54 protein-coding genes and 1 pseudogene (2 of these 55 running past the window's edge) are annotated in these 55,681 nt (G+C 75.9%); 31 read left to right on the top strand and 24 right to left on the bottom strand.

The annotated features are described in order from the left end of the window. The 4 genes in view from EDD39_RS36715 to EDD39_RS36700 are tightly spaced (at most 33 nt apart) and all read right to left on the bottom strand, a layout consistent with a single transcriptional unit that may run on beyond the window. Nucleotides 1–859, bottom strand: the 5' portion of a protein-coding gene (locus tag EDD39_RS36715) for an ATP-binding cassette domain-containing protein (RefSeq protein WP_123563895.1). It extends 104 nt beyond the left edge of the window; the window shows 859 of its 963 coding nt (coding positions 1–859); it begins with the start codon at nt 857–859; the stop codon falls past the left edge of the window. Between the two features lie 33 nt (nt 860–892). After that, on the bottom strand, nt 893–1,657 hold the full coding sequence (locus tag EDD39_RS36710; RefSeq protein ID WP_123563894.1) for an ABC transporter permease: 765 nt from the start codon (nt 1,655–1,657) through the stop codon (nt 893–895). Next, a complete protein-coding gene (locus EDD39_RS42445) occupies nt 1,654–3,603 on the bottom strand; it encodes a nucleotide disphospho-sugar-binding domain-containing protein (protein WP_279638472.1) in 1,950 nt (649 codons plus the stop codon). The genes EDD39_RS36710 and EDD39_RS42445 overlap by 4 nt, the downstream gene beginning before the upstream one ends. 20 nt (nt 3,604–3,623) lie before the next feature. Further along, nucleotides 3,624–4,538: a methyltransferase domain-containing protein gene (locus tag EDD39_RS36700; RefSeq protein WP_208765761.1), complete on the bottom strand. Its 915-nt coding sequence runs from the start codon at nt 4,536–4,538 to the stop codon at nt 3,624–3,626. 518 nt (nt 4,539–5,056) lie between these two features. On the opposite strand from EDD39_RS36700, the gene EDD39_RS36695 reads away from it, so the two are divergent. The 17 genes from EDD39_RS36695 (at nt 5,057) to EDD39_RS42440 (ending at nt 21,697) form a co-directional block, all read left to right on the top strand. Beyond that, nucleotides 5,057–6,511, top strand: a complete 1,455-nt coding sequence (locus tag EDD39_RS36695) for a class I adenylate-forming enzyme family protein (RefSeq protein WP_208765760.1) — start codon at nt 5,057–5,059, stop codon at nt 6,509–6,511. An 85-nt stretch (nt 6,512–6,596) separates the two neighbouring features. Then, the gene (locus tag EDD39_RS36690; protein WP_123563892.1) at nt 6,597–6,917 is read left to right on the top strand and encodes an acyl carrier protein; all 321 of its coding nucleotides are present in this window, start codon (nt 6,597–6,599) and stop codon (nt 6,915–6,917) included. Beyond that, nucleotides 6,914–7,144, top strand: a complete 231-nt coding sequence (locus EDD39_RS36685; protein WP_030463901.1) for a hypothetical protein — start codon at nt 6,914–6,916, stop codon at nt 7,142–7,144. The genes EDD39_RS36690 and EDD39_RS36685 overlap by 4 nt, the downstream gene beginning before the upstream one ends. A 108-nt stretch (nt 7,145–7,252) precedes the next feature. Then, the gene (locus EDD39_RS36680; RefSeq protein WP_123563891.1) at nt 7,253–8,458 is read left to right on the top strand and encodes a beta-ketoacyl synthase N-terminal-like domain-containing protein; all 1,206 of its coding nucleotides are present in this window, start codon (nt 7,253–7,255) and stop codon (nt 8,456–8,458) included. Beyond that, entirely contained in the window at nt 8,455–9,210 is a 756-nt protein-coding gene (locus tag EDD39_RS40475; RefSeq protein WP_208765759.1) for a beta-ketoacyl synthase chain length factor, read from the top strand. The genes EDD39_RS36680 and EDD39_RS40475 overlap by 4 nt, the downstream gene beginning before the upstream one ends. After that, complete coding sequence (locus EDD39_RS36670; RefSeq protein WP_244257494.1) at nt 9,207–10,466, top strand: beta-ketoacyl-[acyl-carrier-protein] synthase family protein; 1,260 nt, start codon at nt 9,207–9,209, stop codon at nt 10,464–10,466. Before EDD39_RS40475 ends, EDD39_RS36670 begins: the two co-directional genes overlap by 4 nt. A 63-nt stretch (nt 10,467–10,529) precedes the next feature. Beyond that, nucleotides 10,530–11,591 carry a 4-hydroxyphenylpyruvate dioxygenase gene (gene hppD, locus EDD39_RS36665; protein ID WP_123563890.1) on the top strand — a complete coding sequence of 354 codons (1,062 nt, stop codon included), beginning with the start codon at nt 10,530–10,532 and terminating at the stop codon, nt 11,589–11,591. A 65-nt stretch (nt 11,592–11,656) separates the two neighbouring features. Continuing rightward, the gene (locus EDD39_RS36660; RefSeq protein ID WP_208765758.1) at nt 11,657–12,595 is read left to right on the top strand and encodes a phytanoyl-CoA dioxygenase family protein; all 939 of its coding nucleotides are present in this window, start codon (nt 11,657–11,659) and stop codon (nt 12,593–12,595) included. Beyond that, nucleotides 12,585–13,532 (top strand): thiamine pyrophosphate-dependent dehydrogenase E1 component subunit alpha, encoded by a 948-nt coding sequence (locus EDD39_RS36655; RefSeq protein WP_123563889.1) that lies wholly within the window; start codon nt 12,585–12,587, stop codon nt 13,530–13,532. Before EDD39_RS36660 ends, EDD39_RS36655 begins: the two co-directional genes overlap by 11 nt. 1 nt (nt 13,533) lies before the next feature. Continuing rightward, a complete protein-coding gene (locus tag EDD39_RS36650; protein ID WP_123563888.1) occupies nt 13,534–14,547 on the top strand; it encodes an alpha-ketoacid dehydrogenase subunit beta in 1,014 nt (337 codons plus the stop codon). 72 nt (nt 14,548–14,619) lie between these two features. Beyond that, entirely contained in the window at nt 14,620–16,272 is a 1,653-nt protein-coding gene (locus tag EDD39_RS36645) for a class I adenylate-forming enzyme family protein (RefSeq protein WP_123563887.1), read from the top strand. Continuing rightward, a complete protein-coding gene (locus EDD39_RS36640; RefSeq protein WP_123563886.1) occupies nt 16,269–17,846 on the top strand; it encodes a condensation domain-containing protein in 1,578 nt (525 codons plus the stop codon). Before EDD39_RS36645 ends, EDD39_RS36640 begins: the two co-directional genes overlap by 4 nt. Further along, nucleotides 17,843–18,775 carry a 3-oxoacyl-[acyl-carrier-protein] synthase III C-terminal domain-containing protein gene (locus tag EDD39_RS36635; protein ID WP_123563885.1) on the top strand — a complete coding sequence of 311 codons (933 nt, stop codon included), beginning with the start codon at nt 17,843–17,845 and terminating at the stop codon, nt 18,773–18,775. Before EDD39_RS36640 ends, EDD39_RS36635 begins: the two co-directional genes overlap by 4 nt. Nucleotides 18,776–18,802: 27 nt before the next feature. Further along, nucleotides 18,803–19,072, top strand: a complete 270-nt coding sequence (locus EDD39_RS36630) for a phosphopantetheine-binding protein (RefSeq protein WP_123563884.1) — start codon at nt 18,803–18,805, stop codon at nt 19,070–19,072. Then, nucleotides 19,069–19,854, top strand: a complete 786-nt coding sequence (locus tag EDD39_RS36625; RefSeq protein WP_123563883.1) for a hypothetical protein — start codon at nt 19,069–19,071, stop codon at nt 19,852–19,854. The genes EDD39_RS36630 and EDD39_RS36625 overlap by 4 nt, the downstream gene beginning before the upstream one ends. Before the next feature lie 62 nt (nt 19,855–19,916). Continuing rightward, nucleotides 19,917–21,032, top strand: a complete 1,116-nt coding sequence (locus EDD39_RS36620; RefSeq protein WP_123563882.1) for an alpha-hydroxy acid oxidase — start codon at nt 19,917–19,919, stop codon at nt 21,030–21,032. Further along, on the top strand, nt 21,029–21,697 hold the full coding sequence (locus EDD39_RS42440) for a 4'-phosphopantetheinyl transferase family protein (RefSeq protein ID WP_123563881.1): 669 nt from the start codon (nt 21,029–21,031) through the stop codon (nt 21,695–21,697). The genes EDD39_RS36620 and EDD39_RS42440 overlap by 4 nt, the downstream gene beginning before the upstream one ends. A gap of 85 nt (nt 21,698–21,782) precedes the next feature. Here the strand turns inward: EDD39_RS42440 and EDD39_RS36610 are convergent, their stop codons facing one another. Then, nucleotides 21,783–23,258: an aldehyde dehydrogenase (NADP(+)) gene (locus tag EDD39_RS36610; protein WP_123563880.1), complete on the bottom strand. Its 1,476-nt coding sequence runs from the start codon at nt 23,256–23,258 to the stop codon at nt 21,783–21,785. 174 nt (nt 23,259–23,432) lie between these two features. Between EDD39_RS36610 and EDD39_RS36605 the strand changes: the two genes are divergently transcribed. The 3 genes from EDD39_RS36605 to EDD39_RS36595 all read left to right on the top strand — a co-directional run bounded on the left by EDD39_RS36605 (nt 23,433) and on the right by EDD39_RS36595 (nt 27,124). Next, the gene (locus tag EDD39_RS36605; RefSeq protein WP_051817343.1) at nt 23,433–24,230 is read left to right on the top strand and encodes an IclR family transcriptional regulator; all 798 of its coding nucleotides are present in this window, start codon (nt 23,433–23,435) and stop codon (nt 24,228–24,230) included. 267 nt (nt 24,231–24,497) lie between these two features. Continuing rightward, the gene (locus EDD39_RS36600; protein WP_123563879.1) at nt 24,498–25,817 is read left to right on the top strand and encodes a pectate lyase family protein; all 1,320 of its coding nucleotides are present in this window, start codon (nt 24,498–24,500) and stop codon (nt 25,815–25,817) included. 134 nt (nt 25,818–25,951) lie between these two features. Then, the gene (locus tag EDD39_RS36595) at nt 25,952–27,124 is read left to right on the top strand and encodes a pectinesterase family protein (protein ID WP_123563878.1); all 1,173 of its coding nucleotides are present in this window, start codon (nt 25,952–25,954) and stop codon (nt 27,122–27,124) included. A gap of 7 nt (nt 27,125–27,131) precedes the next feature. Here EDD39_RS36595 and EDD39_RS36590 read toward each other — a convergent pair whose 3' ends face one another. Next, nucleotides 27,132–28,268: a hypothetical protein gene (locus EDD39_RS36590; protein ID WP_123563877.1), complete on the bottom strand. Its 1,137-nt coding sequence runs from the start codon at nt 28,266–28,268 to the stop codon at nt 27,132–27,134. A gap of 161 nt (nt 28,269–28,429) precedes the next feature. Continuing rightward, entirely contained in the window at nt 28,430–29,359 is a 930-nt protein-coding gene (locus EDD39_RS36585) for a 5-dehydro-4-deoxyglucarate dehydratase (RefSeq protein WP_123563876.1), read from the bottom strand. A 230-nt stretch (nt 29,360–29,589) separates the two neighbouring features. Between EDD39_RS36585 and EDD39_RS36580 the strand changes: the two genes are divergently transcribed. Genes EDD39_RS36580 through EDD39_RS36560 form a run of 5 tightly spaced genes read left to right on the top strand, consistent with a single transcriptional unit; the run spans nt 29,590 to nt 34,671 of the window. After that, nucleotides 29,590–30,504: a carbohydrate ABC transporter permease gene (locus EDD39_RS36580; protein WP_244257493.1), complete on the top strand. Its 915-nt coding sequence runs from the start codon at nt 29,590–29,592 to the stop codon at nt 30,502–30,504. Continuing rightward, entirely contained in the window at nt 30,501–31,385 is an 885-nt protein-coding gene (locus EDD39_RS36575) for a carbohydrate ABC transporter permease (protein WP_123563874.1), read from the top strand. Before EDD39_RS36580 ends, EDD39_RS36575 begins: the two co-directional genes overlap by 4 nt. Nucleotides 31,386–31,439: 54 nt before the next feature. Further along, the gene (locus EDD39_RS36570; RefSeq protein ID WP_123563873.1) at nt 31,440–32,735 is read left to right on the top strand and encodes an ABC transporter substrate-binding protein; all 1,296 of its coding nucleotides are present in this window, start codon (nt 31,440–31,442) and stop codon (nt 32,733–32,735) included. A 5-nt stretch (nt 32,736–32,740) separates the two neighbouring features. Next, nucleotides 32,741–33,898 (top strand): enolase C-terminal domain-like protein, encoded by a 1,158-nt coding sequence (locus EDD39_RS36565; protein WP_123563872.1) that lies wholly within the window; start codon nt 32,741–32,743, stop codon nt 33,896–33,898. Then, a complete protein-coding gene (locus EDD39_RS36560) occupies nt 33,895–34,671 on the top strand; it encodes an NAD-dependent epimerase/dehydratase family protein (RefSeq protein ID WP_279634014.1) in 777 nt (258 codons plus the stop codon). Before EDD39_RS36565 ends, EDD39_RS36560 begins: the two co-directional genes overlap by 4 nt. 54 nt (nt 34,672–34,725) lie before the next feature. On the opposite strand, the gene EDD39_RS36555 is transcribed toward EDD39_RS36560, so the two are convergent. Together EDD39_RS36555 and EDD39_RS36550 are read right to left on the bottom strand one after the other, a co-directional pair. Next, complete coding sequence (locus tag EDD39_RS36555) at nt 34,726–35,232, bottom strand: hypothetical protein (protein ID WP_123563871.1); 507 nt, start codon at nt 35,230–35,232, stop codon at nt 34,726–34,728. A gap of 92 nt (nt 35,233–35,324) precedes the next feature. Then, nucleotides 35,325–35,628, bottom strand: a pseudogene (locus EDD39_RS36550) (VOC family protein); the annotation flags it as partial. 88 nt (nt 35,629–35,716) lie between these two features. On the opposite strand from EDD39_RS36550, the gene EDD39_RS36545 reads away from it, so the two are divergent. Beyond that, the gene (locus tag EDD39_RS36545; protein WP_208765778.1) at nt 35,717–36,739 is read left to right on the top strand and encodes an aldo/keto reductase; all 1,023 of its coding nucleotides are present in this window, start codon (nt 35,717–35,719) and stop codon (nt 36,737–36,739) included. 87 nt (nt 36,740–36,826) lie between these two features. On the opposite strand, the gene EDD39_RS36540 is transcribed toward EDD39_RS36545, so the two are convergent. After that, nucleotides 36,827–37,648 (bottom strand): DUF4097 domain-containing protein, encoded by an 822-nt coding sequence (locus EDD39_RS36540; RefSeq protein ID WP_148089597.1) that lies wholly within the window; start codon nt 37,646–37,648, stop codon nt 36,827–36,829. Between the two features lie 259 nt (nt 37,649–37,907). Beyond that, nucleotides 37,908–39,167: an MFS transporter gene (locus EDD39_RS36535; RefSeq protein WP_123563869.1), complete on the bottom strand. Its 1,260-nt coding sequence runs from the start codon at nt 39,165–39,167 to the stop codon at nt 37,908–37,910. A gap of 99 nt (nt 39,168–39,266) precedes the next feature. Here EDD39_RS36535 and EDD39_RS36530 point away from each other — a divergent pair, with 99 nt between their 5' ends. After that, on the top strand, nt 39,267–40,352 hold the full coding sequence (locus EDD39_RS36530) for a DUF5937 family protein (protein WP_123563868.1): 1,086 nt from the start codon (nt 39,267–39,269) through the stop codon (nt 40,350–40,352). A 169-nt stretch (nt 40,353–40,521) separates the two neighbouring features. Here EDD39_RS36530 and EDD39_RS36525 read toward each other — a convergent pair whose 3' ends face one another. The 3 genes from EDD39_RS36525 to EDD39_RS41790 are packed head-to-tail and all read right to left on the bottom strand — an operon-like array spanning nt 40,522 to nt 43,993. Continuing rightward, the gene (locus tag EDD39_RS36525; RefSeq protein ID WP_123563867.1) at nt 40,522–41,862 is read right to left on the bottom strand and encodes an MFS transporter; all 1,341 of its coding nucleotides are present in this window, start codon (nt 41,860–41,862) and stop codon (nt 40,522–40,524) included. Beyond that, on the bottom strand, nt 41,859–42,698 hold the full coding sequence (locus tag EDD39_RS41795; protein ID WP_123563866.1) for an SDR family NAD(P)-dependent oxidoreductase: 840 nt from the start codon (nt 42,696–42,698) through the stop codon (nt 41,859–41,861). Before EDD39_RS41795 ends, EDD39_RS36525 begins: the two co-directional genes overlap by 4 nt. Then, nucleotides 42,695–43,993: a flavin-containing monooxygenase gene (locus tag EDD39_RS41790; protein ID WP_123563865.1), complete on the bottom strand. Its 1,299-nt coding sequence runs from the start codon at nt 43,991–43,993 to the stop codon at nt 42,695–42,697. The genes EDD39_RS41795 and EDD39_RS41790 overlap by 4 nt, the downstream gene beginning before the upstream one ends. A gap of 134 nt (nt 43,994–44,127) precedes the next feature. Between EDD39_RS41790 and EDD39_RS36510 the strand changes: the two genes are divergently transcribed. After that, nucleotides 44,128–44,763, top strand: a complete 636-nt coding sequence (locus EDD39_RS36510; RefSeq protein WP_123563864.1) for a TetR/AcrR family transcriptional regulator — start codon at nt 44,128–44,130, stop codon at nt 44,761–44,763. Between the two features lie 65 nt (nt 44,764–44,828). After that, nucleotides 44,829–45,410: a GNAT family N-acetyltransferase gene (locus EDD39_RS36505; protein WP_123564093.1), complete on the top strand. Its 582-nt coding sequence runs from the start codon at nt 44,829–44,831 to the stop codon at nt 45,408–45,410. A gap of 80 nt (nt 45,411–45,490) precedes the next feature. On the opposite strand, the gene EDD39_RS36500 is transcribed toward EDD39_RS36505, so the two are convergent. Both EDD39_RS36500 and EDD39_RS36495 read right to left on the bottom strand, forming a co-directional pair. After that, a complete protein-coding gene (locus EDD39_RS36500) occupies nt 45,491–45,904 on the bottom strand; it encodes an SRPBCC family protein (protein WP_123563863.1) in 414 nt (137 codons plus the stop codon). A gap of 59 nt (nt 45,905–45,963) precedes the next feature. After that, entirely contained in the window at nt 45,964–46,743 is a 780-nt protein-coding gene (locus EDD39_RS36495; protein ID WP_123563862.1) for an NAD(P)H-dependent oxidoreductase, read from the bottom strand. 150 nt (nt 46,744–46,893) lie between these two features. On the opposite strand from EDD39_RS36495, the gene EDD39_RS36490 reads away from it, so the two are divergent. Then, on the top strand, nt 46,894–47,742 hold the full coding sequence (locus tag EDD39_RS36490; RefSeq protein WP_123563861.1) for a helix-turn-helix transcriptional regulator: 849 nt from the start codon (nt 46,894–46,896) through the stop codon (nt 47,740–47,742). 16 nt (nt 47,743–47,758) lie between these two features. Here EDD39_RS36490 and EDD39_RS36485 read toward each other — a convergent pair whose 3' ends face one another. The 8 genes from EDD39_RS36485 to EDD39_RS39155 all read right to left on the bottom strand — a co-directional run bounded on the left by EDD39_RS36485 (nt 47,759) and on the right by EDD39_RS39155 (nt 53,193). Continuing rightward, nucleotides 47,759–48,367, bottom strand: coding sequence for a TIGR03086 family metal-binding protein (locus EDD39_RS36485; RefSeq protein ID WP_123563860.1), 609 nt, complete (start codon nt 48,365–48,367; stop codon nt 47,759–47,761). A 132-nt stretch (nt 48,368–48,499) separates the two neighbouring features. Further along, on the bottom strand, nt 48,500–48,721 hold the full coding sequence (locus EDD39_RS36480; protein ID WP_123563859.1) for a hypothetical protein: 222 nt from the start codon (nt 48,719–48,721) through the stop codon (nt 48,500–48,502). Nucleotides 48,722–48,827: 106 nt separating this feature from the next. Beyond that, nucleotides 48,828–49,088, bottom strand: a complete 261-nt coding sequence (locus EDD39_RS36475; RefSeq protein ID WP_030462271.1) for a hypothetical protein — start codon at nt 49,086–49,088, stop codon at nt 48,828–48,830. Next, entirely contained in the window at nt 49,085–49,348 is a 264-nt protein-coding gene (locus tag EDD39_RS36470; protein WP_123821258.1) for a hypothetical protein, read from the bottom strand. Before EDD39_RS36470 ends, EDD39_RS36475 begins: the two co-directional genes overlap by 4 nt. Before the next feature lie 143 nt (nt 49,349–49,491). Further along, nucleotides 49,492–49,920 (bottom strand): VOC family protein, encoded by a 429-nt coding sequence (locus EDD39_RS36465; protein ID WP_123563858.1) that lies wholly within the window; start codon nt 49,918–49,920, stop codon nt 49,492–49,494. Between the two features lie 126 nt (nt 49,921–50,046). Further along, a complete protein-coding gene (locus tag EDD39_RS36460; protein ID WP_123563857.1) occupies nt 50,047–50,445 on the bottom strand; it encodes a hypothetical protein in 399 nt (132 codons plus the stop codon). Nucleotides 50,446–50,637: 192 nt separating this feature from the next. Next, complete coding sequence (locus EDD39_RS36455) at nt 50,638–51,645, bottom strand: aminoglycoside phosphotransferase family protein (protein ID WP_123563856.1); 1,008 nt, start codon at nt 51,643–51,645, stop codon at nt 50,638–50,640. A 135-nt stretch (nt 51,646–51,780) separates the two neighbouring features. Then, nucleotides 51,781–53,193, bottom strand: coding sequence for a helix-turn-helix domain-containing protein (locus tag EDD39_RS39155; RefSeq protein ID WP_123821255.1), 1,413 nt, complete (start codon nt 53,191–53,193; stop codon nt 51,781–51,783). Between the two features lie 291 nt (nt 53,194–53,484). Between EDD39_RS39155 and EDD39_RS36445 the strand changes: the two genes are divergently transcribed. Continuing rightward, on the top strand, nt 53,485–55,681 hold the 5' portion of the coding sequence (locus EDD39_RS36445; RefSeq protein ID WP_123563855.1) for a M28 family peptidase. The gene runs 995 nt beyond the window's last position; only the first 2,197 of its 3,192 coding nucleotides appear in the window; the start codon lies at nt 53,485–53,487; the stop codon falls past the right edge of the window.

Below are 55,681 nucleotides of genomic sequence, written 5' to 3'. Positions count from 1 at the left end.
CCCGCATGACCTGCGGCATCGCGCTCTCGCCGGTGTCGACGGACAGTCGCAGCGCGCCGTCGGCGCGGGTCTCGGCGCCGCGGACGCACTCCTGGGCGGCGAGCACCTCGGCGGCCTTGGCGGCCAGGTGGGGTTCGGCGACGCCGACGGTGACCACCTCGCCGTGGACGGAGCGCTTGAGCGTGGCGGGGGTGCCCTCGGCGACCAGGGAGCCGCCGTCGACGATGGCGATCCGGTCGCAGAGCGCGTCGGCCTCGTCCAGGTAGTGGGTGGTGAGGAAGACCGTCATGCCGGCGTCGCGCAGGCGGCGGACCTCGGCCCACAGCCGGGCCCGGGCGGCCGGGTCGAGGCCGGAGGTGGGCTCGTCCAGGAACAGCACGGTGGGGCGGTGGACCACGCCGAGCGCGATGTCCAGGCGGCGGCGCTGGCCGCCCGAGTAGCCGCGGCAGGGGCGGTCGGCGTACTCGGCGAGGTCGAAGGAGTCGACGGCGGCGGCGGCCCTGGCCTGTGCCTCGGCCTTGCCCAGGCCGTGCATCCGGGCCTGCAGGACGAGTTCCTCACGGGCCGTCACCTCGTCCCAGGTGCCGCCGCCCTGGGCGACGTAGCCGATGGCGCGCCGGACCTCGGCCGGGCGGGTCAGCAGGTCGGCGCCGGCCACCGTGGCCCTGCCGCCGTCGGGGGGCAGCAGGGTGGCGAGCATCCGCAGGGTGGTGGTCTTGCCCGCGCCGTTGGGGCCGAGCAGTCCGAAGATCTCGCCTTCGGCCACGTGCAGGTCCAGTCCGGCCACCGCGTCCACGGTGGCGGCGTGGCGGCGGCGGCCGGTCCGGTAGGACTTCCGCAGTCCGCTGGTCTCGATCATCTGGGTCCTTCGGGGGGTGACGGGGGGACGGGGTCAGCGGACGGTGCGGGCGAAGCGGCGGGCCGACCAGAGCAGGGCGGCGAGCGCGACGGCCGCCATCAGGGCGAGGCTGCGCCACACCGCGGGGTCGCCGGGGTGGCCGGCGAACAGTTCGCGCATGCCGACCACCGCCCAGCTGAACGGGTTCCAGTCGGAGACCCGGCGCAGCCACAGCGGGGCCAGCGCGAGCGGCAGCAGGGTGCCGGAGAGCAGCATCAGCGGCTGGGCGAGGTTGTTGACCAGCTGGCCCAGCACGTCCGGGTTGCCGACCTTGAGCGCCAGGCCGTAGGAGACCGCGGAGCTGGTCAGCGAGATCAGCGCGAGCAGCAGGTAGGCCAGCAGCAGGTCCGGGACGCGCACCAGCAGGCCGAGCGGGATCGCCAGCACGATGATCACCGCGGCCTGGACGGCCAGCACCACCACGTCCCGCAGCGAGCGGCCGAGCAGCAGCGCGACCCGGCTGACCGGGGTGACCCGGGCCCGTTCGATCACGCCGGAGCCGAGTTCGGCGAGCAGACCGAAGCCGACGTACAGGCCGCCGCCGAGGGCCAGCGCGACCAGCATGCCGGGGACGTAGATCCGGTAGGCGTCGGCCATCGTGCCCGCGCCCATCGAGGCCAGCGCGGGCTTGAGCAGCGGGGCGAACAGGGCGAGGTAGACGACGGGTTGGGCCACCCCGAGGAAGATCTGCAGCGGGGAGCGGGCCAGCAGCAGCAGGTGGCGCTGGAACACCAGCCAGGTGTCGCGGAGGCTTTTCACGGGTGGGCGTTTCCTGTCCTGTTCGGGGCGTCGGAGGGGCTCGGCGTCCGGCCGTCGGAGGGGCGGGCCGGGGCGTGCGGCCGTCGGAGGAGCGGGCCGGGGCGGGCGGGGTCAGGGGCGGGCGGGAGTAGGGTCTCCAGGTGGTCGGCGGCGGCCCGGGCGCCGCCGGCCGCGGCGAAGGACTCCTTGATCCGGCGGGCCGCGGCGGCGTGCGCGGGGTCGTCCAGGACGGCCAGCAGTTCGGTGCGCAGGGTCTGCGGGCGGGCGTGCGCGAACCGGACCCGGCGGCCGGCGCCGGCCGCCGCGACCTGGGCGGCGTTGATCGGCTGGTCGCCCTTGATCGGGGCGACCAGCAGCGGCACGCCGTGGGCGAGTGCCTCGCAGACGGTGTTCAGGCCGCCGTGGCTGACCACCGCGTCCAGATGGGGCATCAGTTCGAGCACCGGTACCCGGGGCCGGACCAGGACGTGCGGGGGCGGGTCGGCGACCGTGCCGTCGGGGGCCGCGACGATCGCCTGGAGGCGGTCGCCGAGCGGGCGCAGCGCCTCGACCATCCGGGCGTGGAAGTCGGCGGCGAGGTCCAGGGAGAGCGTGCCGACGGTGACCAGCACCTGGCGGCGGGTCGGGTCGAGCCACTCCCACGGGAAGTCGCGGTCCGGCTCCCGGGCGGCGAGCGCCGGGCCGACCAGGACGGCGTTGTCCGGCCGGGGCAGCGGGCCGGTGAGGGCCTCGCCGGTGAAGCCGATCAGCAGGTGCGGCGAGAAGCGCAGGTCGTGCGGGGGCGGGCCGGGCAGCCCGGCGGCGGTCCACATGTCGGCCATCCGCCGCTCGATCCACTCCTCGACCCGGGGCGCGGCCGTCCGGTACGGGCGGGTCAGCTCCATCGTGGTGGGCGCGAGGGAGGCCCACGGCAGGCCGGCCCGGTGCGCGGCGAGGGCCCCGGCCACGGCGTGCTGGTCGACGGCCAGGACGTCGGGCTGGAAGGCGGCCACCGCCCGCTCGATCCCGGGCAGTGTGTGCCGGGCGTGCGGAACGATGTACCCCTCCCAGCGGGACCGGGCCGCCGCCATCCCGTGGTCGGCCTGCCCCCGGTGCGCCCGCAGCGGGATCGGCGCGATCACCGCCGCCTCCCCCACCAGCGGCCGCAGGAACGCCTCCGACCCGGCCCACACCACCTCGTGCCCGCGCCCCACCAGCTCCCGCGCCACGGCCGCGAGCGGGTGCACGTGCCCGAACAGCGGCAACGAGACGAACAGGAAGCGCCCGCGCCCGGCCCCGGTGGCGGGGGGCGGGGAAGGCGACGGACGGACGGCGGGCGAGGAGGGTGGCGGGGACGGCGGAACGGCGGCCGACAGGGGCGGAGGAGCCGGCGGGGCGGCAGGCGACAGCGGCGCCACGGCACGCGCGGGGGCCACGGCACGGACGGGGGCCGCAGCGCCGGTCGGCACCGGGTCCGGGTCGTCGCCGGCAGCGCCGGGTGCTGACGCCCCGTCGGCGGCAACCGCGGCAGCCGCGGCACCCGCACTCGGCCCGGCCGCCCGGCCTGCGGCCCCCGGCGACACGCGCACCGGGCGCCCGGCATCCTCGTCCGCGCCACGGCCTGACGCCTCGTCGACCACCGGCTCCGGACCCGGGCGCGGACCCGACCCCGGGCGCGGAGCGCCGGTGGCTCCGGGCGCGGCGAGGGCGGCGACGTCCGCGAGGGTGAGGGTGGTGAGGGCGTCGAGGTCGAGGGTGGTGAGGTGGGTGGCGAGGTCGGCGGTGGGGCCGTAGCGGGTGCGCAGGGCGAGGCTCCAGGCGGCCAGGTCGTGGCTCTCCAGGTGGAGTTCGGCGTCCAGGAGGGTGTCGGGGGTGAGGGTGCCGGTCCAGGCGGGGTCCTGGTCGAGGACGGTGCGCAGGAGTTCGGCGATCTCGCGCAGCAGGGGCGGCAGGGGGTGCGGGGTCATGGCCGGGGTCATGGCCGGGGTCATGGCCGGGGTTTGACGGCTCGGAGGGCGCCGTAGGTGATGACGCCGGTGTCGAAGCCCTTCTTCATCAGGGGGCCGGCGTGGAAGAAGCCGAGGACGTCGACGCCGCGGGCGCGGGCCAGGTCGCGCATCGCGGCCGGTCCGCGGTCGAGCTGCGGGATGCGGGCGAAGCCCGGGTCCCAGGAGTTGGCGACGGCGCGGCTCCAGTCGGCGACGGCGATGTCGGTGAAGCCGGCGGTGCGGGCGAGGTGTTCGTGTTCCTCGAGGGAGGAGAAGTCGGGCATCACCTGGTGGAGCAGGATCTGCCGGACGAGTTCCTGCTCGTCGGGGTCGAGGGCGCCGTCGCGGACGGCCCAGGTGGCGACGGCGAGGGTGCCGCCGGGGCGGAGCAGGCGGTGGGCCTCGGCGAAGAACGCGGGGCGGTCGGCGAGGTGCATCAGGCTCTCCATCGCCCAGAGCACGTCGAAGGACGCGTCGGGGTGGCCGGTGGAGAGGGCGTCCTGCTGGTGGAAGCGGGCGCGGTGGGCGAGTCCGGCGTCGGCGGCCTTCTGGTTGGCGCGGGCGGCCTGGCGGGCGCTGAGCGTGACGCCTTCGACGGTGCAGCCGTGCGGGCCGGCCAGGTGGAGGGCGGGGCCGCCGATGCCGCAGCCGACGTCGAGGATCCGGGAGCCGGCCGGGACGGCGGCGTGCGTGATCAGTTCGCGGACCAGGCGGTCGGTGGCGGCGTGCCGGTCGGCGCCGTCCTGGGCGGGGCTCTGGCCCTCGTCCCAGTAGCCGTGGTGGACGTGTTCGCCCCACAGGTCCTCGTACAGGTCGAGGGTGATGTCGTAGTAGCGCTCGACGGCCGGGTTCAGGCCGCTGCCGGCGACCGGTCGCGGTGCGGGTTCCCGGGCTGCTTCCACTGCAGGTTCCACTGGGCCGATCCTCGCTGAGTTGACATGGATGCGCTCAAAAATGGCAGCCGAAAAGGCCGCGGAAATAGGCGCGATAACACCGGATTGGTCTGGTCCATCGCATGATCGCCCCGCCGGACAAAGGGTCCGTGGGCATGCGGAAGACACGCCACCCGCAGGGGTGGCCGTGCTCGGAGGGCCGCCGACCAGGGCTGACGCACAGTCAGCAGACGGACGGTCAGGGGCTGGCAACATGCTGCCGTACCAGGCAAGTTGGCCAACCGGCGGTCACACTAGCGACGGGGTGGTCCCTCGTCAACGCGGTCGGCCGATCCCTCCCGCCGGTCCGACCGGCCGGTGGAATTCGATTCGGGTGACAGGTCTTGACACCCGGTCAATTGAGCGATGAAAGTTCGGCGTGGGAATTTCACAGGTTCCCCACGACCGCGACCGGCTTGACCGGCGACGCGACCGGCGGCGCGATCCGGAAGAGGTTCTGATTCACCGTGAAAGACGTTTCGGCAGCTCCGACGAGCAGCGTGGGAGCGCTCCCACCCGTCTCGCCGGGAGCGCTCGACCCCGAATGGGTCGACGAGGTGCTCCTGGCCGGCCCGGGCGGCGAGCCCTGTCTCTTCTTCGACGCCCCGGTGACCCGGGACGAGCTGCGCCGGCTGGTCCGGGAGCGGCAGGCCGTGCTGGGCGCGGCCGGGCTGCGCCGGGGCGGGTCGGTGGCGATCCGGCTGGCGCCCTCGTTGGCGCTGGTGGCCGAGCTGCTGGCGAGCTGGCGGACCGGGGCCCGGGCGGCGCTGCTCGACCACCGGCTGACCGCGTTCGAGGCCGAGCGGGCGCTGGCCCGGCTGGAGCCGCAGGTGGTGGTCACGGCCGAGCACCCGGTGTCCGGCGGTCCGGCCCGCGGCCACTACCGGCAGCGGCCGGTGGTCACCGCCCGGCCGGGCCGGCCGGCCGAGGGGCCGCACGCGCTGGTGCAGTTCAGCTCGGGGTCGACCGGTCCGGCGAAGGTGATCGGGCGGACGGCGGCCGACCTGGTCGCCGAACTCGGCCGGTACGAACGGATCGACGGGGTGCCGCGGGCGGGCGAGCGGATGGTGTCGCTGGCCTCGCCGGTGCACGTGCTCGGCCTGGTCGGCGGCCTGCTGCACTGCCTGCACGCCGGGGTGCGGCTGGCCTTCCCCGGGCGGGTGACGGCGGACGGCGTGCTGGCCGCCGTCGCGGCCGGCCCCGAGCCGACCACCCTGCTGGGCGTCCCGTTCCACCTGGAGCTGCTCGGCTGGGCGGCCGACCCGCCCCGGCTGCCCCAGCTCACCGGCATGACCACCGGCGGCGAGCCGGTCCGCGCGCAGGTGCACGACGCCTTCGTGGACCGGTACGGCGTGCGGCTTGGCAGCATGTACGGGATGACCGAGGTCGGCGTGATCGCCACCGACCTGCACGGCGCGCACCGCCCCGAACTGACCCCGGCGCCGGGCCTCGGCGTGTGCGCGGTGGACGGCGAACTGCTGGTCTCCGCCGCGCACTCGCCGTACCTGGACCCGGTCGGCGCGGACCGCTGGGCCGACGGCTGGCTGCGCACCCGGGACGGCGCCGATGTCGACCCCGGCACCGGTCGGGTCCGGGTACGGGGGCGGCTGGACTCGCAGGTGTCGATCGGCGGCCTGAAGGTCGACCTGACCGAGGTCGAGCACGCCGTGGCCGCCCTGCCCGAGGTCGAGTCCGCCGTCGTCCTGCACGGCTCCGCGATCGAGGCCTACCTGGTGCTCGCCCCCGGCGGCAGCGCGGCCCGGGTGGAGGAGCGGCTGGCCGAGCAGCTGGCCGCGTACAAGCGGCCCCGGCTGCTGCACGTGCTGGAGCAACTGCCGCGCACCGCCACCGGGAAGCCGGTCCGCGACCGGTCCGCGCTGGCCGCTGCGGCGGCGGCGGGTGCCGCGGGTGCAGCAACTGCGGCGGGTGCGGCGGGTGCCGCCCGGCGGGCCTGAACCGAACCCGCCCGAGCTGACCGGGTCCCGGCGCCTGATGCCAGGACCCCTCATCTGATCGAGACACGAGAAGGAAGAAGCGGCGATGTCCACTGGAACCACCTCCGAAGCGACCCCCGGCACGGCCTCCCCGGCCTCCCCGGCGGAGATCCGCGCGTTCGTGCTGGCCGCGCTGCGCGAGATGAACTACGACACCAGCGAGGTCGACGACGACACCCCGCTCGGCCCGGCCGGCGCGGACCTGGAGTCGCTGGCGCTGGCCGAGCTGGGCGTGCGGGTCGAGGAGCGCTTCGGCGTCCGGTTCGAGGACGACGAGGCGGAGCAGCTCGGCACCATGACGGTCGGCGGGTTCGGCGCGGCGGTGGCCGCCCGGCTGCGGGCCGCGGTGGCGGGCGGCCCGGCGTGAGTGCGGCGACCGCGCGGGACGAAGTCCTGCTGCTGCTGGCGGAGTTCGGCGGCCGGACGCCGGAGGAGGTGCCGGAGCGGGTCGACTCGATGGAGCTGGCCTGGCTGGCGCACGTGATCGAGCAGCGGCACGGACGGCGGCTGGACGACGACACGCTGGCCCGGATCGCCACGGTGTCCGACGCGGCGGAGCTGCTGGGCGCGCTGCGGGCCGAACCGCAGCGGTGAGCCGGCGGGCCGTGGGACGGCGCCGTATCGCCGACCCACTCCCGCCCGAACGAACCTGATGGACCATCAACTTCCTTGCTGACCAAGTGGATCGAGAGGTGACCGACGATGACCGACACCGTACTGACGGCCCGCCGGGGCCCCCGGTCCGTGGTGGTCTGCGGGACGGGGGTGCTGAGCGCGTTCGGACGGGGCGTGCGTCCGCTGCTGCGGGCGGCGCTGGACGGGCGGGCGGCGTTCGGGCCGGTGGGGCGGTTCGAGGTGTCCGGGCGGCGGGTCGACCGGGCCGCGGTGCACCCCGAACCGCTGGTGCTGGAAGGGGAGTTGGACCGGGCGATCGAGGCGGCCTGCGCTTCGGCGGGCCTGTCCGCCGCCCGGCGGGCCGACTGCCCGCTGTACCTGGCGGTGCACGGTGACCCGGCGCTGGCCCGGGCCGCTCCGGCGGAGCGGGCCGGGCACGGGGCGGGCGCCTTCGCGGCGGCCGTCGCCCGCCGGGCGGGCCTGTCCGGGGCCGGGCGGGCGTACACCTCGGGCTGCACGGCCTCGGCCGACGCGGTCGCGGACGCCGCTTCGGCGGTGGCCCGCGGGCGGGTGGAGCGGGTGGTGGTGGCGGCCGGGTACCTGGTGGAGGCGGACCAGTTCGCGGTGTTCGACGCGGGCGGGGCGCTGGCCCGGGACGGGCGGGTGCGCCCGTTCAGCGCCGGGCGGACCGGGCTGCTGCTCGGGGACGGGGTGGCCGCGGTGGTGGTCGAGGCGGCGGACGCGGCGCGCGCCCGGGGCGCCGACTGCCTTGCGGTGCTGACCGGTTGGGGCCGGGCGGGGGACGCGCACCACGTCTGCCGGCCCCGGCCGGACGGGGCGGGGCTGGCCCGGGCGATCGGGGCCGCGCTGCACCGGGGCGGGGTGGGCCCGGAGCGGGTCGGGTACGTGAACGCGCACGGCGCGGGCACCGTGCTCGGCGACCGGGCCGAGGCCGCCGCGCTGCATCTGGCCCTGGGCCCGGCCGCCGCCCGGGTGCCGGTCTCCTCGACCAAGTCGGTGCACGGCCAGGCCCTGGAGGCCGGGGCGCTGCTCGAACTGGTCGTCACCGTGGCCGCGTTGCGCGCGGGCCGGCTGCCGGTGAACGCGGGCCTGCTGGGGCCGGACCCGGACTGCGCGCTGAACCTGGTCCGCGAGCCGACGGGGGCGGGGACGGGCCCTGGCGTGGACCCGGGCGCGGAGGCCGGGGCGGGGACGGTGCGGGCCGGTCACGCGCTGAGCCTGAGCACGGCCTTCGGCGGGGCGAACACCGCGCTGCTGGTGGGCCTCCCGTGAGCCGCGCCGCGCAGCCCGCGGACAGCGCCGTGCGGCCCGAGGACCTGCCCGCGGCCGCGGCCGCCGCCGGGCTGCGGGTGCTGGCGGCGGGACGGTGGCCGCGGTCCGCGGCGGATCTCGAACCGCCGGTGCTGCCCGGGTTCGTGGCGTCCTCGTTCAGCCCGCTGGCCGCCGAGGCCGCCCGGCGCTGCCTGGACGCGCACCAGGGAGGCGTCCCGGCCGAACTGCCGGTCACCGCCGTGGTGGTGGCCAGCGAGCTGGGCGACCTGGCGGGTGCGGTGCAGGTGGCTGAGGCGGTGGACGGCGGGGCGAGACTCGGGCCGCTGCTGTTCTTCCAGGCCGTCCCGAACGCGGTGGCCGGGCACCTGGCGGCGCGCCGGGGACTGACCGGCCCGGTGGTGTGCGTCGGCGGTGCGGGGGCCGGGTTGGAGGTCGCCGAACTGCTGCTCGCGGACGGGGACGCCGAGCTAGTCCTGCTGGTCCTGGTCGAACAGGCCGCCGCCGGCCCGGACGGCGGATCGGACCGGGCCGCCGCCGTGCTGCTCGCCCCACCGCCCCTCCCGAACCGACCCGGCCACCTCGGCCATCTCGACCAGCCCGGCCACCCAGGCCATCCCGACCGGCCCGACCATCCCGACCACCCCGACCGTCTCAACCGGCCCGACCACCCCGACCACCCAAGCCATCCCAACCATCTCGGCCGCCCAGGCCATCCCGACCGTCAACAGGAACAGGAAGGAGCACAGCCGTGAACGCGGGTGTCGTGATCACCGGGATGGGCCTGGTGACGCCGGTCGGCAGCAGCGCCGGGGCGGTGTTCGCCGCGATGGGCGAGGGCCGGTCGGGGTTGCGCCGGCCGGAGCCGGACGGGCCGTTGGCCGGGTCGCTGGAGGTGGCGGGGTTCGCGCCGCCGATCGATCCGGTGTCGGTGCTGCCCGCGCCGGAGACCCGGGTGGTGGACCGGTACATCGTGATGGCGCTGCGGGCGGCGGCGGACGCGCTGGCGGACGCCGGGATCGTGGCGGGCCGGGACGTGGACCCGTACCGGATCGCGGTGGTGCTGTCGGGGACGGGCGGGCTGGCGACGCTGGAGTCGCAGGTGGTGGCGCGCACGGAGCGCGGGCGGCTGGGGGTGAGCCCGTACCTGCTGCCGGGGATGCTGCCGAACATGGCGGCGGCCCGGGTGGCGATCGGGCACGGCATCCGGGGCTACAGCTCCTCGGTGGGGACGGCCTGCGCGGCGGGGGCGCAGTCGGTCGCGGAGGGGTGGCGGCTGCTGCGCGAGGGGGTGGCGGACGTGGTGGTGGCGGGGTGTTCGGAGGCGCCGCTGTTCCCGACGCTGGCCGACACCTTCACCAACGCCCGTGCGCTGGCCCGTGGTTGGGGTGACGACCCGGCGGGGGCGAGCCGGCCGTTCGACCGGCGGCGCAACGGTCTGGTGCTGGGCGAGGGCGCGGGGGTGCTGGTGCTGGAGCGGGCCGGGCACGCGGACGGCCGGGGCGCGGCGGGGTACGCGGACGTGCTGGGCTGGGGGGCGACCAACGACGCGCACCACCCGACCACGCCGCGCCCGGACGGGGAGGGCGCGGCGGCCTGCATGCGGCTGGCGCTGCGCTGCGCGGGGCTGGCGCCGGGCGACGTGGGGTACGTGAACGCGCACGGCACCGGCACCCGGCTGGGCGACCGGGCGGAGGCGTCGGCCCTCCGGCAGGTGTTCGGGGCGGACGGGCCGCCGGTGAGCGCGACCAAGGCGGTGACCGGCCATCTACTGGGCGCCTCGGGGGTGGTGGAGGCGGCGGTGACGGCGCTGGCGCTGCGGCGCGGGCTGCTGCCGCCGACGCACAACCTGGACGATCCGGACCCCGAGTGCGCGCTGGACCACGTCCGGAAGGGTCCGCGTCCGGCGCCGGGGATCGGCCACGCGGTGGCGAACTCGTTCGGGTTCGGCGGCCACAACGTCAGCCTGGTGCTGGGCCTGCCGAGCACCCGCCTGGCCCGGAAGGTCTGAGCAAGTCCCTTGTACGACAAGCAATCTGACGCACCGTCGGTGAAGAGAAGGAACTGCTACGCGATGGATTTCCTCGATCTCGACCACGTCGAGTTCCACGTGGGGGACGCACGCCAGGCGGCGTACGTGCTGTCCGCGGGGCTCGGGTTCCGCCTGCTGGCGCAGGGCGGTCCGGAGACCGGCCTGCCGGGGCAGCGCAGTCTGCTGCTGGGGCAGGGCGGCTGCCGGGTGCTGCTGACCTCGGGACTGGAGCCGGGGCACCCGGCGGCGCAGTACGTCGCCCGGCACGGGGACGGGGTGGCGGTGCTGGCGTTCGGCACGCCGGACGCGACGGCCGGGTACGCGGCGGCGGTGGCCGGCGGCGCGCGCGGGGTGGAACCGCCCCGGGAGGACGGCGGGGTGGTGACGGCGGTGGTCTCGGGGTTCGGCGACGTGGTGCACCGGCTGGTGGAGCGCCGAAGCGGAGAGTTCCTGCCGGGCCTGGTCGCGGTGCCGGACGGCGGGGTGCCGGACGGCGGGGTGCCGGACCCGGGCCTGGTCCGGGGGATCGACCACGCGGCGGTGTGCGTGCCGGACGGGGAGTTGGACGCCACGGTGGCGTACTACCGGGAGGCGTTCGGCTTCGACGTCGTGTTCGAGGAGTACATCGAGGTCGGCGGGCAGGGCATGTTCTCCCGGGTGGTGCAGAGCCCGTCGGGCGGGATCACCCTGACGCTGATCCAGCCGGACGGGGCACGCGAGCCGGGGCAGGTGGACGACTTCCTGGCCTGGCACGGCGGCCCGGGGGTGCAGCACCTGGCGCTGTCCTGCCCGGACGTCGCGGCGGCGGTGGACGCGATGGCGGGGCGCGGGCTGGGGTTCGCGCCGACGCCGGACGCCTACTACGACACGCTGGCGGCCCGTCCGGCGGAGCGGCTGCGCAGCCGCGGGATCCTGCTGGACCGGGACCACTGGGGCGAGCTGTACCAGATCTTCGCCACCTCGCTGCACGTGCGGCGGACGTTCTTCTGGGAGCTGATCGAGCGGCACGGCGCCCGCACCTTCGGCACCGCCAACATCCCGGCGCTGTACGCGGCCAAGGAGCGCGAGCTGGCGGCGGTCCGGACTCCGGCGGTGGCGCGGTGATCGGGGCCGGGCCGAAGCCCGCGGGCAGGGCCGAGCCGAAGCCGGCGGGCGGGACCGAGCCGAGGGTGCCGGGCGGGGCCGAGCTGCGGTTCGAACTGACCGCCGAGGAGCGGGAGTTGCTGCCGAGCGCGACGGACGTGGCGTTCTACGCGGAGCACGGCTGGTACCTGGCGCCGAAGCTGTTCACGGACGCCGAGGTGGACGCGCTGGCGGCGGCCGCCGAGGGGTACTACGCGGGGGCGCGCAGCCGGGAGCTGCCGGTGCGGCCGCCGCGGCTGGCGGCCTGGCAGCCGTCGGACGGGCCGGTGCAGCGGCACAACGACTACGTGCACTACGAGAGCGACCCGATCGCGCGGATCCTGTGCAAGCCGCTGGTGGGGGCGGTGGCGGCGCTGCTGGCGGGGGTGTCGGAGATCCGGGTGTTCCAGTCGACGCTGATCCTGAAGCCGGCGGTGGCGGGCGAGCCGAGCAACGTGGTGCCCTGGCACCTCGACAAGCACTACTGGTCGACGTCGAGTTCGGAGCGGATGCTGACGGCGTTCGTGCCGTTCCACGACTGCGACGAGGAGATGGGCACGCTGACGGTGGTGGACGGCAGCCACCGCTGGCGGGAGGTGGGCCGGGAGGACTCGGTGACCCGGCACTTCGCGGACCGCGACCGGGGCGACCTGGAGCGGCTGCTGGCGGTGAACGCGGCGCACAACGGCGTCGAGGTGCGGAAGGTGCCGCTGGTGATCCCGAAGGGGCACCTGTCGTTCCACCACTGCCGCACGTACCACGGCTCGGGGCCGAACCTCAGCGGGCGGCCGCGCCGGGCGGTCTCCTTCCACCTCCAGGACGGGGCGAACGAGTACCGGCGCTTCCCGCTCTCGGACGGCGGCGCGGCGGTGTACAACCACGACGTGCTGGTGCGCCGGCTGCCGGACGGGCGGCCGGACTACGCGGACCCGGAGTTCTGCCCGGTGCTGTGGCGCTCTCCCGAGGCGGGCCGGGATGACTGCTGACGCCGGCCTGTACCGGACGGTGGCGCTGATCCGGGGTTTCGAGCGGCGGGCGGTGGAGCTGGTCCGGGCGGGGGTGGTGCCGGGCGGCATCCACCCGTGCACGGGGCAGGAGGCGGTCGCGGCGGGCACCTGTGCGGCGCTGCGGCCGGACGACCTGATCGCCTCCACCCACCGCGGGCACGGGCACGTGCTGGCGAAGGGTGCGGACCCGGCGCGGATGATGGCCGAACTGGCGGGCCGGGAGGCGGGGTTGAACCGGGGCCGGGGCGGGTCGATGCACGCGGCGGACTTCGCGCTGGGCGTGCTGGGCGCGAACGCGATGGTGGGCGCGGCGGTACCGATCGCGGCGGGCGCGGCCTGGGCGCTGCGCCGGGCGGGCTCGGACCGGGTGGCGGTGGCGTACTTCGGGGACGGCGCGGTGAGCCAGGGCGTGGTGCTGGAGGCGTTCAACCTGGCGGCGCTGTGGCGGGCACCGGTGGTGCTGGTGTGCGAGAACAACGGGTTCGCCACCTCGACCCGGACGGCGGACGCGGTGGCGGGCAGCGTGCTGGGCCGGGCGGCGGCGTTCGGCATCCCGGCGCTGGCGGTGGACGGGACGGATCCGCGGGCGGTGCTGGCGGCGACCGCGGAGGCGGTGGCCCGGGCCCGGGCGGGCGGCGGGCCGACGCTGCTGGAGTGTGCGGTGTACCGCTTCGACGCGCACCACACCTGGGAGCACGCGGCCCGGCCGGGCTACCGCTCGCCGGAGGAGGAGGCCGCGGGCCGGGCCCGGGACCCGCTGGAGGTGCAGGGGGCCCGGATCCCGGCCGCCGTCCGCGCCGCGATCGACGCGGAGCTCGACGAACTCCTCGACGCCGCGGTGGAGTTCGCGCGTGCGGCGCCGCACCCTGACCCGGCCTCGGCGCTGGCGTACCTGTACGCGACGGAGGTGGGCTGAGGTGCCGAAGCTGTCGTACCTGAAGGCGTTGAACCGGGCGCTGGGCGACGAGATGGCGCGCGACGGGTCGGTGTGCGTGTTCGGCGAGGACGTCCGGGTGGCGGTGTCGTACGTGACGGCGGGGCTGGTGCGGCGGTTCGGGCCGGAGCGGGTGCTGGACACGCCGATCTCGGAGCAGGCGTTCACCTCGTTCGCCACCGGCGCGGCGCTGGCCGGGGTGCGGCCGCTGGTGGAGTTCCAGATCCCGTCGCTGCTGTTCCTGGCGTTCGAGCAGATCGCCAACCAGGCGCACAAGCTCTCGCTGATGTCGGGCGGCCGGCTGCGGGTGCCGGTGACGTACCTGCTGCCGGGTTCGGGCTCGCGGGAGTCCTGGGCGGGGCAGCACTCGGACCACCCGTACGGCCTGTTCGCGCACGTCGGGGTGAAGACGGTGGTGCCGGCCACGCCGACGGACGCGTACGGGCTGCTGCTGTCGGCGCTGCGGGACGACGACCCGGTGGTGGTGTTCGCCCCGTCGGGGGCGCTGGGGGTGCGGGAGGACGTGGACTTCGCGGCGCTGGGTCCGGTGCCGCTGGGCCTGGGCCGGGTGCACCGGGCGGGCACCGACGTGACGGTGGTGGCGGTCGGCCACCTGGTGCACGAGGCGCTGGCGGTGGCCGAGGAGCTGGCGGGCCGGGTCTCGGTGGAGGTGTTCGACCCGCGCACCCTGCACCCGCTGGACCGGGCGGGCCTGGCGGCCTCGCTGCGGCGGACCGGGCGGCTGGTGGTGCTGGACGACTCGAACCGCTCCTGCGGGTTCGCCGCGGAGGTGCTGGCGACGGCCGCCGAGGGGCCGCGGCTGCGGGCCGCGCCGCGCCGGGTGACCCGCCCGGAGGGGGCGGTGCTGCCGTTCGCCCCGGCGCTGGACCGGGCCTGCCAACCGGGCCGGGCGCAGTTGCTGGCGGCGATCGGGGAGGTGACGGGCGTGCTCGTCGGGGAGGTGACGGGCGTGCCCGGGGAGGGCGGCGGGACGTGAGGGGCGTGACGAGGGACGTGCTCGGCAAGGACGGCAGGACGTGACGGACGTGCTCGGAAAGGGCGGCAGGACGTGAGGGACACCGGAATCAGGGCGCGGCTGGCCGCCGACCCGGGGCTCGGCACGGGCAACGTGCTGACCTCGCTGCTGGCGCACGGCGCGGACCCGGACGGGCCGGGCGCGGCGTTCGACGTGCCGGTCGACGGCTTCCCGGCCGGGCACGGGCTGACGCTCGGGCAGTTGCACGAGCGGGTGGCGGCCCGGGCGGCGTGGTGGCACGGGCGCGGGATCGGGCCGCGCGACCCGGTGGCGCTGTACGTGTCGGGGTCGGCGGACTGCCTGCTGAACTTCCTGGCACTGGCCTGGCTGGGCGCCGTCCCGGCGCTGCTGAACCGGCACCTGCCGGGCGACGTGGCGGCCGGGTACCTGCGCCGGCTGCGGGCGGTGGCGCTGCTGACGGACGCCGAGCACCGGGAGCGGCTGGCGGGCGAGGACCCGGGCGTTGCCCTGCACGAGGACGCCGGCGGGCCGGGCGGCGGCGACCCGGCGGCGGCGCCCGCCCCGTACCGGCACCACCCGGAGGACCCGGTGGTGATCACGCACTCCTCGGGGACCACCCGGCTGCCCGCGGCGGTGGTGCACTCGCACGCCAGCCTGTTCGCGGCGGTGAAGCTGTTCCGGCTGGCGGCGCCGCGCGCCCGGGGCACCGAGCGGATCCTCAGCGCGCTGCCGACCGCGCACGCGGCGGGCGTCTCGACGCTGAACCTGGCGCTGTGCCACCGCAGCGAGGTGCTGTTCCTGTCCGGGCAGGACGGCGAGCAGGTGCTGTCGGCGATCGAGCGCTGGGAGCCGACCGGCGTGTTCGGCTTCGCCGCGACCTGGGCGCAGCTGGCCCGGCACGACCTGACGCAGCGCCGGCTCTCTTCCGTCGCGCTCTGGTTCAACACCGGTGACTGCGCGCACGAGCCGCACGTGCGCCGCCTGGTGGCGGCCGGTTCGCGGGTGACGGTGACCCGGGAAGGGGTGCGGCGGGTGCCGGGCTCGCACTTCGTGGACGGGCTGGGCTCCACCGAGATGGGCCACTCCGCGTTCCACCTCACCCACGGTCCGGACACCGGGCGCTACGGGCGCTGCGTCGGCGTCCCGCACGGCTTCGCCGAGGTGGCGCTGCTCGACCCGGCCACCGGCCGGGAGGTCCCGGTCGGCGAGGTCGGCCACCTGGCGCTGCGGGCCCCGACGCTGGCCCCGGGCTACTGGAACGACTCGGCGGCCACCTACCGCAACCGGCTGGACGGCTACTACCTGACCGGCGACCTGCTGTACCGGGACGAGGAGGGCTACTACTTCCACGTGGACCGGGCGGTGGACGCCGTCGACCTGGGCGGCGGCGAGTGGCTGTACACGGCGCTGAGCGAGGAACGGGTCCTGACGGCCTGCCCGGACGTGCTGGACTGCACGGTGGTGTCGCTGCGGACGGAACCGGCGGGCGGCGGCGCCGGAGGCGGGTCCGTGGTGACGGACGTGCTGCTGGCGCTGCGCCCGGACGCCGACCCGTCCGTCGACCGGGCCCCGGCGGTGCGGGCGGCGCTGACGCCCGCGGCAGCGGCGACGCTGCGCGCGGTGCTGGTGATCGGCGAGGAGGAGCTGATCCTCGGGCCGACCGGCAAGGTCCGCAAGTTCCTGATGCGGCAGCGGCACCGGGCCGCGACGGTGGTGGCCTCATGACCGGCAGCGACCCCGTGGTCGGCCCCGGCCCCACGATCGGACCCGGCCCCGGACCCGGCCTCGCGATCGGCCCCGGCCCCGACCCCGGCCTCGCGATCGGACCCGGACCCGCCGAGCGGATCGAGGTGCCCTTCGCCGGGGAGGGCGCGGGCGTCGGCGAACTCTCCTGGGGCATGTGGGAGATCTGGCACGCGATGGTCGCGCAGCGCAACTCGCTGCCGATCGGCGGGACGGCCGCCCTCCCGGCGGGCAGCACCGTCGAGTCGGTGGCGGCCGAGCTGCGCTACCTGATGGGCCGGTTCCCGTCGATGCGCACCCGGCTGCGGTTCGGCCCGGACGGGCACCCGACGCAGCAGCTGTCCGCCTCCGGCCGAATCGCCCTGGAGCTGTACGACGCACCCGCCGGGACCGACCCGGCCGGGCTCGCGGAACAGGTCGAACTCGCCTACCGGGAACGGCCGTTCGACTACGCCGGGGAGTGGCCGGTGCGGATGGCGGTGGTGCGTTCCGGCGGCCGCCCGACCCACCTGGTCAGCGTGATGAACCACCTGGTCGCGGACGCGGCGGGCGGAACAATCATGCTCCGCGAGGTGCGCGAGCGGGCGAGCGGCCCGGTCAGCGGACTGCAGCAGCTGGAACAGGCGGCCTGGCAGGGCTCGCCGGCCGGGCAGCAGCAGAACGCCCGGGCGCTGCGCCACTGGGAGCGGATCCTGCGCACCGTCCCGGCCCGGCGCTTCGCGCCCTCCACCGACCCGCGCGAACCCCGCCACTGGACCGGCGAGTTCCGCTCCCCCGCCCTCCCGCTGGCGCTGCCGCTGGTGGCCGCCCGCACCGGCGGCGACACCCGCGCCGCCCTGCTGGGCCTGTACGCCCTGGCGCTGCGCCGGATCGGCGCGGCGCAGCCGGTGGTGCTCCGCCCGGTGGTCAACAACCGCTTCCGCTCGGCGATCGGCGGGACGGTCTGCATGGCCGCGCAGGCCGGCATCGCCGTCCTCGACCTGGGCGACGGCAGCGTCCCGGCCGCCGTCGCGGCGGCCCGGGGCGCGACCCTGGCCGCGTACAAGCACGCCTACTTCCACCCGGAGCGCCTGAACGAACTGATCGCCCGGGTCGCGGCGGAACGCGGCGAGGACCTGGACGTCCAGTGCTTCTTCAACGACCGCACCACCGGCCTCCCGGCCGCCGACACCCCGCCGCCCACCGCCCCGGCCCTGCGGGCCGCCCGGGCCCGCAGCACCTTCCGCTGGACCCGGCGCACGGACCTGCCGGGACGCATCCTGCAGGCCCAGTTCGAGGACGCCCCGGAGGGCCTGCTGATGGAAGTCCTGACCGACACCCGGCACGTCTCCCCCGCCGACGCGGAGGCGCTGGCGCGCACGGTGGAGGAACTCGCGGTCGAGGCGGCGCTGGCGTTCCTGGCGGCGGACGCCGAAGCGGACTCCGGAACGAACGCCGGAACGAACGCCGGCACGGACGCCGAAGCAGAGAGCGGCGCGGACGCCGGCGCGGACGCCGGAACAGGTGTGGACGCGGCCGCGGGTTCCGGTGCCGTGCGGGCTGGGGTGCCGCGGTGACGTCGCTGTTGGCCGTCTCCGACCACCTGCCGTCCGGCCGGGTCCCGATCGAGGCGCTGGCCGGGGAGTACGGGCTGACGCCGATGGAGCTGCGGATCTTCCGCCGCTACCACGGGCTGGGCGAGGTCGCCCGGGACCCGGGCGGCAGCCTGCTGGACCTGCTGCGCGGCGCGGCGGCCGGGCTGGCGGCGCTGCGCGGCCGGGAGCACCGGGTGCGGTACGTGCTGCACGCCCGCTCGTTCCCGACCGTCGTCCCGTTCCCGCACGACCCGGTGCGGGAGCTGTGTGCGGAGCTGGGCCTGGACGAGGGGGTGCCGGTCTTCTCGGTCGGCCACCACGCCTGCGCCTCGGGCCTGTTGGCGATCGACGCGGCGGGCCGGCTGCTGGCCGCCGACGGCGATCCGGACGCGCTGGCGCTGGTGCTGGCCGGGGAGAAGGCGTTCACCCCGGAGGCGGGGATGGTGCCGGGCAGCTCGTTCTTCGGCGAGGGTGCCGGGGCCTGCCTGGTCTCCCCGGTGGGCGGGCGGGACCGGGTGCTGGCGTACGCGGCCGACCTGCGCGGCGAGTTCGACACCGACGCCGAGGAGCAGGCCCTGGAGTTCCAGCGGATCTACGGCGAGGCGCTGGCGGCGACGGTGCTGGCCGCCGTCGAGCGGGCCGGGCTGGCGCTGGAGGCGGTCACGGCCGTCCTGCCGCACAACGTCAACCGGGCGGCCTGGCACCAGGTCTGCCGTCTCCTCGGCTACCCGCGCGAGCGGGTGGTGCTCGACAACGTGCCGGCGGTCGGGCACGTCTTCTGCGCCGACCACTTCGTCAACCACCGCACCGCCCGGCAGCGCGGCCTGCTGCGCCGGGGCGAGCCGTACGTCCTGGCCGCGGCGGGCGCCGGGCGCGGCGCGACGTTCGCCGCCATGGTCCTCCAGCACTGACCCCCTCCCTCCCCAAGGAGCCCTCTGATGACCTCCCCCGTCCCCTCCCCCCAACTGGTCGACGCGATCTGCGCGTTGCTGCCGGTCGTGCTCAAGCGCGAGGTGACCGGCGCGGACGCCGACACCGCGCTGCTGGACGCCCTCGGGCTGAACTCCACCACCGGCCTGGAACTCGTCCTGGAACTCGAGGAGCGCCTCGGCCTGGAGATCAGCGTGGAGGACCTGGGCCGGGACGACTTCACCACCGTCGGCTCGCTCGCCGCCTACGTCGCGGGCAACCTGCTGGCGGACGCGTGACGCTCCGCACCCTCCTCCCCCCGCGCCCGCCCGCCGCCGGCCCCTCCCGCTGGGGCGTGCGCCGCACCGCCCGGCTGACCTTCCCGGAGCCGTCCGCACTGGCCGCCGACCCGGTGCACGCGGCCCGCCTGCGCCGCTACCTGACCGACCTGCTCGCCCCGTACGGCCTCGCCCTCGCCCCGTACGGCCCCTCCCCCGCCGTCGACGCGCCGGCCGGCGGCCAGCCGTCCGGGCAGTCGTATGGCCAGCCGTCCGGGCAGTCGTACGGGGAGATGGCCGAGGCGCTGATCCGGGCGGTGGTCCCGGCGGGCGAACAGGTCGACCTGCTGGTGCTCGCGCACGCCGTCCCCGACCTGACCCCGGGCCGGGCCACCGCCTGCTGGCTGAGCCACCGCTGTCCGGGCGCCCCGCTGTCGTTCGCCGTCACCGGCCCGGACGGCACGGCCGCGTTCACCGCCCTGCGGCTGCTGACCGCGTACGCGGACACGGCGGGGCTGCGCCGGGCCCTGCTGCTGGTCGTCGAGCAGGACTGGCTGCCGTACGACCCGGGCGTCCCGGTCGCCGTCCCCGCCACCAGCCGGGGCGTCGCGCTGCTGTTCGGCGACCCGCTGCCGGGCGAGCGCGTCCTGCGGCTCGACCCGGCCGGCATCGCCCCCGCCGGACCGCACCCCGCCGACCCGGCCCAGCCGGGCACCGGCCTGTGGTGGGAACTGGGAGCACTGCCGGACCCGGGGGCTCTGCCAGACCCGGGAGCGCTGCCGGACCCGGGGGCGCCCCGGTGAGCACGCCCGCGCCCGCGCCCGCTCCCGTCCCCGCGCCCGGACCGATCCGCCGAGGTGTCCCGATGACCGCCCCGCTGCCCGACCCGCCGCCCGCCCCGCTCCGCCTGGCCGACTACCGCACCGCCGCGTACCGCCGACTCCCGTCCCCCGTCCGCGACTTCGTCGAGGGCGGGGCGGGCGGGGAACGGGCGCTGGCGGCGAACCGGCAGGCGTTCGAACGGGTGACGCTGCGGCCCCGGGTGCTGGTGGACGTCTCGGTGTGCGACACCGCGACGGAGCTGCTCGGCGCCCCGCTGGCCACCCCGGTGGGCGTCGCCCCCACCGCGTACCACCGGCTGCTGCACCCGGAGGGCGAGCTCGCCACCGCCCGCGGGGCCGGGCGGGCCGGGGCGCTGTACGTGGTGAGCCTGTTCGCCTCCAGTCCGCTGGAGGCGATCGCCGCCGCGGCCACCGGGCCGTGCTGGCTGCAGCTGTACTGGCTGCGCCGCCGCGAGGTGCTGGCGGACCTGGCCGGACGGGCCGCCGCGGCCGGCTACCGGGCCCTGGTGCTGACCGTGGACGCCCCGTACCTGGGCCGCCGCCACCGCGACGCCCGCAACGGTTTCGCCGTCCCGCCGGACGTCCGCGCCGTCAACCTGGACCCGTCGCTGATGGCCTCCGCCCACCGCTCCGCCCCCGGCCGCTCCGCGCTCGCCGTGCACACGGCCGAGGCCGTCGACCCGTCGGTGACCTGGGCCGACCTGGCCTGGCTGCGCGGGCGCAGCACGCTGCCGCTGGTCCTCAAGGGCATCCTGACCGCCGAGGACGCCCGCCGCGCCGTGGCCCACGGGGCGGACGCGGTGGTCGTCTCCAACCACGGCGGCCGGCAGCTCGACACCGCCCCGGCCGCCCTGGACGCCCTCCCGGAGGTGGTGGCCGCGGTCGGCGCCGCCTGCCCGGTCCTGTTCGACGGCGGGGTGCGCAGCGGTGCGGACGCGTTCGCCGCCCTGGCGCTCGGCGCGCGGGCGGTGCTGCTCGGCCGTCCGGTGCTGTGGGGCCTGGCGGCCGGTGGCGCGGACGGCGTCGCGGGCGTGCTGGACCTGGCCACCGAGGAGCTCTCCCACACCATGGCCCTCACCGGCCGCCCCGCCCTCCCGTCCCTGGACCGCACCGCCGCGACCCTCGCCCCGCCCCGGTGAGCGCCGACACCGTCCTGCTCTGGCTGGTGACCGACCCCGGGCCGGACCTCCCCCTCGCGCCCCTGCTCGCCGACCTCGACCCGGCCGAACGGCGCCGCGCCGACGCCTGCCGCCACCCCGACACCCGCCGCCGCTACGTCCTCGCCCACGCCGCCCTCCGCCGCCTGCTGGCCGAACGGCTCGGCGCCGCACCCGCCGAACTCCGCTGGCAGCACGGCCCGCACGGCAAACCCGCCCTCCCCGGCGGGCCCCAGTTCAACCTCTCCCACTCCGGCGCCCACGCCCTGATCGCCCTCTCCCCCACCCGCCCGGTCGGCGTCGACATCCAGCGCGTCCTGCCCGCCACCGACACCGCCGCCATGGCCGCCCGCTACTTCCCGCCCGCCGAGGCCCAGCTCCTGCGCGCCACTCCCGACCCCACCCACCGCGCCGAACTCTTCGCCCGCCTCTGGGCCCGCAAGGAAGCCCTGGTCAAGGCCCACGGCGGCCGCCTGGTCCAGGGCCTGCGCGTCCCCCTCGAAGGCCCCCTCGCCCCCGAAGACACCTGGTCCCTCCCCTACCACCTCACCGACACCCCCGCCCCGCCCCACCACCACGCCGCCGTAGCCCTCGCCGACCCCACCCCCTTCCAGGTCACCGCCCGCCCCTGGCCCGTCCCCTCCTGACGCCCGGTCACCGCGGCCCGTCCGGAAAGTCCGCTTCGGTGACGCCCGGCGCCCTGGCGCCCCGGCGGGGCGGGGCGGGGCGGGGTCAGTCGCGGAGTTCGGCCGGGAGGAGTTCCGGCGGGGTGTCCTGGTAGGTGACGGGGCGGAGCCAGCGGTGGATGGCGGAGGTGCCGACGGAGGTGGTGGGGGTGGTGGCGGCGGGGTAGGGGCCGCCGTGGTGCATGGCGGGGGTGACGGTGACGCCGGTGGGCCAGGTGTTGAGGACGAGGCGGCCGGCGAGGGGGGTGAGGAGGGCGAGGAGGGGGCGGGTTTCGGTGGGGGGCTCGTCGGGGGCGAGGTGGAGGGTGGCGGTGAGGGTGCCGGGGAGGCGGGTGAGGGCGGTGTGCAGGTCGGCGTGGTCGCGGTAGCGGACCAGGACGGTGAGCGGGCCGAAGCACTCGTCGAGCAGGTCGTCGTGGAGGTCGGTGGCGGCGACGGCGAGGATGCCGGGGCGGACGGCGAGCGGGGCTCCGGGGGTGGGGGCGGGGCCGGGGGGCAGCAGGGTCTCGACGCCGGGGAGGGCGGCGCGGTGGGCGGCGCCGGTGAGGTAGGAGTCGCGGATGCGGGGGTCGAGCAGGGGTGCGGCGTCCGCGGCGGCGGCGGCCTTGACGGCGGCGCGTTCGAGGGCGGGGTGGCCGGCGGGGACGAGGACGAGGCCGGGTTTGGTGCAGTACTGGCCCTGGCCGAGGGTGAAGGAGGCGGCGAGGCCGGCCCCGATCTCCTCGGCGCGGGTGGCGGCAGCGCGTTCGGTGACCAGGACGGGGTTGAGGCTGCCGAGTTCGCCGTGGAAGGGGATGGGGTGGGGGCGGGCGGCGGCGAGGTCGTGCAGGGCGCGGCCGCCGCGCAGTGAGCCGGTGAAGCCGATGGCGGCGGTGAGCGGGTGCTGGACGAGGCGGGTGCCGGCGGCGAGGCCGTGGACGGTGGTGAGGATCTCGGCGGGCAGGCCGACGCGTTCGGCGGCGCGGCGCAGCAGGCGGGCGCAGAGTTCGCCGGTCCCGGGGTGTCCGGGGTGGGCCTTGACGACGACGGGGCAGCCGGCGGCGAGGGCGCTGGCGGTGTCGCCGCCGGGGACGCTGAAGGCGAGCGGGAAGTTGCCGGCGGCGAAGACGGCGGCGACGCCGAGCGGGGTCTTGGTGCGGCGCAGGTCGGGGCGGCCGGTGGCGGGGTCGGCGCGGTCGATCCGGACGTCGAGGTAGCCGCCGTCGGCTGCGGTCTCGGCGAAGGTGCGCAACTGGTGGGTGGTGCGGGCGAGTTCGCCGGTGAGGCGGGTCTCGCCGAGGGCGGTCTCGGCGTCGGCGGCGGCGAGGATCTCGGGGCGGGCGGCGTCGAGGAGGTCGGCGGCGGTGTGCAGCAGGGCGGCGCGGCGGGGGCGGTCGGCGAGGGCGTCGAGGGTGTGGTGGGCGGCGGTGACGGCCCGGTCGACGTCGGCGGGCCCGGCCTCGCGGGCGGGGTGGGCGCGGACGGCGCCGGTGCGCGGGTCGACGCTGGGGATGGGGGCGCCGGGGCGGGGTGCGGCGGTCATGGCGCGGGCCTCCTCGTGGGGTGGCGGGGTCGGGTAGCGTCCGGTGCGCGGCGGTGTGCGGCCCGTCGCGGGGGCCGGACGGTCCCTCAACCCTCAACTGTTCAGTATGCTGAACAGCAGTCAACTATTTGAACTTCGCGGGACGATACGCCGCGGGACAGAATGGGGTCAAGGATGCCCTCGCCGACCAACGCCGCCCGGGGCGGCACCAGCCAGGGCGGCGGCGCCCAGGTGAAGTCCGCCGTGCGGACGGTGGAGTTGTTGGAGTACTTCGCGGGCCGGCCCGGCATGCACAGCCTGGCGGAGGTGCAGGAGCAGACCGGCTACCCGAAGTCGAGCCTGTACATGCTGCTGCGCACGCTGGCCGAGCTGGGCTGGGTGGAGACGGACGCGACCGGCACCCGGTACGGGATCGGGGTGCGGGCGCTGCTGGTCGGCAGTTCGTACATCGACGGGGACGCGGCGGTGGCCGCGGCCCGCCCGGCGCTGGACGTGCTGGCGGAGGACACCGGGGAGACCATCCACCTGGCGCGGCTGGACGGGGCGAACGTGGTGTACCTGGCGACCCGCCAGTCCCAGCACAGCCTGCGGCCGTTCACCCGGATCGGGCGGCGGCTGCCCGCGTACTCGACCTCGCACGGCAAGGCGCTGCTGGCCACGCTGGGCGACGAGGCGGTGCGGCGGCTGCTGCCGGAGCGGCTGGAGCCGCTGACCGAGCACACCCACACCGACCGCGAGGAGCTGATCCGGGAGCTGGCCGAGGTGCGCACCCGCGGCTACGCGGTGGACCGGGAGGAGAACACGCTGGGGCTGCGCTGCTTCGGCGTGGCGATCCCGTACCGCACCCCGGCCCGGGACGCGGTGTCGGTGTCGGTGCCGGTGGCGCGGCTGACGCCGGGCCGCGAGCAGCTGATCCGGGACGCGCTGTTCGACGCCCGGGACCGGCTGACCCTGGCCACCCGCCACCTGTGAGCCCCGCGCCCGCCCGCCGCTGACGCGGCGTCATGTACCTTTCGGCGCCCCGCACCCCGCGTGCGGGGCGCCGTCGCGTTCCGGCGCCGGACGCCTTGACAGGGCCGGGCGGGGCTCCCTAGGTTGCGGACACGGATGCGACCGACGTTCATGCTTGTGAACATACCCCGGGCATCCGACCGCATCGCGCGTCACACCGCACCGCGCGCCACGCACCGCACCTCGCGCCCGCACCCCCACCCCGACCGCTCGACGAGGAGCCCCGTCATGCGCCTGCCCCGCACCGTCCGCACCGTCGGACCGCTGTTCGCCTCCGCCGCCCTGTGCGGCACGCTCGCCTGCGTCCCCTCCGCGCACGCCGCCGACCTCGGCCACGCCGTGCTGGCCGCGAAGGACGGCTGGGCCTCGGCCACCACCGGCACCACCGGCGGCTCCAAGGCCGACGCCGCGCACACCGTGACCGTCTCCACCCGGGCCCAGCTGGTGGCCGCGCTCGGCGGCAAGAACTCCGGCAACGGCTCGAACGCCACCGCCAAGATCATCTACGTCTCGGGCGTCATCGACCTCAACACCGACGACTCCGGCAAGCACCTGGACTGCTCGGCGTACGCGACCGGCGGCTACTCGCTGCCCGCCTACCTGGCCGCCTACGACCCGAAGGTCTGGGGCACCTCGAAGGTGCCCTCGGGCACCCAGGAGGACGCCCGCGCCGCCTCGCAGAAGAAGCAGGCCGACAAGGTGCAGATCAACGTGGGCGCCAACACCACCCTCGTCGGCGTCAACGGCGGCACGCTGCGCGGCGGCGGGCTGGTGGTGAAGAACGTCGACAACGTGATCGTCCGCAACCTGTCCTTCGAGAACGCCGCGGACTGCTTCCCGCAGTGGGACCCGACCGACGGCTCCACCGGCAACTGGAACTCCGAGTACGACGCGATGACGGTCTACGGCGCCACCCACGTCTGGGTCGACCACAACACCTTCTCCGACGGCGCCGTCCCGGACTCCAGCCTGCCCAGCTACTTCGGCCGGATCTACGAGGTCCACGACGGGCTGCTGGACGTGGTCAAGGGCGCGGACTACGTCACCTCGTCCTGGAACGTGTTCAAGAACCACGACAAGACCAACCTGATCGGCAACAGCGACAGCGCCTCCGCCACCGACGCGGGCCACCTGCGGGTGACCTTCCACCACAACCTGTGGCAGAACACCGTGCAGCGCGCGCCCCGGGTCCGCTTCGGGCAGGTCGACGCCTACAACAACTACTACGTGCCGTCCGCCGGGGACTACGAGTACAGCCTCGGGGTCGGCAAGTCCTCGCAGCTCGTCGCGCAGAACAACTACTTCGCGCTGCCCTCCGGCATCACCGCCGCCAAGGTGCTCTACAACTGGGGCGGCACCGCGCTGACCGCGGGCGGCAACTCCGTCAACGGCACCACCAGCGACCTGATCGCCGCCTGGAACGCCGCCAACTCCGGCAAGCAGCTGGGCACGTCGGCGGGCTGGACGCCCACCCTGCGCACCGGCCTGGACGCGGCGAACACCGTCCCGGCGAAGGTCACGGCCGGCGCGGGCGTCGGCCACCTCTGAGCCCGGCGGCACCGACCGCCCGCGGGCCCCGGCGAGAACTCCCGCCGGGGCCCGCCCCCGTCCCCGCCACTCCGCCCCGCCACCCCTCCCCGTCCCGCCACCCGTCCCGTCGTCCGTCCCCAGGAGGAACCGTCGTGCCCACCCGCCGCACCGTCCTGCTCGGCGCCGCCACAGCCCTGCTCGGCACCGGACTCGGTCCCGGACTCGCCACCACCCCGGCCACCGCCACCGCCACCGAAGCCGCCAGAACCGCCGGAGCCCCCGAAGCCGCCGGGCCCCGCTTCGGCCGGTACGGCTCGCCGGCCGCCCGCCCCGACTCCCGCACGCTGTACGTCGATCCGGCCGGGGCGGGCGACCACCCGACCGTCCAGGCGGCCGTGGACGCCACCCCGCCCAACGGCGACCCGGCCACCGGCTGGACGCTGGTGCTGGCGGCCGGCACCTACCGGGCGCCGGTGCGCGTCCCGGCCGACCGGCGGCACCTGACCGTGCTGGGCGCCACCGGCCGGGCCCGGGACGTGGTCGTGGTGCACGACACCGCGGCCGGCACGCCGAAGCCCGGCGGCGGCACCACCGGCACCACCGGGAGCGCCACCCTCACCGCGCTGGCCGACGGCTTCACCGCCGCGGACGTCACCTTCGCCAACGACTGGCTGCGCGCCGACCACCCGGACTGGACCGGCACCCAGGCGGTGGCCGTGAAGGCCACCGGCGACCGGACGGCCTTCCTGCGCTGCCGGCTGCTGGGGCACCAGGACACGCTGTACGCGGACTCGGCCGACCTGGCCTCCTTCGCCCGGCAGTACTACGGCCGCTGCTACGTCGAGGGCGACGTGGACTTCGTGTTCGGCCGGGCCACCGCCGTCCTGGACCGGTGCGAGCTGCGCACGCTGGCCCGCACCGACACCACCGCCGTCCCGCAGGGCTTCGTGTTCGCGCCGAGCACCGCCCGGGCGAACCCGCGCGGCTTCCTGGCCACCCGCTGCGCCTTCACCGGCACCGCACCGGCCGGCGCCTTCCGGCTGGCCCGGCCGTGGGTGCCGAGCAGCGACCCCACCGCCTGGCCGATGCTGACGGTCCGCCGGTCGCACCTCGGCCCGGGCATCGACGCCGTCGAGCCGTACGCGAACATGGCGGCCGCCCACCCGTGGCAGCAGCAGCGGTTCGCCGAGTACGCGGACACCGGCCCGGGCGCGGCGGTCCCGGTGCCCGCGAACCGGCCGCAGCTGACCGCCGGGGAGGCCGCGGCGCACACCAGGGAGGTCTACCTGGCGGGCGCCGACGGCTGGCGGCCGTGGGAGGGCTGAGGCGGTGTCAGCCGGAGTGCGGGCGCAGCAGCCGCCGGACCGCCTCGAGGTCGGTGTCGGAGGCCAGCCCCGCGTGGTAGAGGCGCAGTTCGTCGGCGCCCTCGACGGGGTGCGGGGGGCCGCCGCCGAGCGCGGCGACCACCGGGCGGTTGGCGGCCAGCACGGTGCCGGGGCGGCGGTGCGGGGCGGCGAGCGGCAGCAGGTGGTGCGGCAGGACCAGGCCGTCGGCGCGGGTGAGCAGCCAGTCGGCCTCGACGCCGGGGTTGGGGCCGCTGCGGTGCGGGACGGGGTCGGCGTGCAGCAGGATCCGGAAGCCGGGGCCGGCGGCGGCCCGGACGGCGTCGACGGCGGCGGCCTGCAGGCGGCGGGCGGCGGCGAGCCGGTGGGTGCGGGCGGCGGCGGCGGGGCCGGGGCCCAGCAGCCGTTCGATCCGGGCCCACTCCTCGGGCAGGTCGGGTTCGGGGGCGCCGCGCCACAGCGGTTCCAGGGCGGTGCGCACCGCGGTGCGCAGGGCGTCGGCGTCGGGGCCGTAGCCGCGGCGGCAGGCGGGGCAGAAGCACAGCGACATCAGGAACTGCCCGGCCGGGCCGAGCGGGACGCCGCCGATCTTGTCGTGGGCGTGCAGGTGGGCGAGGCCGTACCAGCCGCAGGACTCCAGTTCGGTGCCGGTGGCGCCGGGCCGGACGGCGGCCTCGGCGGCGAGGGCGGCGCAGTACTCGACCACCTCGTCCTGGGCGATGCACGGCGCCCAGGGGTAGGGCTCGCCGTACGCGTTGTGCACCGTGTGGTGCGGGTGCGCGGTGCCGAGGCGGGAGTTGTGGGCGAGCACCACCCAGGTGTGCACCTCCAGTCCGGCGGCGGTGAGGGCGGCGGCGGCCTCGCCGAACGGGTCGTCGCCGGGCAGCCAGTGCTGGGCGGCGGGGCGCAGGGCGCGGCCGCGCCAGTGGGCGGGGTCGGGCGGGTAGTAGACGGCGGAGTGCTCGGCGGTGACGATCCGCCGGGTGGGGTGGCGGGGGGTCAGGGCGCGGGTGGAGTGGTAGGCGGCGGCGAGGGTGACCCGGGGCAGGCCGAGGCCGACCAGCCGGTCGGGGGCGGCGGGGTCGCCGGTGACGTCCCACGGGTAGAGGAAGGCGGAGGCGCGCACGGGGTCTCCTGGCGGTGGGTGCGGGGGCGCCCGGCCGGGGGCGGTCCGGCCGGGCGGCGGGCGGGCGGTTCGTCCGGGGCCCGCGCGGGCGGCCGGGTCCGGTGCGCGGGGCGGGCGGCCCGGCCGGGCGTGCGGGCCCGGCCGGCGGGGCGGGGCCGGGGTCAGAGCAGGCTGCGGCCGTGGGCGATCAGTTCGGCGAGCGCGCCGACGTGCGCGGGGTCGGGTTCGGCGAGCGGGGCGCGGACGGTGCCGACGTCGAGGCCCTCGAGCCGGACGCCGGCCTTGACCAGCGAGACCGCGTAGCCGCGGCCCTGGTTGCGCAGTTCGACCAGGGGGCGGAAGAAGCCGTCGAGCAGGCGGTTGGCGAGGGCGTCGTCGCCGCCGGTGACGGCCTTGTGGAAGGCGAGGGCGAGGTCGGGGGCGAAGCAGAAGACGGCGGAGGAGTAGAGGGTGACGCCGAGTCCGCGGTAGGCGAGGCCGGTGAGTTCGGCGGTGGGCAGGCCGTTGAAGTAGCGGAAGTCGAGGCCGGGGTGGGTGGTGCGGACGGCGCTGATGACGCGCTGCATCAGGTCGAGGTCGCCGATGCCGTCCTTGAGTCCGATGACGTTGTCGAGGGCGGCGAGGGCGGCGACGGTGTCGGGTTCGAGGACGGCGTTGTCGCGGGCGTAGACGATGACGCCGAGGTCGGTGGCCCGGGCGAGTTCGGTGTAGTGCCGCAGCAGGCCCGCCTGGGAGGGCTTGACCAGGTAGGGCGGCAGGGCGAGGACGCCGTCGGCGCCGGCCTGTTCGGCGCGGCGCAGGAACTCCAGGGCGAGGGCGGTGCCGTGGCCGACGCCGGCCACCACGGGGACGGCTCCGGCGGTCTCCTCGACGGCGGCGGCGACCACGGCGCGGTACTCGTCGAGGTCGAGGGCGTGGTACTCGCCGGTGCCGCAGGCGGCGAACACGGCGCCGGCCCCGGCGTCGAGGCGGGCCCGGACGTGGGTGCGGAAGGCGGTCAGGTCGAGGCTGCCGTCGGGGGCGAAGGCGGTGACGGGGAAGAACAGCAGGCCGTCGAGGCGGCTGCGCAGTCGGTCGGGCGTGTCGGGCATGGGTTCCTCCTGTGGGGACGGCGGGACGCTGGGCTGCGGAACGGCTGGGCGGCGGGCGGCGGGCCTGCGGGCGCCACAGCAGCGTTATACATCATTCTGATCGCAGTACACATCCATGAACGGCGAATCAGAATCCTTGCGCGCGAGGAGGGTTGACGACCCCTCACACCCTCCCTAATGTGTCCACGCATGTGAACGGCGTCCACGAATGTAGAGGAGGTGAGCTCCCTGTGACGCTCGCCGGTCCGTACGGAGCCCGCGTCCGCCGGGCGCTCACCCCGTACGCCCTGATCGCTCCGACCGTCCTGCTGCTGGTCGGCTTCCTGCTGGTGCCGCTCGGCAGCGTCGGCTACTACGCGCTGCAGCACCGGGTGGTGAACGAGCCGTACGACGACGCGTTCGTCGGGCTGGACAACTTCTCCCGGATGCTGGGCGACCAGCAGTTCTGGCACAGCCTGCTGTTCTCCGCGAAGTGGGTGGCCGCCGAGGTGGGGCTGCAGCTGCTGCTCGGCCTGGTGCTGGCCCTGATCGTGAACGAGACCTTCGTCGGCCGGGCCGCGGCCCGGGCACTGGTGTTCTCGCCCTGGGCGGTGTCCGGGGTGCTGACCACCGGGATCTGGCTGCTGCTGTACAACCCGGCCACCGGGGTGTTCCACCAGCTGTCCGAGTTCGGCCTCGCCGACCCGGCGACCTCGGTGCTGGGCGACCCGGACACCGTGTTCCCGGCCGTGGTGGTGGCCGAACTCTGGCGCGGCGTACCGTTCTTCGCCATCCTGATCCTCGCCGACCTGCAGTCCGTCCCGAAGGACCTGTACGAGGCGGCGTCGATCGACGGCGCGGGCCGGGTCCGCAGCTTCCTGCACGTGACGCTCCCCCACCTGCGGGACGCGATCGTGCTGGCCACCCTGCTGCGCGCGGTGTGGGAGTTCAACAACGTCGACCTGCTGTACACGCTGACCAACGGCGGCCCGGCCGGGGCGACCACCGGCCTGCCGCTGTACGTGGCCCAACTGGCCCGCAAGTCCTACGACTTCGGCTACGGGTCGGCGCTGACCGCGGCGGCCTTCGTGCTGCTGCTGTTCTGCTCGGTGCTGTACCTGCGGCTCAGCCGCTTCGAGGGCCGGGGCGAGGGGGTGCAGCGATGAGCGCCGACGCCACCCGCCTGCCGGCCGCCCGCCGCGGGGCCGCCCGCTCCGTCCGGGCCACCGCCGTCCGGGACCGCACCGGGCGCCTGCTGCGGCTGTTCCTGCCGCTGGGCCTGTACCTGCTCTTCACCCTGGTGCCGTTCTACTGGATGCTGCTGTTCGCGCTGCGCCCGGCCGGCTCCACCTCGCTGCTGCCCTGGCCGGTGACCTTCGAGCACTTCGACACCGTGTGGAACGGCATGGGCTTCCGCACCTACTTCACCAACAGCGTGCTGATCGCCGCGCTGACCCTGGTGTCGGTGACCTTCTTCGCCCTGATGGGCGGCTACGCACTGGCCCGGTTCGCGTTCCGCGGGCGGCGGGCGTTCATGCTGGCGCTGCTGTGCACCCAGTTCGTGCCGGGCGCGATGATGCTGATCCCGCTGTTCAACGTCTTCCAGCTGCTGCACCTGATCGACACCCGGTGGAGCCTGGTGGTCGCCGAGACGGTGTTCCAGCTGCCGCTGGCGATGATCCTGATGAGCGGTTTCGTGAAGAACGTGCCGGTGGAGCTGGAGGAGTCGGCGATGGTGGACGGCTGCGGCCGGCTGCGCGCCTTCCTCGCGGTGGTGCTGCCGCTGCTGCGGCCGGGCATCGTCGCGGTGGGCTCGTTCGCCTTCATCGGCAGCTGGAACAACTTCCTGTTCGCGCTGATGTTCCTCAACGACCCGGAGCTGCAGACCGTCCCGGTGGGCCTGCAGACCACCATCGGCGAGAACACCGTGGACTTCGGCGCGCTGGCCGCGGGCGGCGTGGTCGCCGCGGTGCCGGTGGTGCTGGTGTTCGCCTTCGTGCAGAAGTACCTCGTCCAGGGCATGAGCGCCGGCGCCGTCAAGGGCTGAGCGCCCCCCGCGATCCCCCTCCCCCACCCCGTCACAGACAGGACACTCCCACCCATGGCCCGCTCCCTGCGCACCGCCGCCGCGGCCCTCGCCGCGCTCGGCCTGCTCACCGCCTGCGGTTCCGGCGGCTCCGCCGGCGACTCCGCGAAGAAGACCGTGATCACCTTCTGGGACAACAACGCCGGACCGGCCCGCACCCCGCTGTACCAGCACCTGATCGACGAGTTCGAGAAGGCGCACCCGGGCATCGAGGTGAAGTACGTCGGCGTGACCAGTTCCGAGGTCGCCGAGAAGTACAACACCGCGATCGCCGCCGGCTCCACGCCCGACGTCGGCGGCGTCACCACCGCCCTGCTGGCCTCGCTGACCGCGCAGAAGGCCCTCGTCCCGCTGGACGAGCGCCTGGCGGGCAGCCCGCTGAACGGGAAGCTGTCGGCGGCGATGCTGGAGACCTCGAAGGCGGCGGCCGGCGGCAAGGGCCTGTACCAGCTGCCGTCCTCCGGCAACCAGGACGTCATCTGGTACCGGGCGGACAAGTTCGAGGAGGCCGGGATCGGCGTCCCGAAGACCTGGGACGAGCTGTTCGCGGCGGCCGCGAAGCTCACCGACAGGTCGAAGAACCAGTACGGCTTCACCATCCGCGGCGGCGCGGGCTCCGGCTTCCAGGTGCTGGCCGAGGCGTACGCCTACTCCGGCCTGACCGAGGTGTTCGACGCGAACGGGAAGTCCACCGTCGACGACCCGAAGAACGTCGAGCTGATCGCCAGGATCGCCGCCCAGTACAAGCAGACCACCCCGGAGGCCGACGTCTCCAACGCCTACCCGCAGATGCTGGCCCAGTTCCAGGCCAACCAGGTGATGATGGTGCACCACAACCTGGGCTCCACCAAGGACGTGCGGAGCGCGCTCGGCGACAAGGCGGCCGGCATGCTGCTGCCCGCCGGGCCGAACGGCACCGCGACGCTGGCCAACCCGGTCGACGGCTTCGGCGTGTTCAAGAACTCCAAGCACCAGGACGCCGCCTGGACCTTCCTGGAGTACCTCGACTCGCACGGGGCCAACTCGTACTGGAACGAGAACGCCGGCCAGATCCCCGCCAACACCGAGGCGTACGCGGACGACTGGTACGTGAAGTCCGGCATCACCAAGCGGGCCGGGGACGCGCTGAACAGCGGGAAGCTGGTGCAGCCGCCGGTCTACCTGCCGCAGTACTCGAAGATCACCAAGACCGAGGCGGAACCGAACTTCCAGAAGGTGCTGCTGGGCAGGATGTCCCCCGCGGACTTCGCCAAGTCGGTGGCCGACGCCCTCACCAAGGCGCAGGCCGACTACCGGGCGAAGAACGGCTGACGGCGGTGGCAGCCGTCGCCTCGGTCGAGGTGTCCTTCTTCACCACCCTCGCCCGCACCGCCGTCGACCCGCACGGCCACCGGCACCCGGCCGAGCCGCACGAGGTCCGCGAGGCCCTGCTGACCGTCACCGACACCGACGGCGCCGCCGGCCGGGTGCTGGTGCAGCCCGACCACCTGCGCCCGCACGTGCTGGACAAGTACGTCCGGCCCGCGCTGCTCGGACAGGAGGCGCTGGAACGCGAACGGCTGTGGACCTCACTGGCCCGCCGCCAGCGCGGCGCGGGCGGCGGCCTCACCGACCGGGCGCTGTGCTTCGTCGACCTCGCCCTGTGGGACCTCGCGGGGCAGCGGCTGGGCCAGCCGGTGTGGCGGCTGCTCGGCGGCGCCCGCCGGGAGGCGCCCGCGTACGCCTCCACCATGTGCGGCGACGGGACACCGGGCGGGCTGGCCACCCCGGCCGACTACGCGGCCTTCGCGGTGCGGCTGGTCGAGCAGGGCTACCGGGCGATCAAACTGCACACCTGGATGCCGCCGGTGGCGGGCGCCCCCAGCGTGGCCCTAGACGTCGCGGCCTGCACGGCGGTGCGCGAGGCGGTCGGCCCGGACGTCGAACTGATGCTGGACGCCAACCACTGGTACTCGCGCACCGAGGCGCTGCGGCTCGGCCGGGCGCTGCAGGAGCTCGGGTTCTACTGGCTGGAGGAGCCGATGGAGGAGGCGTCGGTGTCCTCCTACCGGTGGCTGGCCGAGCAGTTGGAGATCCCGGTGATCGGGCCGGAGACCTCCTGGGGCAAGAACTTCACCCGCGCCGAGTGGGCGGCCTCCGGCGCCTGCGACATCCTGCGCACCGGCACCACCGACGTCGGCGGCATCACCCCGGCGGTGCGCACCCTGCACCTGGCCGAGGCGTTCAACCTGGACTGCGAGGTGCACGGCAACGGCTCCGGCAACCTCGCCCTGCTCGGCGCCGCCACCAACGCCCGCTGGTACGAGCGCGGACTGCTGCACCCGCTGGTCGACTTCGACCTGCTGCCGCCGCACCTGAACTCGGCGGTCGACGCGATCGACGAACGCGGCGTGGTGGTCTTCCCCGAACGCCCGGGTCTGGGCGACGATTTCGACCTCGACTACATCAAGTCCCACACCGTGGAGGTGTCGTGACACTCGTCCTGCTCACCGGCGCGGCCGGCGGCGTCGGCACCATGCTGCGCGAGCTGCTGCCCCCGTACGGCTACCGGCTGCGGCTGGCCGACCTCAAACCCGTCGAGGGCGCGCCGGACGCGCTGGCCTTCGACCTGGCCGACGCCGACGCCGTCCGCGAGGCGGTGCGCGGCGTGGACGCGGTGGTCCACCTCGGCGGGATCGCCCTGGAGGACACCTTCGCCAACATCCAGCACAGCAACATCGAGGGCACCTACCGGCTGTACGAGGCGGTGCGGGCCGAGGGCGTGCGCCGGGTGGTCTTCGCCAGCTCGAACCACGCGGTCGGCTTCACCCCGCTGGACGGCGAACTGCCGGTGCGCGCCGACATCCCGCCGCGCCCGGACACCTACTACGGCCTGTCCAAGGTGTTCGGCGAGTCGCTGGCCTCGCTGTACGCCGACAAGCACGGGATCGAGACGGTCTCGCTGCGGATCGGCTCCTGCTTCCCCGAGCCGCGCTCGCCCCGGATGCTCTCCACCTGGCTCAGCCCCGGCGACTGCGCGCGCCTGGTGCACGCCGCCCTCACCGCGCCCGGCGTCGGCCACACCGTGGTCAACGCGATCAGCGCCAACACCCGCGCCTGGTGGGACCTGGGCCCGGCCCGGGCGCTCGGCTACGACCCGCAGGACGACGCCGAGGCGTACGCCGGGCGGATCCTGGCCGAGCACGGCGAGCTGGACCCGGACGGCGTGGACGCCCGGCTGCTCGGCGGGTACTTCACCACCCTGTAGGCCCGGCCGCGGGCGCCCCGGACCCGGCCGTCCGGGGCGCCCGGCCGCGGCTGCTCAGCCGCGTTCCGCCCAGCGGGGCCCGGGTCCGATCAGGAGCAGGCGGCGGGAGGGCAGGCGCAGGGCCCAGTCCGGGGTCTCGTCGAACGGGAGGTGCGGGGCCGGCGGGGCGGCGGGGTCGATCCGCAGCCGGTGGTCGCCGAACGCGATCAGGGTGCCCCAGCCGGGTTCGGTGACCTGGACGTCGGTGATCCGGCGGCCGATCAGCGCCCGCAGGTCCTCGGCCAGGCGGCCGGCCCCGGCGGCGGGGGTGGTGGCGCGGGCCGCGGTGGCGGGGCGGTCCAGGGTCCAGCCGCTGCGGGCGACGGTGAGCCAGCGGTGGGCGAGTTCGGCCGTGCCGTCGGGGCGGTGGTCCGGGAGGCCGATCAGCAGGGCGAACAGTCCCGCGCCGCCGCCGGGGACGTGCACCGAGGTCACCGTGCCGCCGTGCAGGACGGCCAACTGCCGCCGCAGTTCGCCGAGGTCGGTGGAGGGGGCCGCCGGGCGGTCCGTATGGGTCGTCACCGCACCCAGTCTCGGGACCGGGTGCGGGGCCGTCCAGCCGTTATCGGCGTGCCGCGTCGCCAGGTTGACGAGGCGGCCCGGCCCCACCGCGCCCGGACGTCCGCCGGCACGTCGCGGCCGCCGCCGACCTTCAGGTCGAAGTGCCACCGGTTCTTGCCGGCCCTCGGCTCCGGCACCTGCTGGAACCGGATCCGCGGCCCGCCGGGTCGACGATCGACTCCGGGACGTCCCCGGCGCCGGGCGGCAGCACCGACCCGGGCACCCCCAGCGCCGCCCAGTGGGCCCGCCAGGCCCCGTCCGGCGGGGGGTCGGGCAGGTGGCCCAGGGCCCGGCCCGGAAGGCCACCATCCGCTGCGGGTCGGAACAGTCGATCGTCAACTGCACTGCCAGGTCCATCCGCAGAGCATCCCGGACGGGTCCGACGACCGCTCGCTACGATGGCCCGGTGACCGGAGAAGACGAACCGAACGCCGTCAGCGGCCCCATCCCCTCCACCGTCCCGGACGGCCGCGCCCCGCGCCGGCTCGGGCCGTTCGAGGTCCCGGCCGTCGGACTGGGCTGCATGAACCTCAGCCACGCCTACGGCACCCCGCCGTCCGCCGGTGACGCGGCGAAACTGCTGCTGTCCGCCCTCGACGCGGGCGTCACGCTGTTCGACACGGCCGCGCTGTACGGGTTCGGCGCCAACGAGGAGCTGGTCGGCCGGGTGCTGGGCCCGCACCGGGAGCAGATCGTGCTGGCCTCCAAGTGCGGCATGACGGGCGTGGACGGACGGCGCGTCATCGACGGCCGCCCCGAGACGATCCGGCGCACCGCGGAGCAGTCGCTGGCCCGGCTCGGCACCGACGTGATCGACCTGTACTACCTGCACCGGCTGGACCCGGCCGTCCCGGTCGAGGAGAGCGTGGGCGCGCTGGCGGAGCTGGTCGCGGCGGGCAAGGTCCGCGCCATCGGCCTGTCCGAGGTGTCGGCGGCCACCCTGCGCCGGGCGCACGCGGTGCACCCGGTCGCCGCGCTGCAGAACGAGTACAGCCTGTGGACCCGCAACCCGGAGCGCGGCACCCTGGCGGCGACCCGTGAACTGGGCATCGCGCTGGTCGCGTTCAGCCCGGTCGGGCGCGGCGTGCTGACCGACGCCCCGCCGCGGATGGCCGACCTGCCGCCCGCGGACATCCGGCACGCCATGCCGCGCTTCACCGCCGCGCACTACCCGGCGAACCTGGCGCTGCGCGCCGAACTGGCCGCCCTGGCCGCGCCCGCTGGCCTGACGGTGGCCCAGCTGGCGCTGGCCTGGGTGCTCTCGCGCGGCGGGCACGTGCTCGCCATCCCGGGCACCCGCTCGGTGGAGCACCTGCGCGAGGACGTCGCGGTGCTCGACCTGGACGTCCCCGCCGAGCTGCTGGCGGCGGCCGGTCGGGTGCTGTCCGACGAGACGGTGCACGGCTCGCGCTACGCGCCGGCGCACCTCCCGGAGATCGACACCGAGCGCTGCGGCGCGGCGGGCTGACGGCCCCTCACCTCGTCCGGCGGGGCGCCACGGCCCGGCCCACGGATCGGCCCACCGCTCGGCCCACGGATCGGCCCACCGCTCGGTCTACGGCTCGGCCCGCTGCTCGACGGCGGCGGGCAGCACCGCCACCGAGGCCGAGGTAGTGCGCAGCCGCACCCGGTGGGCGGCGCCCGGCTGTTCGGGCAGGCCGATCCGGACGTCGGCGGAGGACGCATCCGAGTCGAACGCGTAGCCGCCGTCCGGTTGCGGGAGCCGCAGCGCCACCGAGGCGGAGGCGGATTCCACGGTGAGGTCGCCGGGCGGGGCGGCGAAGCCCAGGTCGGCGCTGCCGGAGCGGATCGACACCGTCGCGTGCTGCGGGCGCAGGCCGACGGCGGTGCAGCGGACCGAGGCCAGGGACAGCGCGAGGTCGCCGCGCAGCCCGGACAGCGTGATCTCCCCGGACTCCTGGCGGACCGTCAGCGCGGTGTCCTCGGGGACGGCGAGCCGCAGCAGCCCGCCGCACCGGTCGAACGGCCCGCCGTCCGCGGCGGCGCACCGCACGGGCACGGCGCCGTCGCTCCCGGCCGGGCCGAGGGCGACCGGTCCGGGGTGCCCCGTGCCCTCGGGCAGGTACTCGGCGGTGGCGGCGGTCCCCTGCGCGGCGGTGATCTCCACCCGGCCCGACACGCCGTCCAGCAGCAGCGCCTGCGGGCTGCCCGGCAGGACGTGCGGACCGGCCCCGGTGTCCGTCGTCCCGTCCCGGTCGGCGAGGGCGATGGCGCCGGCCCCGACCAGCACCAGGGCCGCCGCCACCGCGCCCCACCGCCCGGCCCGGTGCCGGGGTCGCGGCGGAGCCGTCGGCGGCGGCGGGCCCACCGGCCGCGGCGGGACGGTCGGGTGCGGTGGCTGCTGCTGCTCGCTCATGCCCGGCCGTGTGCCCGCCCGGGGCCGGTGCATGCCCCGAGCCGCGGGCACCCGGGGGTGCGCCCGTGGCAGGACGTCAGGGCGGCGCCGTGCGCCGGAAGTCGGGTCCCGGGCCCGGTGAGCCCCGCGGACCGCCCTGGCCGTGGCCGGCGGCACGCGGCGGCCCCTGCACGGTGCCCGGACGGTCCCGGTCGCCGGGGGCGGGGGGGCACGGCGTGGTGGTGAACGGGCCGTCCTGCGCGGACGGCAGCGTCACCCGCTACCCGACCGCGGGCCGGCTGCCCGCCCGCGACCTGACCTGCGGCTGAGCCGTCCGGGCACCGGTGCGGTGGACGGCCGCGGCGGCGGCCAGGGTGGCGCCGGCCAGGGCGGGCCAGAGGGCGAGCGGGGCCAGGGCGGTGATGACGGCCGGGGAGAGCGCCAGGCCCAGGCCGGTGGAGAGCTGCAGGCGCGAGAGCGCGCGGCCGAGCCCGCCGGCCGGGGCGAGGGCGGTGACCAGGGGCGTGGCGCTGCCCGCGTAGAGGATCTCGCCGAGGGTGCACGGGATCGTCACCAGCGCGACCGCGAGCGGGCCGAGCGCCGTGGCCGGCAGGAAGGCCAGGTAGCTCGCGGCGAGCACCGCCCCGGACAGCGCCAGCACCCGCGCCCGCGGCCAGCGGGCCGCCGCCCACCCGGTGACCGGCACCTGGAGGGTGACCACCAGCACGGTGTTGGCGACGAACACCGCGGCGGGCCAGGCCGGGGAGGCGTGCAGGACCGTCACCAGCACCAGCGGCACCGCCACTTCGGGCACGTTCAGGCAGAACACGTACACCACGTTGGCCAGCAGCACCGCGCGCAGCCGCCGCGTCCCGCCGTCCGCCGCCGCGCCGGGGGCCCGTTCGGCGTGTCCCGCGGTGACCCGCACCGAGCGGGCCAGGGCGGCGGCGGCCAGGAAGCCCGCGCCGGAGACCGCGGCCAGGGCCCGCAGGGCGGGGGCGCCGCCGGTGAGGCAGACGGTGGCGAGCAGCGCGCCGAGGCCGAGCCCGGCGTTGCGGACGGAGCGGGCGGCGGCGAGCGCGGTGTCCCGCAGGTGGGCCTCGGCGACGGTGGTGACCAGGGCGGCGTGCGCGGCGGGCCAGGCCTGGTTGCCGATGCCGAGGAACAGCGCGGCCAGCGCGAACGGGGCCGCGCGCCCGGTCGGCGCGGCCAGCAGTACGGCCACGCCGACCACCCGCACCAGCATCGCGGCGGCGACGGCGGCGCTGCGGGCGCCCCGGTCCAGCCAGCGGCCGAGCGGCGGCATGCAGGCCAGGCCCGCGACGATCCCGCCGGTCATCGCCAGCCCGGTGGCGGCCGCGTCCAGGTGCAGCACCGAGATGCCGTAGAGCAGCAGGAACGGGCGCAGCAGGCCCGAGCCGAGGGCGTCGACGAGCAGGGCGGCGGCGTAGCGCGGGCCGCCGCCGGCCCGGACGAGGCGGCGGAGCGTCGGACGGGGCGGGCGCAGCGGCGGGGCGGTGGCGGGGGTGGTGGTGGTCATGGCGCCACGGTGCGGGCGGGGCGGCGGGGCGGTCGCGTCGGTTGACGCTTTCCGTCAACCGGCGCCGGTCCGCCGCCCGTGAGCAGCGAGAATACCGGGGTGACCCTGCGCATCGACCTCGCCGGGACGCCGCCGGAGCGGATCCGGTTCGGTGTCTCCCCGCTCGCCGAACTCACCGCGATGCTGCACGTGCTGGCCTCGCCGGAGCACCATCCGCAGCTGGCCGGGTGGGCGGCGGGCGTGTGGGCGGGGCTGCGTCCGGAGCTGGCCGAGCGGCTGCGCGAGGCGGAGTTCCTGTGGCGTTCCTCCCGGGCGGACTTCCTGGTGCCGGCCCGGCCGCGGGCCACCCTGGCGGCCGAGCTGGACGAGGTCGACGCGATCGGCGACGAGCGGTACGCGCACGCGGCGCTGGTCACCACCTGCGGCTCCAACCGGCGGACCTTCGCCGGCCGCTCCCCGCTGCACGACCCGGCGGCCCGGGCGGCCGCGCTGGACCGGGCGCAGGCCCGCGGGCCGGTCCAGGAGGCGTTCGCGGAGCGCCTGCTGGCGGATCCGGCGGCGGTGCGGGCCCGGGTGCGGGAGACCCTGGAGCTGTGCGCGGCGGCGTTCTTCGACGCGGAGTGGCCGGCGCTGGCGGCCCGGCTGGGCCGGGACGTGCGGGACAAGGCCGAGCTGAGGCGCCGTCAGGGGCTGGGCGCGGCCCTGGCCGAGGTGTCGGCGGCGGTCGCCGTCACGCCGGACGGCGGCTCGCTGGTCCTCGACAAGCTGCAGGACTCCACCGCGCAGGCGGGCCCGGCCGGGGTGACCTTCCTGCCCAGCGTGTTCGGCCACCCGCACCTGGTCGCGGTGTACGCCCCCGGCTGGCAGCCGGTGGTGCAGTACCCGGCGGCGGACGGGCGGCGCCCGGCGGCCGTCCCGCTGGAGGCCGTCGGCCTGCGGTTGGAGGCGCTGGCCCATCCGGTGCGGCTGCGCCTGGTCCGCACCCTGGCGCGCGGCCCGCACACCACCGGCGAGCTGGCGCGGGCCTGGGAGCTCACCGCGCCGGAGGTCTCCCGCCACCTCGCCGTGCTGCGCCGGGCCGGCCTGCTGACCGCCCACCGCCGGGGGCGGCACGTGCACCACGTCCTGGACCTGGCCGCGACCGGCACGCTCGGCACCGACCTGCTGGCCGCCGTCCTGCGCTGAAGCGCACGTCCGGGGGCTCGGGGAGCGGCGGGCCCGGGTCTGCGGGCGGTTCACTGCCGTAGTGCGGATCTGCTTCCGGTTCCGTTCGAGGTGCGCGGCAGCACGGGCCTCCGGTGGGCTCCGGCCATCGGCAGCGCGGACCCGCCGTTCCCCGGTCCCCGGTGGTTGCTCACCCGAGCCGCTGTCCCGTGTCCAGGGCGCAGCGGCGTTGGAGGGCCAGGGCGAGGGCCATCAGTGCGGCGGGCAGCAGGGTGAACCCGGTCAGCAGGGCGGTCAGGGCGGTGTCGCTCTGCGGGGCGTGGGCGCCGCCGGTGCTGGAGACGAAGCCGCCGAGGGCGAGGACGGCGGAGTACAGGTAGGGGCCGACGGCGGTGCCGGTGGCCTCGGCGGCGGTCCACACGCCGGTGTAGGCGCCCGCTTCGGCGGTGTCGGCGGCGGCGACGGCGTCCGGGAGCAGCGCGAACGCGAAGAGCTGGAGTCCGGCGAAGGCGGTGCCCATGGCCATCACCACGGCGGCGGTGGCGGCGGTCCGGGCGGGGCCGTCGAGCAGGGCGGCGGCGGGCAGCAGGAGCACCGAGCCGGTGGCGAACCCGGCCTGGGAGATGAGCAGTCCGCGCTGCTTGCCGTTGCCCGCCCGCCGGGACCAGGCCGTCCAGGCGGGGCCGGAGAGCATGGCGGGGGCGAGGAAGAGTCCCATGAACAGGGCGGTGAGCCTTCCGTCCCGGAAGACGTACGCGGTGACGTAGGGCAGGGCGGCCAGGAACAGGTGCGTGGTGGTGCCGGTGAACAGGTAGGACAGCACCAGGGGGCGGAAGTTACGGTCGCGCAGGGCGGTGCGCAGGGCGGCGCGGGTGGAGTGCCCGGCCCGTTCGGCGGGCGCCCTGAACCCGCACTCGGCGGTCAGGCGGCGCACGCCGCGCAGGGCGACGGCGGCGGAGGCGGCCATCGCGGCGGCCAGCAGCAGGGCCATCCGGGTGTAGTCGGTGCGGGTGCCGCCGGAGGAGAGCGCGGGTGCGGCGACCCCGGCGGCGAGCAGGCCCGCCGTCAGCAGGGCCATCCGGAACATGAAGACCCGGGTGCGTTCGTGGTAGCCGACCGCCAGGTCGGAGGGGGTGGTCAGGTAGGGCACCTGGAAGGCGGCGAACAGCAGGTTCCCGGCGGTGAACCAGCCGCCGACCCAGAGCGCGGCGCCCCGGCCGGTCAGGGCGGGCGGGACGCTGAACATCGCGGCCAGCGCGGCGCCGAGCAGCAGTCCGCCGCGCATCATCCGGCGCCGGTGGCCGTCGCGGCGGGCCTGCCGGTCGGAGCGGGAGCCGAGCAACGGGTGGACGACGACGTCGACGGCCTTGGGCAGCAGCAGGGCGGGTCCGGCCAGGGCGGCGCTCACGCCGAGCACGTCGGTGAGGAAGTACAGCAGCAGCAGTCCGGGCACGGTGACCCAGACGCCCATGCCGACCGACCCGGCCGCGTACAGCGTGAGCGCCTTCCGCCCGGCCCGGACCTCCGTCACTTCGTCCCCCTGTTCCGGGCGACCACCCCGGCGGCCGGTTCGGCGCCGTCGAGGGCCCCGGCGGCGGCCCGGGCGTTCAGGGCGCGGGCGACGATCCGGTCGGTGAGGGCGGGCAGGTGGCGGGCCAGGAAGAACTCGACGGCGCCCTTGCGGGTGGTGGTGACGTCGCGGTGCGGGCGGGTGGAGAACGCGGCCCTGCCGATCGCGTCGAGCACGCCCTCCAGCGGCTCGTACACGCTCATGCCCTCCAGCGAGAGCCCGGCGGCCCTGGTGGAGTCGTGGATCGGGCTGCGCACGGCGGACGGGTAGACGCAGCTGACGCCGACGTGGGTGCCGAGTTCGAGGCGCAGCGCGTCGGCGTAGGCGACCATGGCGCGCTTGGAGGCGCCGTAGGCGGCGGCCAGCGGGAGCTGCAGGACGGCCATCCGGGAGGCGACCATGACGACCCGGCCGCGGGCGGCGACCAGGGCGTCGACGCAGGCGGCGGTGGTGCGCCAGGTGCCGAGCAGGTTGATCTCCAGCTGGCGGCGGACCTCGGCGCCGGGGGCGTACTCGGCGGGGGCCGGTCCGCCGGTGCCCGCGTTGTTGACGAGGACGTCGAGGCCGCCGAGGGCCTCCAGGGCCCGGGCGACGGCTCGGCGCACGCTGTCGTCGTCGGTGACGTCGCAGCGCAGCACGGGGAAGGGTTCGTCGCCGGTGGGCCGCAGGTCGAGGCCGTGGACGTGCGCCCCGGCGGCGGTGAGGCGTTCGCCGAGGGCGCGTCCGATGGTGCCGGAGGCGCCGGTGATCAGCACCCGGCGGCCGCGCGGGTCCTGACGGCGGTTGAGTACGGTCACGGGGTCTTCTCCTTCTGCGCGCGGCGGGCGCCGGCCTTGAGTTCGCGGGGGACGGCGGCGACGTACCGGTCGAAGTCGATCCGCATCATCGGCCGCTTGTCGCCCCAGCGCCGGACGGCGGCGGCGTGCGCGCGGCGGACGTGTTCGCGCTGCTGCTCGGCACCGGGGAGGGCGTAGCGGCCGGCGAGGTGGGCGGCGACCAAGCGGCCCTGGGCCTCGACCACGGGGAGGGCGGCGCCGGTGGACTGCATCAGTCCGACGAAGCTCAGCGTGGGGTCGTCGAGGTGGAACACCCTTTGGTAGAGCGGGAGTTGTTCGGGGTCGGGGCCGGTCCAGCGTTCGTCCAGGAAGGGGATCGTGACGCGGTAACCGGTGGCCCAGACGATCACGTCGACCTGGTCGCTGCGCCCGTCGGTGAAGTGCACGCGGGTGCCGTCGAGCCGCTGGATGCCGGGGCGGGCCTCGATCTCGCCGTGGGTGAGGCGGTGCAGGACGGTGTCGCTGATGGTGGGGTGGTTCTGGAACAGGCCGCCGGCGGGGGCGGGCAGCCCGTACCGCTGGGGGGTGCCGACGGCGAGCTTGAGCACGCTCTGCGCGACGGTCTGCCGGAGCCGCCAGGGCAGGACGGCGAGTGCGCCGCCGGTGGCGTCGGCGGGGCGGCCGAACAGGTACTTGGGGACGACGTGGGTGCCGTGCCGGGCGGAGAGCAGCACCGGGCCGTCGGCGGTGTACGAGGCGTCGACGGCGATGTCCATCGCGGAGTTGCCCGTGCCGACGACCAGCACCCGCTTGCCCGTGTAGGCGGCGGCGCCGCGGTGGTCGTGGGCGTGCAGCTGGGTGCCGTCGAAGTCGCCGGGGTAGCCGGGGCTGGGCCACTTCGGGTCCCGGTTGTGGCCGTTGGCGACGACCACGGCGTCGTGGCGTTCGCCGTCGACCCGCCAGCCGTCGGCGTCCCGGACGACCCGCTCGACGTGCGTCCCGAACCTGACCCTCCCGGTGACGCCGAAGCGGTCGGCGTAGTCGGCGAGGTAGCCGGCCACCCGGGCGGCGGACGGGAAGTCCGGCCAGTGCGCGGGCATCGGGAAGTCGGCGAACTCGGTGCGGCCCCTGCTGGTGTTCAGGTGCAGGCTGTCGTACGCCGGGGAGCCCGCGTCGCCGTCGTCGCCCGCCCACAGGCCGCCGACGCGGGTGCCGCGCTCCAGGACGGTGACGTCCAGCCCGTGGTCGAGCAGTGCCTTGGCGGCGGCCAGTCCTGCCGCACCGGCGCCGATCACCGCCACCCTGGTCGAGCCCATGCCGGGTGCTCCTCTCATGGAAAGGCGCTCATTCAATCGAATGATGGAGTCCGGCACAATGGGTGGTGACCTGCTTGTTCCCCGTCCATCACCTGATGGATTTCGTCCGCTCCGGTCCGCTATCCTCAGGGCCCATGAGCGACCTGCCCGAGGACGGCCCCCGCGAACGCATCCTGGCGACCGCCACCCGGCTGTTCGCCGAACGCGGCTACGACGCCACCAGCACCCGGGCGATCGGCGACGCGGTCGGTCTGAACATCGCCACCGTCGCCTACCACGTCGGCGCCAAGCCCGAGCTCTACCGCGAGGTGATGCGCCGCGCCCACCTCGCCCAGCGCCGGGTCGTCACCGAGGCCCTGGTCCGCCTGCACGCCTGCGGCCCCACCCCCGGCGAGACCCGCGCCGCCCTGCTCGCCTTCGTCGACGACTACCTGTCCTTCTGCCTCGGCCACCCCGAGGTGCCCGCCCTGTGGATGCGCCGCTGGCTGGCCGAGGGCGCCGACCACTCCGACATCGAGACCGAGTTCGCCGGCCCGCTGCTCGCCGAGGTCGCCACCGCCGTCCGCGCCGTCCTCGACCGGTCCGGCCTCGGCCCCGGCACCGACGTCGAGATGCTGGTCTTCACCATCGTCTGGACCTCCCACTCCTTCGGCCGGGCCGGCGTCATCGACCCGGACGGCACCCGCCGCGGCCCCCTCGACCTCCCCGTCCTGGACCGCTTCCGCCGCCACCTGCACACCGTGGTCACCGCCGTCGTCGACCACGCCTGACCCCGCGCCGCACCGGACGGGAACCCGGTGGCACCGGACCGCCGGGCCTTGCCATGATGCGGGGCATGCCTCCCCTCGTTCCCCCGGTCGTGCCGCCGGGCAGCCTCAACCGTTGTGCCCAGCCCGTCCTGCCGCTCGACGGCGGCCTGCTGCTGCGGCCCTGGCTCGACACGGACGCCGCGGACGTCGCCCGGGTGTTCCGGGACCCGGCGATCCGGCGCTGGCACCTGCGCGGGGCGGACTCCGACCAGGAGGCGGGCGAGTGGATCGTCCGGTGGCGGCGCGACTGGACGGACGAGAAGGCCGCGCACTGGGCGGTGGCGGGGGCCGACGGCGGGCTGCTCGGGCGGGTCTCCCTGCAGTCCCTGGTGCTCTACGGCGGGCAGGCGGAGATCGCCTACTGGACCGCCCCCGAGGCCCGCGGGCGGGGCGTCTGCTCGCGGGCGGTGGCGCGGGCCTCGCACTGGGCGCTGCACGAAGTGGGCTTCCACCGGATCGAGTTGGGCCACTCCACCGCGAACCCCGCCTCCTGCCGGATCGCCGACAAGAACGGCTACGCCCTGGAGGGCACCCGCCGCAGCGCCCTGCTGCACGCCGACGGCTGGCACGACATGCACCTGCACGCCCGCGTCCGGGAGGAGGACTGAGCGGGCGGCCCCGGGCGTTCAGCGCAGCAGGGCGGACCGGCCTGGCCGTTCAGCGCAGCAGGGCGGGCAGGTCCGGGCGTTCAGCGCAGCAGGGTGCGCAGGGTGCGGCGGAAGAGTAGGCGGCCGCACCAGGCGGTGGGGCGGTCCAGCAGGGCGGGCAGCGGGCCGATCCGCAGGTCCTCGCGCCAGCGGACCACGGCGCCGCCGCGGGGGTGCGGGCGGACCTCGATCTCGGCCCAACCCGTCACCAGCGGGCCGCGTTTGACCAGGCGGCAGATTCCGGGGCGGCCGCCGTCCGGGGGCTCGTGGCGGACCAGGTCCATCACGTCGTCGAAGCCGAACCGGCCCGCTCCCGTCCGGGCCGCCACCGTCCGGCCGTCGGAGCGCACGGTGGTGAACGGGACGCCCGCGCCGTGCCGCGGCCAGTCGGTGACGCGCCGCCAGGCCTCTTCGGCGGACAGCGGGGTGGCCCGGACGGTGCGGAACTCGGTCATCCGGCGATGCTAACCGCGGCGCGGCGCCCCGGGCGGCAGGCCCCGCCGCGGCTCCGGGTTCAGGCCCGGGTGTGCAGGCCGAAGCCGGTGCGGCCGGCCGGTTCGAGGCCCTCCTTGAGGTGCAGGGCGGGGATCTCGTAGTCGCCGAAGTTCTGCCGGCGGAACGGGATCGGCTCGGTGGTCCCCAGGGTGAGCAGGCGCTGCTCCCAGGCCGCGGCGACGGCGGAGTACTGCTCGGGGGTGAGCCGGTCGCCGCCGTAGACCACGAAGGGCGGCAGCACCTCGAGGCCGGGGTAGTGCAGGATGCCGTGCTGGATCGGGAACAGCAGGTCGTCGATCGGGCCGTTGATGCCGCGGGCGGCGTAGTGCGGCGCGGGGCCGCCGACGGTGACCGAGAGCAGGGCCCGGCGCCCGGCCAGGGTGCCCTCGCCGAAGCGCTCGCCGTACTTGGTGTTGCTGTGCTCGCCGACGCCGTACGCGAAGCGGTAGGTGAAGACCCGGTCGACCCAGCCCTTGAGGATGGCGGGCATCGTGTACCACCACAGCGGGAACTGGAGGATGACGGTGTCGGCCCAGAGCAGCTTCTCCTGCTCGGCGCGGACGTCGGCGGTGAGCTCCCCGGCCTCGAAGGCGCGGCCGGAGTCCAGCGGGACCTTCAGCGGGCTGGAGGCGTGCGGGCCGTAGTCGGCGGCGTCGGCGGCGGCCTTCCAGCCCATCGCGTACAGGTCGCTGACCCGCACCTGGTGCCCGGCGGCCTCCAGCACGGACACCGCGTGGTCCTTGAGCGAGCCGTTGAGCGACTTCGGCTCGGGGTGGGCGTGCACGATCAGGGTCTTCATCGGGGTCTCCTCCGGTGCGGCGTTCTTCGACGCCTCCGATCCTGGGCGCCGCGGCGCCCGTTGTTCAGGGGCTCCGCTTCCGTAGGACCGGGCTTCCTGGTACTCGCAGGGCCACCCACGGCGGGCCGCCGCCGGGCGATACTCGGAGGCATGGACGATCTCGCGGGCTTCCTGCGGACCCGGCGCTCCCGGGTCGACCCGGCCGCGGCCGGCATCCCCACCGACAGCCGCCGACGGGTCGAGGGGCTGCGGCGCGAGGAGGTCGCGCACCTGTCCGGGGTGAGCGTCGACTACTACGTGCGCCTGGAGCAGGGGCGGGCCACCCAGCCCTCCGAGCAGGTCCTCGACGCGCTCGCCCGGGTGCTGGGGCTGGACGCGACGGAGCAGGAGCACCTGCACCGGCTGGCCCGGCAGCCCCGGCGCCGCGCCAAGGCCCCGGGCGGCCGGATCCGGCCGGAACTGCTGCGCGTCCTCGACCTGGTCTCCGGCGCACCCGCACTGATCATGGACCACCGGCTGGACGTGCTGGCCTGCAACCGACTCGCCGAACTCCTGTACGGCCGCCCCGCGCAGGGCCTGAACACCGCCCGGCACATCTTCCTGGAGGAGCAGGAGCGCGGCCTCTACGGGGAGTGGGAGAGCTGCACCCGCGACGTGGTCGGGCACCTGCGGCTGGCCGCCGGGAAGTACCCCGACGACCCCCGGCTGGCCTCGCTGATCGGCGAACTGTCGATGGGCAGCGAGCGCTTCCGCCGCCTGTGGGCCCGCGCCGACGTCCGCGCCCGCACCCACGGCCGCAAGTCCTACCGCCACCCCCTGGTCGGGCTGCTCGAACTCCACCAGGAGAACTTCGCCCTCCCCGACGGCTCCGGCGTCGAGCTCCTGGTCCTCTCCGCCACCCCCGGCAGCCCCACCGAGGACAGCCTGCGCCTGCTCGCCGGCCTGGACACCCCCGACCCCCGCCCGGCGCCCCTCCCCCGCCTGCACGAACAGCCCTGAGGCACCCGCCGAACACCTAGCGGGCGTGCGGCGGCGTCCAGTCGGGGTCGCGGCCGAGCAGGCGCAGGGCCTGGTCGAGCGGGTCGGCGGCGGAGTCCCGGGCGGGCAGGGCGGGGGCGAAGGCCGCGCCGGGGCGCTCGCGGGCGGGGCCGGTGGGGACGAAGGCGGCGATCGGGAGGACGGCGGCGGTGAGCTCGGCGTCGAAGTCGGGGCGGATCCCGAGGGCGGCGGCGACGTCCCAGCCGTGGACGACGTAGTCCAGGAAGTGGAAGCCGATCGCCTGCGGTGCGGGGAACGGGCCGCCGTCGCGGACCTCGGGCAGCCAGAAGCCCCGTTCGAGGACGCCCTCCTCGGCGAACGCGGCGGTGACCTCCTCGGCGGAGGCGGCGAAGACGCCCCCGGGGTCGTCCCCGACCGGCCGGTCGGCCCAGTCGGCGAGGTCGCGGCCGCCGCCGCGGGCCGCCGCGGCGAAGCCGTGGTTCTGGCCGGTCATGTGGGCGAGCAACTGCCCGAGCGTCCAGGCACCGCAGGGGGTCGGCAGGTGGAGCATGTCGGCGTCGACCCGGTCGACCAGGGACCGGGTGGTCTTCAGTGCGCGGGCGTCGAGGTCCTGAATGTCCGTCATGGAGCCGATGCTACCCGAGATTTCAGCACGAACGTGCGCACTGCTGTCTTTCGGCGCGCGCGGCGGCGCCCGGGTCGTTTGTCGACTGACCATCAGACGGTCGGGCTGTTAGACCATCGGACTGTCGGTCCGTCAGAGCTTCCGACCATCAGACCGGAAGGGGACGGTCGGCTCGCAGGGCGACGACCGGGCGGGGCGGGGCGGCCGGGTGGCGGCGAGGACGCCGACCAGGACGGCACCGACCGGCAGCGCCAGCAGCACGGCGGGCAGGCCGCGGGCCCCGATCCCGGTGAACGGCGGCGTTCCCACCGAGGTGGCGGCGAACAGCGCGGCGGCGCGGCAGGGCTCGATCACCGTCCCCCGCCGGCGGGCACGCCCCCCGCCCTGCAGGCGTACGCCCGCAGGGGGGTACCGCCGGAAGCGCATCTCAGACGGGGCGTCAGATGTCGTCGCCCATCGGTCAGTTGTCGAAGCCGGGGAGCCAGACCAGGCGCACCACGTCGATGGTGCGCTCGTCGGGGTTGACGAACACCTCGGCGGTGACGGACGGGGCCAGGACGACGTTGCGCAGGTCGCCCCACTCGTCGACGGGGGCGCCGGCCCGGTCGTCGAGCAGCACCAGGGACGCGGTGACCAGCGCGAAGAGGATGTCGTCCGCCTTCGAGATGGCGACCATGGTGTGGGCGGGCTGGTCCTGGAGCCATATCCGCCAACCGCTCACGCGGCGGCTCCCGCCTGCTGCGCCCGGCCGGTGGCCAGGACCTGGGCGACGGCCGCGCGGAAGCCGCTCCGGTCGCCGCCGTAGGCCGCGGACATCGCCCGCAGCCACCACGTGGTGATCACGGCTTCCCGGTCCGCCGGGTCCTCGACGGGACCGAGTTCGTCGTAGAACCTGGCCCGCTCCTCGTAGGTGAGCGCCTGCTCGATGCCGTTGATGCTGCGCGGCACGCGCAACGTCCCGGATTCTGCTGTCGCGGTCATGCCTCTGCCCTCCCGTGCGTGTGCCTCGACGGTACCCCGACCTGCCGGATCCGTCTGCCACTCCCGCCGCCCGACCTCGCCCGACCGCCGGTCCGGGCCGTGGTCCGGGCCGGGCGGGCCGGAGTTGCGAGGGCTACGAGGGGTCAGTCGACGCAGAACTCGTTGCCCTCGATGTCCTGCATCACGATGCACGAGTCGTCGCCGCCGTCGTACAGCAGCTGCACCCGCACCGCGCCGAGCGGGAGGAGCCGGGCGCACTCCGCCTCCAGCGCGGCCAGCCGCTCCTCACCGAGCAGCCCGGTCCCGACCCGGACGTCGAGGTGCACCCGGTTCTTGACGACCTTGCCCTCGGGAACGCGCTGGAAGTACAGCCTGGGCCCGACTCCGGTGGGGTCGGTGCAGGCCGACCACGTGTCGCGCTCGGCGGCCGGGAGCGATTCCTCGTACTGCTCCCAACTGCCGAAGCCCTTGGGCGGGTTCGACTCGTAGCCGAGCACCTCGCACCAGAACCGGGCGAGCCGGCCGGGTTCGGCGCAGTCGAAGGTGACCTGGAATTGTCTGAGCACTGCCATCGGGCCACCCTAACAGCGCCCCGACCGGCCCTCCTCCGAATTACCGCCCGCCTCCCGGCACCCCCTTCCCGCCCCGAACACCGTTGCCGTCCGGGCCGGTTCGGGCCGTCGGCCGGCCCGCCGGGGTCAGGGGCGGTCGTCGCGGGGGCGGGTCCAGGGGTCGTCCTCGTCGTCCTCGTCGGGGCCGTGTTCGGCCTCGTACTGTTCGCGGAGTCCGACGGCCCGCTTCTCGGAGGCTTCGCGTTCCTCGGGTGAGAGGTTCTGGGCCGCGGTGCGCATCTCGTCCAGGCGGGTGCCGATGGCCGACATGTAGCGGTCGGACTGGATCGCCTCGCGCATGCCGATCCGGCCGGTGAGCACCTCGCGGGCCATTTCGCGCAGTTCGGGGCCGATCTTGTCGTTGGTGGCCAGGGTGCGCAGGGCGCGGTGCAGTTCGGCGGCCTGTTCGGGGTTGTCGGCGACGTCCAGCAGTTCGTCGTCGTCGATCTCCCGGCCGCCGAAGTCGTCGTCCCGTCCTGCTGCCATCGTCGCTCCCCCGTCGTCTCGGTGGTCGGCCGGTTCGCGTCCGGGCCGACGTGACGGGGAGATCATATGCCTTTCCCAAGACGAGGTAATGGTCCGGCGCGAGCGGACGGGCGGACGGGCGGACGGGCGGACGGGCGGACGGGCGGACGGGCGGACGGGCGGACGGGCGGGCGGACGGGCGACCGGGCGGGTTCAGCGCAGCAGGGCGGTCCAGTCCGCCAGCGAGCGGAGGACCCGGGGCAGGTCGCGGGCGGTGGCGGTGACCTGGCGCAGTCCGAAGGCGCGCTGTTCGGGGGTGGCGGCGCGGTGGCCGAGGGCCAGCCACAGGCACCAGGCGGTGAACGCGAGTTGGCTGCGCAGCAGGCCCGCGAAGGCGGTGGGGTCGGCGGGTCCGGGCGGGCCGCCGGCGTCCAGGTAGGCGGTGAGCAGCGGGCGGACCGTCCGGGGGTCGGGGGCGACGGTGGGGCCGTTGGAGGGGGTGGCGAACCGGAGGGCCACGTCCACCGCCTCCCACCAGGGGACTTCGAGCCGGGCCGTCTCCCAGTCGATCAGCGCGTAACCGTCGGGGGTGCGCAGCACGTTCGCCCGGGAGGTGTCGCCGTGCACCAGGACGGCGGCGGGGGCGGTGCGCTGCGCGTCGGTGACCAGTGCGGTGGCGTCGGCGACGGCGGGGAGCAGGGCGCGGGCCGGTGCGGCGACGGGGAGTCCGCCCGCTTCGGCCTCGGCCACCCACTGCTGCCACTCGGCGAGGGGGTGGGGTGGTTCGGGGGTGCCGCCGCCGGTGTCCAGCCGGGCGATCCGGGCCAGGGTGCGGCCGACCCAGCCGGCGGCGGCCGGGGCTTCGGGCCCGGCGCCGGGCCCGCGCAGGTCGTGGCCGTCCAGCCAGCCGCTGACCCGGACCACCTCCGGTGCGTCCGGGGCGGGCCGGTGCCAGTAGCCGACGGCGGGGGCCGGGGGTGGGACGGGGGGCGGCATGGCGATGCCCGCGGCGCGGGCGGCCCGTTGCAGGCGGTGCACCCGGCGGGCCTGTTCGTGGTGCCAGTCGCTGTGCAGGCGGCCGGTGCGGACCGTCCACCGCCCCCGGGTGGTGTCGAGTCGCCGGCTGTCGGTCGGGGCGCCCCCGTTGTCCAGCGGGCGCCAGGGGCCCAGCGGGCGGCCCAGCCCGAAGGCGGCGGCGGTCGTGGCGGCGTCGGGTTCCATCCGCCGAGTCTGCGCTCCGGCGCCGTTCCGGCGCACCGGGTTTCCCCGCCCACCGTCACTCCACCCGACGGCCCGCCACCCCGCCCGACGGCCCGTCACTCCGCCCGACGGCCCGTCACTCCGCCTGACGGCGCGTCAGATCGCGGCGCCGAGCCGGGCGGCCGCCTCGGTGGCGGCGGGGCCCCAGCGGTCGGCGCCGGCGGTGAGGCGGTCGCGCAGGCCGCGCAGTTCGTGGCGGACCAGGGCGGGCAGCGGGGCGCCGTCGAGGACGGGGGCGAGGGTGGCGAGGGCGGTGTGCGGGTCGTCGGCGCACAGGTGGCAGTCGGCGGCCCGGACGGTGAGCATGGTGCGGGCGGCGGGCAGTCGGCCGTCGCCGAGCAGGTCGAGGGCGGCGGTGGCGGCGGTCAGTGCGCGATGGGCGAGGCGGGGGTCGGCGGTGGCGGCGGCCAGGTCGCGCAGGGCGGCGGAGGAACCGGATTCGACCCGCAGGCGCAGGGCGGCGGGGGCGAGCCAGGGGACGTGGTCCTCGGTGCCGACGGTGGCGGGCCGGTCGAGGTGCTGGCGGGCGCGGCCGATGTGCCGGACGGTGGCGCGGATGTCGCCGGCCAGGGCGGTGGCGCGGGCCTCGCCGAGGGTGGCGAGGGCGTCGGACCAGGGGCGGCCGGGGGCGGCGCGGCGGATCTCGCGGGCGTAGTCGCCGGCCGCGGCGGGGTCGTCGTCGAGCAGGCCGAGGACGGCCATGTCGCTGAGGGCGGCGGCCTGGGTGGTGGCGTCGCCGGCCAGCGCGGCCCAGCCGAGGGCGCGGTCGAAGCAGGCCATCGCGGTGGCGGGGCGGCCGCCGTGCAGGCGCAGGCTGCCGGCGGCGTGGGAGTACTCGGCGGCGAGCCGGGCCAGTACCCGGCGGTGGCGGGTGGGGGCGTCGGCGAGGCGGGCGACGACGGCGCGCAGGGTGCCTTCGATGACGGTGCCGGGGCCGCGTTCGCCGACCGCGCGTTCGCGCAGGGCCCGTTCGGCGCTGTGGAGTTGGGCGCCGAGGACGGCGGCGAGGGCGTGCACGGTGTCGGTGTCGAGGGGGGCGGCGGGGTCGGCGCAGAACGCGGCGTGCAGGGCGAGGGCGGTGGCGGGCGGCGGGAGGTGGCAGCCGGTGGCGCCGTGCAGCGGGCACTGGACGTCGTGGTCGGGGAGGGTGGCGGGGCAGGGGTCGGCGGGGTCGGCGGCGGGGACGGGGCCGGCGCCGGGGGGCAGCGGGGGGCGCAGCAGGTGCGGGGGGAGGGCGGGGCGGTCGCCTTCGGCGCTCTCGGCGCGGGCGTGGCAGCGGGTGAGTTCGCCGCTGCTGCCGAGGAGTTCGTCGAGCTGCCGGACCAGGCGGGGGGTGGCGCGGCGGGCGCCGTGCTCGAGGCGGCTGACGGCGGTGTGGTCGTAGCCGACGGCGGCGCCGAGTTGGGCCTGGGTCCAGCCGGCGTGGCGGCGCCAGTGGCGCAGCAGGGCGCCGAACTCCTGCCGGCTCCCGCCGTCCGGCAGTTCGACCGGGTTGGGTGCTCCCAGCATGCGCCGACACCTCTCCCGGTTCCGGTTGTGCTCCTGCTACCGAGACCGTACCGGGCGGGGACGGGCCCCGTACATGGTGTGGTCTGTACCTCTTCTTTGCCATCGCCCTTGCTGGGACCCTGCGCGGGGGTGCCCGGAACCCTTGCCGGTGCGGGGTCAATTGCCTTCTAGATCAACGCCTTTGACGGAATTTGCCATCACGTGCCGAGGATTGTCCCGAGCGTTGACCGGGCCATGGCGACGGTGTGAGGGTTCCGGGCACCCCCACATCCGAGGAGCTGAGGAGCTCTGATGAAACGCAGATTGCTGACCGCCGGCACCACCCTGGCCGTGCTGGGCGGCATGCTCGGTGGTTTCGCCGGACAGGCGAACGCCGCGCCTCCCCCCGCCCCACCGGCCCCCACTCCGCTGGCCGCCGCCGTCTCCGCGGCGGACCTGGCGGCGTCGGCCGGGCTGGACGCGCTGGCCAAGGGACCGGACGAGAGCTACGAGCGCCGCGGCGTCACGCAGTTCCTGAACGGCCTGTACTCGGTCTCCTACGAGCGCAGCTACAAGGGCCTGCCGGTGGTCGGCGGCGACGCGGTGGTGCTCGCCGACGGCCAGGGCAAGGTCCGCGCCGTGCAGAACGCCGCGTCCGGCCCGGTCGGCGTGCCGACCAGGGCGAAGGTGAGCGCCGCGGCCGCCGAGCGGACCGCCCGCGGGCAGCTGGCGAGGGTCGACTCGGCCGAGGCCCCGCGCCTGGTGGTGCGGGTCAAGGACGGCACCTCCCGGCTGGCCTGGGAGTCGGTGCTGACCGGTTCGGCCGAGAACCGGCCCAGCCACCTGCACGTGTTCGTGGACGCGGTGACCGGCAAGGTCGCCGACAGCTACGACGACGTGCGGGCCGGCACCATCAACAGCAAGTGGAACGGCCCGGCGGGCCTGACCATCAACACCAGCGGCTCGGCGGGCTCGTACTCGCTGCGCGACTCCACCCGTCCGGGCCTGAGCTGTTCGGACTACTCGACCGGCCAGGTCTTCAGCAAGTCCACCGACTCCTGGGGCACGGGTGCTGCCACCTCCAAGGAGACCGGCTGCGCCGACGCGATGTTCGCGGCGCAGAAGGAGTGGGACATGCTCCGCGACTGGCTGGGCCGCAACGGCCACAACGGCAACGGCGGCAGCTGGCCGGTCAAGGTCGGCCTGAACGACGTCAACGCGTACTGGGACGGCTCGACCATCTCGATCGGCCACAGCCAGTCCAACGAGTGGATCGCCGCGATCGACGTGGTGGGCCACGAGTTCGGCCACGGCATCGACCAGTACACGCCGGGCGGCGCCAACAACGAGGCGGGCCTGGGCGAGGGCACCGGCGACATCATGGGCGCGCTGACCGAGGCGTACGCCAACGAGCCGGCCCCGTACGACTCCCCGGACTACACCGTCGGCGAGATGATCAACCTGGTCGGGCAGGGCCCGATCCGGGTGATGTACAACCCCTCGCAGATCTCCGGCAACCCGAACTGCTACTCCTCCTCGATCCCCAACACCGAGGAGCACGCGGCGGCCGGCCCGCTGAACCACTGGTTCTACCTGCTGGCCGAGGGCTCCAACCCGGGCGGCGGCAAGCCGTCCAGCCCGACCTGCAACTCCTCGTCCGTCACCGGCATCGGCATCCGCGACGCGGGCCGGGTCTTCTACGGCGGCATGCTGCTCAAGACCAGCGGCATGACGTACAAGAGGTACCGGACCGCGACCCTGACCGCGGCCAAGAACCTCGACGCGACCTGCAACTTCTTCAACCGCACCAAGGCCGCCTGGGACGCCGTCAGCGTGCCGGCCCAGACCGGCGACCCGACCTGCACCGCGTCCCCGACCAGCGACTACTCGCTGGCGCTGAACCCGTCCGCGGGCACCGTCCAGGCGGGCGGCTCGACCAGCGCGACCGTCTCCACCGCCGTCACCTCCGGCTCGGCCGCGAACGTCTCGCTGTCGGTGACCGGCGCGCCCGGCGGCACCACCGCGACGGTCTCGCCGTCCACCGTGCAGTCCGGCGGCTCGGCGACGCTGAGCGTCAACGTCGGCGCGAACACCCCGGCGGGCACCTACACCCTGACCGTGACCGGCTCCGGCCCGGCCACCCACACCGCGCAGTACCAGCTGACGGTCGGCGGCGGGGGCAACCCCGGCGGCTCGGCGCCCGACATCGACGTGGCCAAGGTGCAGGCGCACCTGAGCCAGCTGTACACCATCGCGCAGCAGAACGGCGGCAACCGCCGGGCCGGCAGCGCCGGTTACAGCCAGTCGCTGGCGTACGTGAAGGGCAAGCTGCAGGCGGCGGGCTACACCGTCACCGAGCAGACCTGCACCTCCTGCACCTACACCGCCAACAACCTGATCGCCGACTGGCCGGGCGGCCCGTCCGACCAGGTCACCATGTTCGGCGCGCACCTGGACTCGGTCTCGGCCGGCCCGGGCATCAACGACAACGGCTCCGGCTCGGCCGTCC

The sequence above is a fragment of the Kitasatospora cineracea genome (assembly GCF_003751605.1).
GTDB classification, from domain to species: Bacteria; Actinomycetota; Actinomycetes; order Streptomycetales; family Streptomycetaceae; genus Kitasatospora; species Kitasatospora cineracea.
This window is presented reverse-complemented; position numbering and strand designations above follow the sequence as displayed.

Bases quoted from the DNA above. Each gene is read 5' to 3' on its own strand.
- EDD39_RS36540 (WP_148089597.1), bottom strand. From the start codon at position 37,648: ATGAGCGAGCAGCAGCAGCCACCGCACCCGACCGTCCCGCCGCGGCCG.
- EDD39_RS36470 (WP_123821258.1), bottom strand. From the start codon at position 49,348: ATGACCGCGACAGCAGAATCCGGGACGTTGCGCGTGCCGCGCAGCATC.
- EDD39_RS39155 (WP_123821255.1), bottom strand. From the start codon at position 53,193: ATGCTGGGAGCACCCAACCCGGTCGAACTGCCGGACGGCGGGAGCCGG.
- EDD39_RS36605 (WP_051817343.1), top strand. From the start codon at position 23,433: ATGCCCTCGCCGACCAACGCCGCCCGGGGCGGCACCAGCCAGGGCGGC.
- EDD39_RS36485 (WP_123563860.1), bottom strand. From the start codon at position 48,367: ATGACGGACATTCAGGACCTCGACGCCCGCGCACTGAAGACCACCCGG.
- EDD39_RS36505 (WP_123564093.1), top strand. From the start codon at position 44,829: ATGCCTCCCCTCGTTCCCCCGGTCGTGCCGCCGGGCAGCCTCAACCGT.
- EDD39_RS36610 (WP_123563880.1), bottom strand. From the start codon at position 23,258: ATGACCGCCGCACCCCGCCCCGGCGCCCCCATCCCCAGCGTCGACCCG.
- EDD39_RS36630 (WP_123563884.1), top strand. From the start codon at position 18,803: ATGACCTCCCCCGTCCCCTCCCCCCAACTGGTCGACGCGATCTGCGCG.
- hppD (WP_123563890.1), top strand. From the start codon at position 10,530: ATGGATTTCCTCGATCTCGACCACGTCGAGTTCCACGTGGGGGACGCA.
- EDD39_RS36585 (WP_123563876.1), bottom strand. From the start codon at position 29,359: ATGCCCGACACGCCCGACCGACTGCGCAGCCGCCTCGACGGCCTGCTG.
- EDD39_RS36535 (WP_123563869.1), bottom strand. From the start codon at position 39,167: ATGACCACCACCACCCCCGCCACCGCCCCGCCGCTGCGCCCGCCCCGT.
- EDD39_RS36575 (WP_123563874.1), top strand. From the start codon at position 30,501: ATGAGCGCCGACGCCACCCGCCTGCCGGCCGCCCGCCGCGGGGCCGCC.
- EDD39_RS36640 (WP_123563886.1), top strand. From the start codon at position 16,269: ATGACCGGCAGCGACCCCGTGGTCGGCCCCGGCCCCACGATCGGACCC.
- EDD39_RS36620 (WP_123563882.1), top strand. From the start codon at position 19,917: ATGACCGCCCCGCTGCCCGACCCGCCGCCCGCCCCGCTCCGCCTGGCC.
- EDD39_RS36465 (WP_123563858.1), bottom strand. From the start codon at position 49,920: ATGGCAGTGCTCAGACAATTCCAGGTCACCTTCGACTGCGCCGAACCC.
- EDD39_RS36460 (WP_123563857.1), bottom strand. From the start codon at position 50,445: ATGGCAGCAGGACGGGACGACGACTTCGGCGGCCGGGAGATCGACGAC.
- EDD39_RS36490 (WP_123563861.1), top strand. From the start codon at position 46,894: ATGGACGATCTCGCGGGCTTCCTGCGGACCCGGCGCTCCCGGGTCGAC.
- EDD39_RS36570 (WP_123563873.1), top strand. From the start codon at position 31,440: ATGGCCCGCTCCCTGCGCACCGCCGCCGCGGCCCTCGCCGCGCTCGGC.
- EDD39_RS36495 (WP_123563862.1), bottom strand. From the start codon at position 46,743: ATGAAGACCCTGATCGTGCACGCCCACCCCGAGCCGAAGTCGCTCAAC.
- EDD39_RS36655 (WP_123563889.1), top strand. From the start codon at position 12,585: ATGACTGCTGACGCCGGCCTGTACCGGACGGTGGCGCTGATCCGGGGT.
- EDD39_RS36680 (WP_123563891.1), top strand. From the start codon at position 7,253: ATGACCGACACCGTACTGACGGCCCGCCGGGGCCCCCGGTCCGTGGTG.
- EDD39_RS36455 (WP_123563856.1), bottom strand. From the start codon at position 51,645: ATGGAACCCGACGCCGCCACGACCGCCGCCGCCTTCGGGCTGGGCCGC.
- EDD39_RS36500 (WP_123563863.1), bottom strand. From the start codon at position 45,904: ATGACCGAGTTCCGCACCGTCCGGGCCACCCCGCTGTCCGCCGAAGAG.
- EDD39_RS36600 (WP_123563879.1), top strand. From the start codon at position 24,498: ATGCGCCTGCCCCGCACCGTCCGCACCGTCGGACCGCTGTTCGCCTCC.
- EDD39_RS36690 (WP_123563892.1), top strand. From the start codon at position 6,597: ATGTCCACTGGAACCACCTCCGAAGCGACCCCCGGCACGGCCTCCCCG.
- EDD39_RS41790 (WP_123563865.1), bottom strand. From the start codon at position 43,993: ATGGGCTCGACCAGGGTGGCGGTGATCGGCGCCGGTGCGGCAGGACTG.
- EDD39_RS42445 (WP_279638472.1), bottom strand. From the start codon at position 3,603: ATGACCCCGCACCCCCTGCCGCCCCTGCTGCGCGAGATCGCCGAACTC.
- EDD39_RS36510 (WP_123563864.1), top strand. From the start codon at position 44,128: ATGAGCGACCTGCCCGAGGACGGCCCCCGCGAACGCATCCTGGCGACC.